This is a genomic window from Streptomyces sp. LS-MS-L19 (assembly GCF_058382285.1).
The window spans coordinates 3813722-3871392 of the sequence record NZ_JBYCLL010000001.1; the positions used below are offsets into that span (position 1 = coordinate 3813722).

Annotated in this window: 46 protein-coding genes, 1 other RNA gene and 1 pseudogene (2 of these 48 running past the window's edge); 10 read left to right on the forward strand and 38 right to left on the reverse strand. The window is 70.8% G+C overall.

The window, feature by feature from the left end:
* From AC2XR2_RS16850 to AC2XR2_RS16900, 11 genes and pseudogenes are all read right to left on the reverse strand, one after another.
* Positions 1–307, reverse strand: partial view of an AAA family ATPase gene (locus AC2XR2_RS16850; RefSeq protein ID WP_491515477.1) — the 5' portion only. 227 nt of this gene lie to the left of the window's left edge; the window shows 307 of its 534 coding nt (coding positions 1–307); it begins with the start codon at positions 305–307; the stop codon falls past the left edge of the window.
* Between the two features lie 81 nt (positions 308–388).
* The gene (locus AC2XR2_RS16855; RefSeq protein ID WP_330266594.1) at positions 389–2698 is read right to left on the reverse strand and encodes a xanthine dehydrogenase family protein molybdopterin-binding subunit; all 2310 of its coding nucleotides are present in this window, start codon (positions 2696–2698) and stop codon (positions 389–391) included.
* Positions 2695–4647, reverse strand: a complete 1953-nt coding sequence (locus AC2XR2_RS16860) for a (2Fe-2S)-binding protein (RefSeq protein ID WP_491515478.1) — start codon at positions 4645–4647, stop codon at positions 2695–2697. Before AC2XR2_RS16860 ends, AC2XR2_RS16855 begins: the two co-directional genes overlap by 4 nt.
* A complete protein-coding gene (locus AC2XR2_RS16865; protein ID WP_062245691.1) occupies positions 4644–5537 on the reverse strand; it encodes an FAD binding domain-containing protein in 894 nt (297 codons plus the stop codon). Before AC2XR2_RS16865 ends, AC2XR2_RS16860 begins: the two co-directional genes overlap by 4 nt.
* Positions 5538–5774: 237 nt before the next feature.
* Positions 5775–7406, reverse strand: a complete 1632-nt coding sequence (locus AC2XR2_RS16870; protein WP_491515479.1) for a beta-N-acetylhexosaminidase — start codon at positions 7404–7406, stop codon at positions 5775–5777.
* A 1-nt stretch (position 7407) separates the two neighbouring features.
* Positions 7408–8241, reverse strand: coding sequence for a carbohydrate ABC transporter permease (locus tag AC2XR2_RS16875; protein WP_381304542.1), 834 nt, complete (start codon positions 8239–8241; stop codon positions 7408–7410).
* 26 nt (positions 8242–8267) lie between these two features.
* Entirely contained in the window at positions 8268–9158 is an 891-nt protein-coding gene (locus AC2XR2_RS16880) for a carbohydrate ABC transporter permease (protein ID WP_491515480.1), read from the reverse strand.
* Positions 9155–10450 (reverse strand): extracellular solute-binding protein, encoded by a 1296-nt coding sequence (locus AC2XR2_RS16885; protein WP_491515481.1) that lies wholly within the window; start codon positions 10448–10450, stop codon positions 9155–9157. The genes AC2XR2_RS16880 and AC2XR2_RS16885 overlap by 4 nt, the downstream gene beginning before the upstream one ends.
* Before the next feature lie 180 nt (positions 10451–10630).
* A complete protein-coding gene (locus tag AC2XR2_RS16890; RefSeq protein WP_028809870.1) occupies positions 10631–10906 on the reverse strand; it encodes a DUF3039 domain-containing protein in 276 nt (91 codons plus the stop codon).
* Between the two features lie 14 nt (positions 10907–10920).
* Positions 10921–12173: pseudogene (locus AC2XR2_RS16895) on the reverse strand (RNA-guided endonuclease InsQ/TnpB family protein).
* 97 nt (positions 12174–12270) lie between these two features.
* Entirely contained in the window at positions 12271–12843 is a 573-nt protein-coding gene (locus AC2XR2_RS16900; RefSeq protein ID WP_123761083.1) for a YqgE/AlgH family protein, read from the reverse strand.
* 253 nt (positions 12844–13096) lie between these two features.
* Between AC2XR2_RS16900 and murA the strand changes: the two genes are divergently transcribed.
* On the forward strand, positions 13097–14443 hold the full coding sequence (murA, locus tag AC2XR2_RS16905; RefSeq protein ID WP_123761084.1) for a UDP-N-acetylglucosamine 1-carboxyvinyltransferase: 1347 nt from the start codon (positions 13097–13099) through the stop codon (positions 14441–14443).
* Between the two features lie 1171 nt (positions 14444–15614).
* Here murA and AC2XR2_RS16910 read toward each other — a convergent pair.
* The 6 genes from AC2XR2_RS16910 to AC2XR2_RS16935 all read right to left on the reverse strand — a co-directional run bounded on the left by AC2XR2_RS16910 (position 15615) and on the right by AC2XR2_RS16935 (position 22691).
* Positions 15615–15896, reverse strand: a complete 282-nt coding sequence (locus tag AC2XR2_RS16910; protein WP_007382399.1) for an HU family DNA-binding protein — start codon at positions 15894–15896, stop codon at positions 15615–15617.
* A 328-nt stretch (positions 15897–16224) separates the two neighbouring features.
* The gene (locus AC2XR2_RS16915) at positions 16225–17640 is read right to left on the reverse strand and encodes an NAD-dependent malic enzyme (RefSeq protein ID WP_491515482.1); all 1416 of its coding nucleotides are present in this window, start codon (positions 17638–17640) and stop codon (positions 16225–16227) included.
* A gap of 312 nt (positions 17641–17952) precedes the next feature.
* A complete protein-coding gene (locus AC2XR2_RS16920) occupies positions 17953–20370 on the reverse strand; it encodes a HelD family protein (protein WP_491515483.1) in 2418 nt (805 codons plus the stop codon).
* Positions 20371–20433: 63 nt separating this feature from the next.
* Positions 20434–21264: an anti-sigma factor family protein gene (locus AC2XR2_RS16925; protein WP_391198606.1), complete on the reverse strand. Its 831-nt coding sequence runs from the start codon at positions 21262–21264 to the stop codon at positions 20434–20436.
* Positions 21264–21785 (reverse strand): sigma-70 family RNA polymerase sigma factor, encoded by a 522-nt coding sequence (locus AC2XR2_RS16930; RefSeq protein WP_010039908.1) that lies wholly within the window; start codon positions 21783–21785, stop codon positions 21264–21266. Before AC2XR2_RS16930 ends, AC2XR2_RS16925 begins: the two co-directional genes overlap by 1 nt.
* 318 nt (positions 21786–22103) lie before the next feature.
* Positions 22104–22691, reverse strand: coding sequence for a CGNR zinc finger domain-containing protein (locus AC2XR2_RS16935; protein WP_381308693.1), 588 nt, complete (start codon positions 22689–22691; stop codon positions 22104–22106).
* A 212-nt stretch (positions 22692–22903) separates the two neighbouring features.
* Here AC2XR2_RS16935 and AC2XR2_RS16940 point away from each other — a divergent pair, with 212 nt between their 5' ends.
* Complete coding sequence (locus AC2XR2_RS16940) at positions 22904–23395, forward strand: anthrone oxygenase family protein (protein ID WP_491515484.1); 492 nt, start codon at positions 22904–22906, stop codon at positions 23393–23395.
* On the opposite strand, the gene AC2XR2_RS16945 is transcribed toward AC2XR2_RS16940, so the two are convergent.
* From AC2XR2_RS16945 to AC2XR2_RS16990, 10 genes are all read right to left on the reverse strand, one after another.
* Complete coding sequence (locus tag AC2XR2_RS16945) at positions 23396–24550, reverse strand: uroporphyrinogen-III synthase (RefSeq protein ID WP_381308698.1); 1155 nt, start codon at positions 24548–24550, stop codon at positions 23396–23398. It lies immediately after the preceding gene.
* A gap of 119 nt (positions 24551–24669) precedes the next feature.
* A complete protein-coding gene (locus tag AC2XR2_RS16950; protein ID WP_491515485.1) occupies positions 24670–26052 on the reverse strand; it encodes a nitrate/nitrite transporter in 1383 nt (460 codons plus the stop codon).
* Positions 26053–26228: 176 nt separating this feature from the next.
* Positions 26229–26579, reverse strand: coding sequence for a hypothetical protein (locus AC2XR2_RS16955; protein ID WP_491515486.1), 351 nt, complete (start codon positions 26577–26579; stop codon positions 26229–26231).
* 37 nt (positions 26580–26616) lie between these two features.
* The gene (locus AC2XR2_RS16960) at positions 26617–26757 is read right to left on the reverse strand and encodes a hypothetical protein (RefSeq protein ID WP_491515487.1); all 141 of its coding nucleotides are present in this window, start codon (positions 26755–26757) and stop codon (positions 26617–26619) included.
* 17 nt (positions 26758–26774) lie between these two features.
* Positions 26775–27077: a hypothetical protein gene (locus AC2XR2_RS16965; protein WP_491515488.1), complete on the reverse strand. Its 303-nt coding sequence runs from the start codon at positions 27075–27077 to the stop codon at positions 26775–26777.
* 40 nt (positions 27078–27117) lie between these two features.
* Complete coding sequence (locus tag AC2XR2_RS16970) at positions 27118–28302, reverse strand: acyltransferase family protein (RefSeq protein WP_449349583.1); 1185 nt, start codon at positions 28300–28302, stop codon at positions 27118–27120.
* Entirely contained in the window at positions 28299–30500 is a 2202-nt protein-coding gene (locus AC2XR2_RS16975; protein WP_491515489.1) for a bifunctional polysaccharide deacetylase/glycosyltransferase family 2 protein, read from the reverse strand. The genes AC2XR2_RS16970 and AC2XR2_RS16975 overlap by 4 nt, the downstream gene beginning before the upstream one ends.
* Positions 30500–30679, reverse strand: a complete 180-nt coding sequence (locus AC2XR2_RS16980) for a hypothetical protein (RefSeq protein WP_491515490.1) — start codon at positions 30677–30679, stop codon at positions 30500–30502. Before AC2XR2_RS16980 ends, AC2XR2_RS16975 begins: the two co-directional genes overlap by 1 nt.
* On the reverse strand, positions 30679–31911 hold the full coding sequence (locus tag AC2XR2_RS16985) for a hypothetical protein (RefSeq protein WP_491515491.1): 1233 nt from the start codon (positions 31909–31911) through the stop codon (positions 30679–30681). The genes AC2XR2_RS16980 and AC2XR2_RS16985 overlap by 1 nt, the downstream gene beginning before the upstream one ends.
* Before the next feature lie 157 nt (positions 31912–32068).
* Positions 32069–33058, reverse strand: a complete 990-nt coding sequence (locus tag AC2XR2_RS16990) for a LysR family transcriptional regulator (RefSeq protein WP_491515492.1) — start codon at positions 33056–33058, stop codon at positions 32069–32071.
* A 104-nt stretch (positions 33059–33162) separates the two neighbouring features.
* On the opposite strand from AC2XR2_RS16990, the gene AC2XR2_RS16995 reads away from it, so the two are divergent.
* The 6 genes from AC2XR2_RS16995 to AC2XR2_RS17020 all read left to right on the forward strand — a co-directional run bounded on the left by AC2XR2_RS16995 (position 33163) and on the right by AC2XR2_RS17020 (position 40970).
* A complete protein-coding gene (locus AC2XR2_RS16995) occupies positions 33163–34500 on the forward strand; it encodes an MFS transporter (RefSeq protein ID WP_491515493.1) in 1338 nt (445 codons plus the stop codon).
* Between the two features lie 148 nt (positions 34501–34648).
* A complete protein-coding gene (locus tag AC2XR2_RS17000; protein WP_491515494.1) occupies positions 34649–35941 on the forward strand; it encodes an ABC transporter substrate-binding protein in 1293 nt (430 codons plus the stop codon).
* A complete protein-coding gene (locus AC2XR2_RS17005; RefSeq protein WP_491515495.1) occupies positions 35938–36882 on the forward strand; it encodes a carbohydrate ABC transporter permease in 945 nt (314 codons plus the stop codon). The genes AC2XR2_RS17000 and AC2XR2_RS17005 overlap by 4 nt, the downstream gene beginning before the upstream one ends.
* Positions 36879–37703, forward strand: coding sequence for a carbohydrate ABC transporter permease (locus AC2XR2_RS17010; RefSeq protein ID WP_491515496.1), 825 nt, complete (start codon positions 36879–36881; stop codon positions 37701–37703). The genes AC2XR2_RS17005 and AC2XR2_RS17010 overlap by 4 nt, the downstream gene beginning before the upstream one ends.
* Before the next feature lie 13 nt (positions 37704–37716).
* Positions 37717–39966, forward strand: a complete 2250-nt coding sequence (gene yicI, locus AC2XR2_RS17015) for an alpha-xylosidase (protein WP_381303560.1) — start codon at positions 37717–37719, stop codon at positions 39964–39966.
* Complete coding sequence (locus AC2XR2_RS17020; RefSeq protein ID WP_491515497.1) at positions 39966–40970, forward strand: LacI family DNA-binding transcriptional regulator; 1005 nt, start codon at positions 39966–39968, stop codon at positions 40968–40970. The genes yicI and AC2XR2_RS17020 overlap by 1 nt, the downstream gene beginning before the upstream one ends.
* A gap of 8 nt (positions 40971–40978) precedes the next feature.
* On the opposite strand, the gene AC2XR2_RS17025 is transcribed toward AC2XR2_RS17020, so the two are convergent.
* The 7 genes from AC2XR2_RS17025 to ftsE form a co-directional block, all read right to left on the reverse strand.
* The gene (locus AC2XR2_RS17025; RefSeq protein WP_491515498.1) at positions 40979–41581 is read right to left on the reverse strand and encodes a contact-dependent growth inhibition system immunity protein; all 603 of its coding nucleotides are present in this window, start codon (positions 41579–41581) and stop codon (positions 40979–40981) included.
* Between the two features lie 14 nt (positions 41582–41595).
* On the reverse strand, positions 41596–46479 hold the full coding sequence (locus tag AC2XR2_RS17030; protein WP_491515499.1) for a ricin-type beta-trefoil lectin domain protein: 4884 nt from the start codon (positions 46477–46479) through the stop codon (positions 41596–41598).
* 269 nt (positions 46480–46748) lie between these two features.
* Positions 46749–47135: a transfer-messenger RNA gene (gene ssrA, locus AC2XR2_RS17035) on the reverse strand.
* A gap of 97 nt (positions 47136–47232) precedes the next feature.
* The gene (gene smpB / locus AC2XR2_RS17040) at positions 47233–47775 is read right to left on the reverse strand and encodes an SsrA-binding protein SmpB (RefSeq protein WP_330269716.1); all 543 of its coding nucleotides are present in this window, start codon (positions 47773–47775) and stop codon (positions 47233–47235) included.
* A gap of 116 nt (positions 47776–47891) precedes the next feature.
* On the reverse strand, positions 47892–49070 hold the full coding sequence (locus tag AC2XR2_RS17045) for a S41 family peptidase (RefSeq protein ID WP_491515500.1): 1179 nt from the start codon (positions 49068–49070) through the stop codon (positions 47892–47894).
* A gap of 68 nt (positions 49071–49138) precedes the next feature.
* Positions 49139–50056 carry a permease-like cell division protein FtsX gene (gene ftsX, locus AC2XR2_RS17050; protein ID WP_330266567.1) on the reverse strand — a complete coding sequence of 306 codons (918 nt, stop codon included), beginning with the start codon at positions 50054–50056 and terminating at the stop codon, positions 49139–49141.
* 42 nt (positions 50057–50098) lie between these two features.
* On the reverse strand, positions 50099–50788 hold the full coding sequence (ftsE, locus tag AC2XR2_RS17055) for a cell division ATP-binding protein FtsE (RefSeq protein ID WP_007382424.1): 690 nt from the start codon (positions 50786–50788) through the stop codon (positions 50099–50101).
* A gap of 236 nt (positions 50789–51024) precedes the next feature.
* On the opposite strand from ftsE, the gene AC2XR2_RS17060 reads away from it, so the two are divergent.
* Entirely contained in the window at positions 51025–51216 is a 192-nt protein-coding gene (locus AC2XR2_RS17060) for a hypothetical protein (RefSeq protein ID WP_449349572.1), read from the forward strand.
* Between the two features lie 115 nt (positions 51217–51331).
* Here the strand turns inward: AC2XR2_RS17060 and AC2XR2_RS17065 are convergent, their stop codons facing one another.
* The 4 genes from AC2XR2_RS17065 to AC2XR2_RS17080 all read right to left on the reverse strand — a co-directional run bounded on the left by AC2XR2_RS17065 (position 51332) and on the right by AC2XR2_RS17080 (position 56552).
* Positions 51332–51994, reverse strand: coding sequence for a hypothetical protein (locus AC2XR2_RS17065; RefSeq protein WP_449349571.1), 663 nt, complete (start codon positions 51992–51994; stop codon positions 51332–51334).
* 292 nt (positions 51995–52286) lie between these two features.
* Positions 52287–53390, reverse strand: a complete 1104-nt coding sequence (prfB, locus tag AC2XR2_RS17070) for a peptide chain release factor 2 (protein WP_123761112.1) — start codon at positions 53388–53390, stop codon at positions 52287–52289.
* Positions 53391–53456: 66 nt separating this feature from the next.
* Positions 53457–54713: a serine/threonine-protein kinase gene (locus tag AC2XR2_RS17075; protein ID WP_381303547.1), complete on the reverse strand. Its 1257-nt coding sequence runs from the start codon at positions 54711–54713 to the stop codon at positions 53457–53459.
* A gap of 105 nt (positions 54714–54818) precedes the next feature.
* Positions 54819–56552, reverse strand: a complete 1734-nt coding sequence (locus AC2XR2_RS17080) for a serine/threonine-protein kinase (protein ID WP_449349570.1) — start codon at positions 56550–56552, stop codon at positions 54819–54821.
* A gap of 340 nt (positions 56553–56892) precedes the next feature.
* Here AC2XR2_RS17080 and AC2XR2_RS17085 point away from each other — a divergent pair, with 340 nt between their 5' ends.
* Positions 56893–57671, forward strand: the 5' end (the start) of a protein-coding gene (locus tag AC2XR2_RS17085; RefSeq protein WP_491518459.1) for an FHA domain-containing protein. Its footprint extends 3586 nt past the window's final position; the window shows 779 of its 4365 coding nt (coding positions 1–779); it begins with the start codon at positions 56893–56895; its stop codon lies off the right edge, out of view.

A 57671-nucleotide genomic window follows, 5' to 3' on the forward strand; every position in this document is an offset into this window, starting at 1 on the left:
GGCGGGTCCTGACCAGTCGGACGTACCCGGTCAGTTCCTCGCCCAGCACCACGTCCTGGACCACGGCCGTGAACCCGGCCCCGGCGTACGCGTCCGCCGTGGCGGCCGACAGCCGGTAGCGCAGGCGGAGTTGGGAGAGTGCCTCGTCGGAGGCCCCGGGGGTGTACTCCTCGCGCCCGGACACGATCATCCGCCGGAACACGTCCCCGCGCACATGCGCCGCCCGCGGCAACCGCTCCGCCGGCGCCTGCGCGACCGTCGACTTCCCTGCCGCCATCACGCCCGTGACGAGCACGACGCCGTTCACCCGAGCTCCCCCGCCGCCCCGGGCAACTCCCGGCTCACCCGAAACGGACGCCGCCCACCACGACCCCCACGGCCGCAGCACTCACCGCTCCGTCACCACCGCCGCCTGCGGCCGGATCGGCAGCCGGTTCACCGGACGCCCCGTCGCGGCCCGTACGGCGGAGGCGATCGCCGCCGGGGAGGTGACCACCGGTACCGCGCTGGCCGCCTTCGCGCCGAACGGGGCGACCACGTCCCGCTCCTCGACGAGCTTGACGATCCGGATGTCGGGCGCGTCCAGGGCCGTCGGCAGCGCGTACCCGGTGAGGTCCGGGTGCCGGATCAGTCCGCGCGCGCTGCGCAGGTTCTCCGTGAGCGCTATCCCGACGCCCTGCGTGACGCCCGCCTCGATACGGGCCTCCAGCTGGGCGGGGTTGAGGATCCGGCCGACGTCCTGGGCGAGCGCCAGCTCGACCACGCGCACCGAGCCGAGCTCGATGTCGACGTCGACGACCGCGCGGATCGCGCAGAACGCCATGCCGACGAAGGCGTCACCCTGGCCGGCCTCGTTCAACGGCTCCGTGGGGTGCGGACGGCACTGCGCCGTGGCCCACAGCTCCTTGCCGTCCATGGCCTCGGTGACGGTCGTGGACAGGACGCCGTCGTACGAGGTGATCTTGCCGTCGGTGATCTGGAGCAGCTCGGTGGACATGCCGAACTTGTGCGCCAGGGGCTGGAGCAGCTGGGTGCGGACCATCTTGGCCGCGCGTTCCACCGCGCCGCCGGAGACCCAGGTGTGGCGGCCACGCGCGCCCGCGCCCGCGGGAGGCTGGTCGGTGTCGACGGGGGCCACGTGCACCTCGTCGATGCCGAGGGTCTCCTGGACGATCTGCCGGGCCAGCGTGGTGAAGCCCTGACCGGTCTCCACGGCCGCGCAGAGCACCGTCGCGACGCCGTCCTGGACCCGTACGGTCGCCGTGGACACCTCGTCCGCGCCCTCCGCGCCGAGCATGTGCACCATGCCGAGCCCGTAGCCGACGCCCCTGCGGATCGCGCCCGGTTCGCCCGCGCCCTCGGGGCCGCCGGGCAGCAGCCACTCGTCCTCGGGGGTGTCCTTGGGCAGCGCGGGCAGCGGGAAGTCCCGTACGGCCTGGAGCAGTTCGGCGACCGGGGCCGGGCAGGTGACCGTCTGGCCCGTCGGGAGCACGTCCCCCGTCGCCAGTACGTTCCGCAGGCGCAGTTCCGCCGGGTCGACGCCCAGCTTCTTGGCCAGCTTGTCCATCTGCGCCTCGTAGGCGGCGCAGACCTGCATCGCGCCCTCGCCGCGGACATGGCCGGAGGGCGGGTTGTTGGTGCGTACGGCCCAGCCCTCGATGAAGGCGTTCGGGACGACGTACGGCCCGCAGGCGAAGCCCACGGCGGCGGCCAGGGCCTCCGAGGAGGTGTCGGCGTAGGCGCCCGAGTCGAGCAGGATCTGCGCCTCGACCTTGACCAGCTTGCCGTCCGCGTCGGCATGGTGGCGGTATCTCAGGAGCGTGGGATGACGGTGCACGTGGCCCAGGAAGGACTCCTCGCGCGTGGCCGTCAGTTTCACCGGGCAGCCCGTCTTGAGGGCGAGCAGGCCGAGCGGGAGCTGGAAGCCCTGGTCCTCGCGGTCGGCGGTGGCGCCGGGGACACCGGTGACGACGACCTTGACGCGTTCGGGCTCCAGGCCGTAGCAGGCGGCGGCGGTGTCGCGGTCGGTGTGCGGGTCGGTGGAGGCGAGGTACAGCTCCACGCCGCCGTCGGGGCGGGGCACGGCGAGGCCGGCCTCGGCGCCGATGGGCGCGGGGTCCTGGCGGCCGATGCGGTACTGGCCCTCGACGACGATCTCGCCGGTCACGGAGGGGTCGCCGTGCTGGAGCGGGATGTGGCGGACCAGGTTGCCGTCGGGGTGCAGCGGCTCGGCCTCGAAGGCCAGCTCCGGGTCGGTGACCGGGTCCAGGACCTCGTACTCGACGATGACGGCGGCCGCGGCCATCCGCGCGGTGTCGGGGTGGTCGGCGGCGACGGCCGCGATGGGCTCGCCGTGGTGGCGTACGACCTCGGAGGCGAACACCGGGCGGTCGGCTCTGCCGCGGCCGTGCACGGGGCTGCCGGGGACGTCCTCGTGGGTGACGACCGCGCGGACTCCTGGCATCTCACGCGCGTGTGAGGTGTCGATGGACACGATGCGCGCGTGCGCGTGCGGGGAGCGCAGGACGGCGGCCCACAGCAGGCCCTCGGCCCACAGGTCGGCCGCGTACGGGAAGGTGCCCTCGGTCTTCGCGCGCGCGTCGGCGGGCGGCAGGGAGACGCCGAGGCCGTGCGGAATCGGCTCGGGGGCGGGTGCTGCCTCCGCGGCGGTGGTCGCGGTGGCGGCTTCGTTGGTCACGCCTGGCCTCCGTCCTGTCCCTGTCCGTACGCCTGCTCATGCGGTCCTGAGGTGCCCGGGAATCCCGGCGAGTCGAACGCCGACTGGTGGACGCCGCCGGCCCCGGGGCCCGCCTGGTGCGGAATACGTGCCTCGTCGCCGTCCGTCTCAGCGTCGGCCGCCGCGTGGGCCTCGCGCTCGGCGACGACTTCCTTGACGGCGTCGACGACACCCCGGTAGCCGGAGCAGCGGCAGAGGTTGCCGCACAGCGCCTGGCGGGTCTCCAGCTCGGTGGGGGCGGGGTTGCCCTCCAGCAGGTCGTGCACGGTCATCGCCATGCCCGGCACGCAGAAGCCGCACTGCACGGCGCCGCACCGGGCGAGCGCCCGCTGCACGTCCGAGGGGCGGCCGTCCTCGGCGAGTCCCTCGACGGTACGGACCTCGCTGCCGGCGGCGGTCACGGCGGGCACCAGGCAGGAGGCCACGAGCCGCCCGTCGACCTGGACGTTGCAGGCCCCGCACTCGCCCTGCGAGCAGCCGTCCTTGGCGCCGGCGAGCCCGAGCCGCTCGCGCAGCACGTAGAGCAGCGACTCACCGATCCAGGCGTCGGTGACGGGCCGGTCGACGCCGTTGACGCGCAGGACGTAGGCGGCGAGGGGGTGTTCCTCGCCGGGGGCCGCGGGGGCCTGGTCGTCGGGGCGCTCGTCGGAGTCGCCCGCGTGCTCCTCGGCGGTGTCCGGTCCCGGCTCGTCGTCGCCGTCGGCGGCGGTGTGCTCAGCGCCGGGCTCGTCGGGGCCGTCAGCGGCTTCTACGGCCCCTTGGGCGCCCTCGGAGGCTCCGGGGCCCCCGGAGGTGCCTCCGGCGCCGGGAGTGGGCTCTGAGGCGGGCGCGGAGGGGCTGTCCTCGTAGGGCTCGGCGGAGCCGTCGTGGGGCACGGTGAGGCCGTGGCCGTCGGTGTCGCCGTGCGGCCGTGCGGGGTCGTGGGCCGCCACGCCGGGCTCGGCGTGCGGGTGCCCGGTGTGCGCGGCGGACGGCACTGGCGGGTCACCGGCCGGGTCGTCGTGGCGGTCGTCGGCCCCTCCGACTCCGTCACCGGCGGGCACATGCGCGTGGCCGTCGCCGGGCACGTGCGCGTGACCGTCCTCCGGCCCGCCACCGTGACCGCCCTCGAACCCCTCACGACGGCCGTCCTCGAAGCCGTCACCGCGACCGCCGTCGAAGCCGTCACCGCGACCGTCCTCGAAGCCGCCCCGGTGGCCGCCGTCGAAGCCTTCGCCGCGCCCCTCCCCGAAGTCCCCGCGCCCGTCCTCGAAGCCTCCGCGTTCGCTCTCGAAGCCACCGTGTCCGTCGCCGTGCGGCACGTGCGTGTGCCCGGTGTCGCCGGGTTCGCCGTGCTCGGGGCCCGCTCCCGCGCCGCCCTGGCCCTGGTCCCCCCACGGCTGCGCCGGCTGGGTCGCCCAGGGCGCGGCCGCGCCGCCCGGCAGGGTGGCCGGCGGGGTGCCGCCCCACTGCTCGACCAGGGACGACGTGGTGAACTCGCCCGATTCGTCCGGGAGGTCGCCGCCCGCGACGGGGATCGACCACTGGCCGGTGACGTCGTGGCCGGGGGCGGGTGCCGCCGCGGTGTCCTCGACGTTCCACTGCTGGGTGCTCGCGGGGTTGTACGTGAACTGTCCGGTCTGGCCCGGCGGCACGGCGTTGGCGTCCGGCCAGCCGGAGCCCTCGGCCGGCGCGCCCCACGCGCCCGGGTCGGTCCCGTCGCCCTGGCCCGGAGCGGCCGTTATCCGCGGCGGCACATAGCCGTGACCGGGCGCCGCGAGCGGACTGTCGGCGGAGGCCAGAAGGGCGTCGATGCCCCCTTCGGGCAGCTTGACGAAGGCGGTCGCGCCGTCGTCGTAGTCGCCCTGAGGGAGCGGGTCCCAGCGGCCCGCGGACCGGGGCGTGCCCTCTCCGTGCTGGTCGTCGGTCACGACAGTGCCCTCCCCAGTGCTCGTCGGGCCAGCGCGGCGACGGTGCGCCGCAGGTGCAGAACGGCGGGCGGATGCTGCGGTACGGAGCCGTCCGGGGCCGGCGCCGGGTCGGGGATGCAGGCCGCGGCGACGTACTCGCCGAAGGCCTCCAGCGCCTCCGGGACGAGCGCGCGGTTGTTGTCCCAGTCGATGAGCCGGGCCACCCACTGCTCGGCGTCCAGGGGCCGCAGCGGCATCGGCGCTATGGCACCGACGGCGCACCTGACCCCGCGCCGGGCCGGGTCCAGGACCAGCGCGACGGAGGCCATCGCGCGGCCCGGTCCGGTACGCCCCGTGACCTTGAGGAAGACCTGCGGGGCGTGCAGCAGGGGCACGCGCACGAAGCCGATGAGCTCTCCGGCGCGCAGCATCTCCATGCCGGCCAGCAGGTGCGAGACCGGCATCTCGCGGCGGGCGCCGTCCGGGCCCGCGATGATCAGGGTCGCCTCCAGGGCGGCGAGCACGGGCAGTGCGTCGCCCGTCGGGGCCGCGGAGGCGATGTTGCCGCCCAGGGTGCCCGCGTTGCGGATCTGCGGCGGGCCCGCGGCGCGCGCGGCGGCGGCGAGGGCCGGGATGAGGGCGGCGAAGTCGGGGCGGCCCATGCGCGCGTGCGTGAGTCCGGCGCCGAGCAGGGCGTGCCCGTCCTGGTACTGCCAGCCGCGGATCTCGCTGATCCGGCCGAGGCCGACGAGGGCGGCGGGCCGGAGCTGTCCGGAGTTGACGGCGGCCATCAGGTCGGTGCCGCCCGCGACGGGCACGGCGGCGGGCATGGCCGTGAGGGCCGCCACCGCCTCGTCCAGCGTCGTGGGCAGCGTGACGGACTGCGCCGCCTGCGGTGCGTGCGTGGTCAAACCGGCTGCCCCTTCCCGCTGCCCCACCTGGTCCTGCCCCGTTGCTGCCGTACGGTACGTGCTGACAGGGCGGACGTGGCAACTCTGGCACATCTTCGCAACACCCGAAGACAGGGGTCCGCTAGGAGGCGTTCGGCGGCATTCGCCCACCCCATCAGGGAGATGGTCCGTTTTCGTCCGGCATCACCGGCACGCACCGATTGACACTCTTCGGTGACGCTTGAGGTCTTTTTTCCCCTACCTGTTCGGGGGCGCCCCCTCGATGGGCCGGCCGGGCACCCCGGGCCGTTTCTGCCACGGCAGCGGGCCCGTCGGCGGCCGGTAGCCGACGCCCAGGGCGTCAAGTCGCTCGTAGTGGGCGGCCATCCGCCGCTCGAAGTCCGCGAAGTCCCGTTCCGCCGGGGCGGGCAGGCCGCTCCAGGCCACCTCGGCGAAGGCCGCGAGCCGCGGGAACGCCTGGTAGTCCACGCGCGCGTGGTCCTCCATCACCTCGGTCCACAGATTGGCCTGCGTACCGAGCACGTGCGCGGCCTCGGCAGAGGTCAGGTGCGGTGGAACGGGTTCGAACCGGTACACGTCCTCCAGGGTGCGGACGTAGGCGATCGGCACCGGCTCGTCCTCGCCGGCGTCCTGGCGGTAGTCCAGGTACACGTGCTGCTCGGGGCACATGACGACGTCGTGGCCGGCGCGTGCGGCCGCGATCCCGCCCTGGTAACCGCGCCAGGACGAGACGGCGGCTCCCGGAGCGAGTCCGCCCTCCAGGATCTCGTCCCAGCCGATGAGCCTGCGCCCGCGCGCGGTCAGCCACTTGTCGAAGTGTCCGATGAACCAGGACTGCAACTCGTCCTCGTCCGCGAGGCCGAGTTCCCCGATCCGGGCCTGGACCGAAGGCGACTCCCGCCACTGCTCCTTGGCGCATTCGTCGCCGCCGATGTGAATGAACTCGGAGGGGAACAGCTCCAGCAGTTCCTCGAACACGCCCTCGTAGAAGCGAAGGGTGTTGTCAGTGGGGGCGAGTACGTTCAGGGAGATGCCCCAGTTGTCCCAGACCGACAGGGAGGACGTGTCGATGACATCGGTGTTGCCCAGTTCCGGGTATGCGGCGATGGCCGCCTGCGAGTGTCCCGGTACGTCGATTTCGGGGACGACGGTGATATGCCGTTCGGCCGCGTAGGCGACGATCTCGCGGATGTCGTCCTGGGTGTAGAAGCCACCGTGCGGCTTCTCCTCCCACAGCGGTGAGGCCCGGTGGCCGAATTTGGTCCGCGCCCGCCATGAGCCCACCTCGGTGAGCCGGGGGTGCCTCTTGATCTCGACGCGCCAGCCCTGGTCGTCCGTCAAGTGGAAGTGGAACACGTTGAGTTTGTGCGCGGCCATCAGATCGAGGTAGCGCAGGACCCCGTCCTTGGGCATGAAGTGCCGGGCCACGTCGAGCATCAGGCCGCGCCAGCGGAACCGTGGGGAGTCCTCGACGAACGTGCCGGGAAGCTGCCATCGCCGGCCGGGGTCGACGGGCGCCCGCCGGAACGCCTCGGGGCCGAGCAGCTGACGCAGCGTCTGGGCGCCCCAGAACACCCCGGCCGGCCCACCGCCGTGGATGGTGATGTCGTCCCCGTTGACGTAGAGCTTGTAGCCCTCCGGACCGAGATGGCCCGCGTCCTCGGGGCTGACCCGCAGCCGGATGGTCTCGCCGTCGTCCCCCGCGCCGGGGGCCAGGGCCAGCCCGGTGACGGCACCGAGCGTGCCGCGCAGCCACCGCGCGGTCGCCTCGGTGCCGGGCCCGGCGTCGAGCACCGTGCTCTCGTCGAGCACGAACCCGCCCACCGTCGGATGCCGCTGGACACCGGGCACCGGAATCAGTGAAGTCACGTCAGTCCTTTACCGCTCCGCCCAGCCCCGAGACCAGGCGTCGCTGTACGAGTACGAAGAACACCAGCACCGGAATGGTCATGACCGTGGACGCGGCCATGACCCCGCCCCAGTCCGGCTCGTCCGGCTTGTAGAAGACCAGCAGGGCCATCGGCAGCGTCGACTGCGAAGTGTCGCTGATGATGAACGACTTGGCGAAGAGGAAATCGTTCCAGGCCGAGATGAAGGAGAACACACTCGTGGCCACCAGGCCGGGCAGGACGAGCGGGAACAGAATCTGCCACAGGAATCGCGCGCGGCTCGCCCCGTCGATGTACGCGGCTTCTTCCAGGGCTTCCGGTACGGCCTTCACGAACCCCCTCAGCATCCAGATCGCGAAGGGCAGCGAGAAGGCGATGTGGGGCAGGATCAGCGACCCCAGGGTGTTCAGCAGACCGAAGTCCCGCATCTGGAAGAACAAGGGGATGGTGAGGGCCTCCACGGGCACCGTCTGGGCCACCAGAAACATGATCAGCAAGGTGGTCCGGAAGCGGAAGCGGAATCGCGTGACGGCGGTCGCCGCGAGAAACGCGATCAGCGCCGAGATGATCACGACACTGCACGCGACGACAAGGCTGTTGACGAAATACCGACCGAAATCCTGCTGCCCGAACACGCGCCGGAAGGAATCCAGCGAGGGCGCGAGCGTCCAGGGCCGGGGCTCGGTCGACTCGATCTCCCCGGCCGGTTTGAAGGCGCCGAGGACCATCCAGTAGAGGGGGAAGGCGACGACGACCGCGATGAGCAGCGTCGCGGCCTCGGCGGCGGTGCGCCAGGGGCGCCGTAGGAGATTCAGCCGTGGCGCGTTCGGTCGTGGAAGATTCACAGGTCCTCCCCCTGCCGGCGCAGCAGTCGCAGGTACACCAGCGTCACCGCGAGCAGGATCAGCAGCATCACGACCCCGATCGCCGAACCGAGGCTGTACTGCGAGGAGGCGAACGCCTGCTGGTAGGCGTAGACGTTGAGGACGAGGTTCTGGCCCGCGATGCCGCCGCCGTTGGTCATGACGTAGATCTGGGTGAAGACCTTGAAGTCCCAGATCACCGACTGGATGGTGACGACGGTCAGGATCGGCCGGAGCATCGGCGCGAGCACCGAGCGCCAGATCCGCCACTGCGAGGCGCCGTCCAGCGCGGCGGCCTCCAGCACCTCGGACGGGACGGCGCGGATACCGGCGTAGACCGTGACCATGACGAACGGGAAGGAGCACCAGACGACTTCGAGCAGGACGAGGAAGAACGCGCTGAGCCGGCCGTACGTCCACGAGTGGTCGCCGAGGCCGAACAGGCGGTTGACCGGGCCGAAGTCGGGGTCGAAGAGGAACAGCCAGACCGTCGACCCGGTCACCGCGGGTGTCGCCCACGCGCCGAGCGCGGCCAGCATGAGCGCCAGCCGCGGCACGGCACGCACGCGCGTGAGCAGCACGGCGAGCGCGCAGCCGACCGCGAGTGTGGAGACGACACAGGCGGCCGCGAACAGCACGGTGGCCAGCAGCACCCGCCAGAACTCGGGGTCGGAGAACAGTGCGGAGTAGTTCGAGAACCCCTCGAAAGTGGTGGCCTCGCCGCCGCTGACCTGGGCCTGGGTGTACTGGAAGAAGGAGATCAGGCCCAGCTGGTAGATCGGGTAGACGAGCAGTCCGGCGAGGACGACGAGGGCGGGCGCGAGATAGAGCCAGGGGGTCCAGGTGGTGCGGTGGGTCACCGAGGTCACCCGACGGACCCGAACGCGGCGTCCATCTTCTTGGCCGCTTCCCCGGAGGCCGCGGCCACGCTCTTCCTGCCGCTGATGACCTCCTGGAACATCGTCGGCAGCACCAGCGAGGAGTCGATCTGCGACCAGCCGGGCGAGGCGGGCACGAACTTCGTCCCGGCCGCGAGGGTCCGCGCGAACGGCTTCACGTACGGATGCTCCGTGGCGACCCGGTCCCGGACGTTCCCGAAGGTCGGCAGGAAGCCCATCGCGTCGAACATCGACGCCTGGGTCTTCTTCGAGGTGAGCTGCTCCATCAGCTGGACGGCCAGCGTCCGGTGCGAAGTGCTCTTCAGTACGCCGATGTTGTTGCCGCCGGCGAACGCGGGAGCGATCGACCCGGCCGAGACCCCCGGCAGCGGCACCACCGCGTACTTGCCCTTGACCTTCCCGGCCTCCACCGCGGTATGGCTGAAGTCGCCGCCGATCGCCATGCCGGCCTTGCCCGCCGCGAACGCGGTGATGGTGTCGTTGCCGCCCATGCCGGCGCACTTGGCGGCGGGGCAGTTGTCGTCGGTGAAGAGCGAGGTGTACTCCTTGATGCCCTTCTGGGCGTCGGCGCCGGAGATCGCCGAGGCGTACGACCCGCCCTTGCCGGTGGCGAGTTCGCCGCCGTTGGCCCAGAGGAAGGGCATCGCGCCGTAGGTGTAGGCGCCGCCGACGACGAGGCCGTACAACTCGGGTTTCGCGGCGCGGATCTTGCGGGCGGTGGTGGCCAACTCGGCCATGGTCTTGGGCACTTCGAGGCCGAGTTCCCTGAAGACGTCGGTCCGGTAGTACAGGGCGCGGACGCCGACGTAGAAGGGCGAGCCGTACACCTTGCCGTCCACGGTGACCGAGGTCCGCGCGGTGGGGTCGGTGTCCTTGGACTCGCTCCAGTCGCCGAACTCCTCGGTGACGTCGAGGAGTCCGCCGTCCTTCACGTAGCCGGCGGTGTCGGTGTTGCCGTACTCCATCACGTCGGGTGCGGAGGACGGGTCGTTGAAGGCGGCCTTGACGCGCTGGGCGCGGGTCTCGACCGGGATGTACTCGACGTCGACCTCGGTGTCCTTGTGGGCCTTCTCGAAGGCGGTGACGACGGAGTCGACGACCCTCTCCTTCGGCTTGTTGCCGACCTCCTGGAAGAGCCAGACGCGCAGGGTGCCGGTCTTCTCGTCCTTGTCGGAGGAGGAGTTGGAGGAGGTCTGGGGGGCGCAGGCGGTGACGACCAGGGCGGCGAGGAGCAGGGAGGGGAGGTGGGGGGAGAGCTTCATGGAGTGATCCTCCGGACGCGTTGCAACATATGCAATGACGGTTTCGCTCAACGCAACGGAGGTTATGGCTTGCATGAACACGCCCACAAGAGGTCTCAACCAATCCGTGACACGCGAAAGGCCCCTGGGGCGCACACAGCGCACCCCAGGGGCCTCGCGAAGCTCAGCGGGACAGCGGTCCTACTTGTCGCCGCCCTCGTCGTCCCCGGAACCCATGGACTCGTAGATCTCCTTGCACATGGGGCACACGGGGTACTTCTTGGGATCGCGGCCGGGTACCCACACCTTGCCGCACAGCGCCACGACGGGAGTCCCGTCGAGGGCGCTCGCCATGATCTTGTCCTTCTGGACGTAGTGGGCGAAGCGCTCGTGGTCGCCGTCGCCGTGGGAAGTCTGCGGCGTGGGCTCGACGAGGGTCCCCGTACCAGTCCCGCGCTCGGGCTCGAGAGTGCTCATACGGCCAAGGGTAATCAACCGCCGGGAACTCTGGGTCCCTGGCTTGCACAACGGGCACCACTGGCAGTGATGCTGCGTTTGCGTCCAGTCCCACTCCGCTGGCGCGGCAGTGAAACAGGGGCCGTTGACAGGGCCCCGCATCGCCACAACTCCCACGCGCGAGCACGGATGTTGCGGGAGCTGTTCCGGTCCGCGTGATCAACGAATCCGCAGGACCGGCATGCGAACCAGGCCTGCGAGACCCGGTTCGCCCTGTCACAGTGCCCGCACTCGGCACAGGCCCGCGAGGTGTACGCCGGATCCACGTACACCACCGGCACCCCCGCCCGGCGGGCCTTGTACGCGATGAACTGCCCCAGCTGGGCAAAGGCCCAGCTGGAGTGGGTGGCCCGTTGGGGCTTTCGAAGCCGTACCCGCTCGCGGATGCCTGTCAGGTCTTCCAGGGCGATCCCACGACCGGTGCGTTCAGCCTCGGCCACCACATGCTTCGCGATCTTGTGATTGATGTCCTTCGCCCGCCGCAGTTCCTTGCGCCTGCGCTTCTTCAGGCGGCGCTTGGCGGACGGGGTGGTCTTCTTTTGCAGTGTGGTCCGCAGCTTCCGCTCCCGGACCCGGATGCGGTTGAGCTGCCGTCCGGCCATGATCTCGCCGTCGGAGGTGGTGGCGATGTTCACGATCCCCAGATCGACACCGAGAAAGTCTGCGGGTTCGGTGTTCGGCGGGGCCTCGGGCACCTCACAGGTCGCCAGTAGAAACCACAAACCGTCCCGGCACACCAGATCGGACTCGCCCTTGCGGTACCTGGCCAGCGTGGTCAGCTGTTCCGGTGAGGCAGTGAATTCCACGTCCTTCATCCGCCCGCCGTCGTCCAGATCGAGATGCGGCGCCCAGCAATCTGCCAGGACAGCATCCGGTCGTCGTAGGGCTGCGCACCATCCACACGGAAGACAATCGGCTTCTCGATCACCCTACGGTGGCGTTGTGAGCCCGGCCTGCCCAGATTCCCGGCCTTCAGGTTCGCCCGCAGGGCTGCGTACGCGTCACACGTCTTCTTCACCACATGCTGGGCCGCCTGCGCGCCCAGCCCCCATGTCGTCCTCACTTCGGCGTAGGTGAGCCTGCGCAGGGCGAAGTTGTTCTTCGCGTCCTTCTCGAAAGCCACCTCACTGACCCACGTGGCCGCCTCGTTGCAGGCGCGCAGGGTCCTCGCGAGCGCTGCCGCCTGGTCCAACGACGGCAAGAGCCTCACCTGCACGACCAGCTTCATGGGCGCGACGCTACGGCCCAGAACCAGGCGCCACATTCGAACTCGGTTTCAGTCGCTCGAAAGAGCGATCCACCCTCGTGGATGTCCTCGGCCGGGGTCAGTTGAGCGAAGGGTCGTCCGGGTAGGTGGCCACCATCGCGAGCTCGTTGCGCTGGCGGCGCAGGACCTCGCGCCAGAGTCTTTCCGGGGACGGGGAGGAGACGTCGCCGGGTTCCGACTCGACGACGTACCAGGCGCCCTCCACCAGCTCGTCCTCCAGCTGACCGGGGCCCCAGCCGGCGTACCCGGCGAAGATGCGCAGGCTGCCGAGGGCCGAGGCGAGCAGCTCGGGCGGGGCCTCCAGGTCGACCAGTCCGATCGCGCCGTGCACTCTGCGCCAGCCCAGCGGGGCACCGTCGACAGCTCCGCCGCCGGGAATGACGGCGACCCCCAGGGCCGAGTCGAGGGAGACCGGGCCGCCCTGGAAGACCACACCGGGCTCGCCCGCGAGGTCGGCCCAGCCCTCCAGGATGTCCCCGACGTCCACCGGGGTGGGCCGGTTGAGGACGACGCCGAGCGAGCCCTCCTCGTCGTGGTCGAGAAGGAGCACCACCGCGCGGTCGAAGTTCGGGTCCGCCAGGGCGGGCGTTGCCACGAGCAACCGCCCTGTGAGCGAGGACACCTCGGTCATGCCAGACATGATCCCGCATCTTCCCTTCGCGTGGGGAGGCAATGCCTGTCCGGGAGTGGATGCAGCTCAGAGCGCAACGATGCGCCGGAAGCGCACGCCAGGCGCCCGTGACCCCATGTGCCCGACACCTAGCGGTTCGTGTTGTGACAGAGCTATGACGTGACTGGGCGGCACTTGGGCTTACAGAAGGGGGGTGGGCGGCGATTACCCTTTCCCTTCTGGCCCCTGCCCGACTCATCGGAACGCGAGATACATGACCGTCAACGGCTCTGACGACGTACTGCTTGTCCACGGCGGAACCCCGCTGGAGGGCGAGATCCGTGTCCGCGGTGCGAAGAACCTCGTACCGAAGGCCATGGTCGCCGCCCTGCTGGGCAGCGAGCCGAGTCGACTGCGCAACGTTCCGGACATCCGTGACGTGCGGGTCGTACGCGGACTGCTGCAACTGCACGGCGTGACGGTCCGTCCGGGTGAGGAACCGGGCGAGCTGGTGATGGACCCGACGCACGTGGAGAGCGCGAACGTCGCTGACATCGATGCCCACGCGGGTTCCAGCCGGATCCCGATCCTGCTGTGCGGCCCGCTGCTGCACCGGCTCGGGCACGCCTTCATCCCCGGCCTCGGCGGCTGCGACATCGGCGGTCGGCCCATCGACTTCCACTTCGAGGTGCTGCGGCAGTTCGGCGCGACGATCGAGAAGCGTGCCGACGGGCAGTTCCTGGAGGCGCCCCGGCGGCTGCGCGGCACGAAGATCCGGCTGCCGTACCCGTCGGTGGGCGCGACCGAGCAGGTGCTGCTGACGGCGGTGCTCGCCGAGGGTGTCACCGAGCTCTCCAACGCGGCGGTGGAGCCGGAGATCGAGGACCTCATCTGCGTGCTGCAGAAGATGGGCGCGATCATCGCGATGGACACCGACCGGACCATCCGCATCACGGGTGTGGACCGGCTCGGCGGCTACAACCACCGTGCGCTGCCGGACCGTCTGGAGGCCGCCTCCTGGGCGTCCGCGGCGCTGGCGACCGAGGGCAACATCTACGTCCGCGGCGCCCAGCAGCGCTCGATGATGACGTTCCTGAACACCTACCGGAAGGTGGGCGGTGCCTTCGAGATCGACGACGAGGGCATCCGTTTCTGGCACCCCGGTGGCCAGTTGAAGTCCATCGCGCTCGAAACCGACGTGCACCCGGGCTTCCAGACGGACTGGCAGCAGCCGCTCGTCGTGGCCCTCACGCAGGCCACGGGCCTGTCGATCATCCACGAGACGGTCTACGAGTCCCGCCTCGGCTTCACCTCCGCGCTCAACCAGATGGGTGCGCACATCCAGCTGTACCGCGAGTGCCTGGGCGGCTCGGACTGTCGCTTCGGCCAGCGCAACTTCCTGCACTCGGCGGTCGTCTCGGGCCCCACCAAGCTCCAGGGCGCCGACCTGGTCATCCCCGACCTCCGAGGCGGCTTCTCCTACCTCATCGCCGCCCTCGCGGCCCAGGGCACCTCCCGCGTCCACGGCATCGACCTCATCAACCGCGGCTACGAGAACTTCATGGAGAAGCTCGTGGAACTGGGCGCGAAGGTCGAACTCCCGGGCAAGGCGCTCGGCTGACCACCGCCTCCCCACGCCGCCCCAGGACACCCCCGCCCTCGGCTGGGGGTCCGGGGGTCACCCCCCGGGCAGGCACGGCATGGAGAAGCTCGTGGAGCTCGGCGCGAAGGTCGAACTCCCGGGCAAGGCGCTGGGCTGACCACCGCCTCCTCACGCCGCCCCAGGACACCCCCGCCCTCGGCTGGGGGTCCGGGGGTCACCCCCCGGGCAGGCACAGCATGGAGAAGCTCGTGGAGCTCGGCGCGAAGGTCGAACTCCCGGGCAAGGCCCTCGGCTGACCACCGCCTCCTCACGCCGCCCCAGGACACCCCCGCCCTCGGCTGGGGGTCCGGGGGTCACCCCCCGGGCAGGCACAGCATGGAGAAGCTCGTGGAGCTCGGCGCGAAGGTCGAACTCCCGGGCAAGGCGCTGGGCTGACCACCGCCTCCTCACGCCGCCCCAGGACACCCCCGCCCTCGGCTGGGGGTCCGGGGGTCACCCCCCGGGCAGGCACAGCATGGAGAAGCTCGTGGAGCTCGGCGCGAAGGTCGAACTCCCGGGCAAGGCGCTGGGCTGACCACCGCCTCCTCACGCCGCCCCAGGACACCCCCGCCCTCGGCTGGGGGTCCGGGGGTCACCCCCCGGGCAGGCACAGCATGGAGAAGCTCGTGGAGCTCGGCGCGAAGGTCGAACTCCCGGGCAAGGCGCTGGGCTGACCACCGCCTCCTCACGCCGCCCCAGGACACCCCCGCCCTCGGCTGGGGGTCCGGGGGTCACCCCCCGGGCAGGCACAGCATGGAGAAGCTCGTGGAGCTCGGCGCGAAGGTCGAACTCCCGGGCAAGGCGCTGGGCTGACCCACCCCTGGACACATCGACGGGGCGGCCTCCACACCGGATGGCCGCCCCGTCGGCATGACCCGCCCCCATGGCTCCGGGCCCCGACAGCGCCGGTTCCCGGCCGGGGGTCGAACGCCCGGGCAAGGCACTCGGCCGGCGACAGCGGTCGTAGGAACGCCGATGGGGCGGTCACCCGGACTCGGGTGACCGCCCCATCGGCGTAATCAGGGGCGCCCCTCAGGGGCGCGGGGAACTGCGCGACCAGCCACGGCGGTCCCGACAGCCGAAGGACGGCCCGCAGTCACCCGGCGCTCGAAGCGGAGCGCACAGTCACCCGGCGCTCGAAGCGGAGCGCTTACTTGCCCTTGGCGGCTTCCTTGAGCTTGGAGCCCGCCGAAACCTTGACGCTGTAGCCGGCCGGGATCTGGATCGGGTCGCCGGTCTGCGGGTTGCGCGCGGTGCGAGCGGCACGGTGGGTGCGCTCGAAGGTCAGGAAGCCGGGGATGGTGACCTTCTCGTCACCCTTGGCGACGATCTCGCCGACGGTCTCGGCGAACGCGGCCAGAACGGCGTCGGCGTCCTTGCGGGTCACCTCGGCGCGGTCGGCCAGCGCGGCCACCAGCTCACTGCGGTTCATGTTGTTACTCCCGTGTTCTTCTTGCCGTTGGGGTGTGCCTCGCGGCGGTGCCGCACACGAGGCACAGCGAAGCCGATGCGCTCGCGCCCAGGGACGCATCCTGCCCCTACCTGCTGCGGGAAAGCCAATCCGGCACCCGTAGGACTCGCATGAACACCCTAGGGGGTCACACGAACAGAGGCCTGGGCGTGGCGCCACCCTAGAGGGTGGCGCGAAGCGCCCGGTTCCGCGACGCGCCGGGCCGGAGGGCCGCCGTGGCGATCCTCACAGCCGAACACACATACGACCCCCACTGTAGACGCGAGGCCCGGAGAGCGGGACGCGGGCCCTAGACCGTCGCCCCGGCCGCCTTCGCCGCGTCCCGCACCGCACCCGCCACCGCGCCCGCGACCTTGTCGTTGAAGACGCTCGGGATGATGTAGTTCGGGTTCAGCTCGTCCTGGGTGACGACGTCCGCGAGCGCCTTCGCGGCCGCGAGCATCATCTCGGTGTTGACCGTGCGAGACTGGGCGTCCAGCAGACCGCGGAAGACGCCCGGGAAGACCAGCACGTTGTTGATCTGGTTCGGGAAGTCGGAGCGGCCGGTGGCCACGACGGCCGCCGTCTGGCGGGCGATCGCGGGGTCGACCTCGGGGTCGGGATTCGCGAGCGCGAACACGATCGCGTCGTCGGCCATGGCGGCCACGTCGTCGCCGTCGAGGACGTTGGGCGCCGAGACGCCGATGAAGACGTCGGCGCCGCGCACGGCCTCCTTCAAGGTCCCGGTCAGGCCCTCGGGGTTGGTGTTGTCGGCGATCCAGCGCAGCGGCGAGTCCGCGGCGGCGTCGCGCAGGTCCTCGCGGCCCGCGTGCACCACGCCGTGGATGTCGGCGACGACGGCGTTCTTCACGCCGGCCGCGAGCAGCAGCTTGAGGATGGCCGTACCGGCCGCGCCGGCGCCGGACATGACGACCCGGATGTTCTCAATTGCCTTGCCGGTGACGCGAAGCGCGTTCGTCAGGGCGGCGAGGCAGACGATCGCGGTGCCGTGCTGGTCGTCGTGGAAGACGGGGATGTCGAGGGCCTCACGCAGGCGCGCCTCGATCTCGAAGCAGCGGGGCGCGGAGATGTCCTCGAGGTTGATGCCGGCGAACCCGGGGGCGATCGCCTTGACGATCTCGACGATCTGGTCGGTGTCCTGGGTGTCCAGGCACAGCGGCCACGCGTCGATGCCGGCGAAGCGCTTGAAGAGGGCCGCCTTGCCCTCCATGACCGGCAGGGCGGCCTTGGGGCCGATGTTGCCGAGGCCCAGCACGGCCGAGCCGTCCGTCACGACCGCAACGGAGTTGCGCTTGATGGTGAGGCGGCGGGCGTCCTCGGGGTTCTCGGCAATCGCCATGCACACGCGGGCCACGCCCGGGGTGTAGATCATGGAGAGGTCGTCGCGGTTGCGGATGGGGTGCTTGGACGCCATCTCGATCTTGCCGCCGAGGTGCATGAGGAACGTACGGTCGGAGACCTTGCCGAGGGTGACGCCCTCGATCTGACGCAGCTCCTCGACGATCTCGTCGGCGTGCTTGGTGGAGCTGGCCGCGATCGTGACGTCGATCCGGAGCTTCTCGTGACCGGAAGCGGTGACGTCGAGGCCGGTCACCGAGCCTCCGGAGGACTCCACGGCGGTGGTGAGCTGCGAGACGGCGGTTCCGCTCGCGGGCACCTCCAGCCGGACCGTCATCGAGTAGGAGACGCTGGGCGCCGTTGCCATGGCCGACTTCCTCTGCTTTCACCTGTGGTGCTGGATGCCGTCCGATGGTCGCACCTACTGCCGGGTAGGCGTTAGCCGCCCTGGATTGCGAACGTTTTGTTCACGCGGGGGCCACGCGGACGGCCATGAGAAAGAGGCCCACGTCACATGGACGTGGGCCTCTCCTCAGGTCAGTGACACCGACCCGCCATGCTCGCCTCGCGGCAAGTGGTCCCTCTGAGGGACGAAGGTTGGGCCCGGGGGCTTGGATCGGGCCGGTGTCACGTCCAGGCTAACAAACGGAGACCGAAAGACCATTCCCGTAGCGCGAGTTCAATCTCTCAGCAGATCGGGGACCCCTTCGGGGTTTGGCTGGTCCCGGTCCGCGGAGACGACCGTCAGCTGCTGGGTGGCGCGGGTGAGGGCGACGTAGAGCACCCGCAGGCCGGCCGGTGACTCGTCGGCGATCTCGGCCGGGGAGACGACGATCGTCGCGTCGTACTCCAGGCCCTTGGCTTCCAGGCTGCCGAGCGCCACGACCCGGTCGCCGAGTCCGGTGAGCCAGCGGGCCGCCTCCTCCCGGCGGTTCATGGCGACGACGACGCCGACCGTGCCGTCGACGAGCCCGAGGAGCCGGGCCGCCTCCTCGCGGACGGTCTCCCCGAGTGACTTCCGTACGACGGTGAAGCGCGGCTCGACGCCGGTGGACCGGACGGCTCTCGGCGATTCCGCGCCCGGCATGGCGAGCGCCAGCACCTTCGCCGCGAGGTCGGCGATCTCGGAGGGGTTGCGGTAGTTGACGGTGAGCTGGAAGCGGCGGCGAGGGCGGGTGCCGAGGGCTTCGTCGCGGGCCTCGGCGGCCTCGTCGGGGTCGGACCAGGAGGACTGGGCCGGGTCGCCCACGACCGTCCAGGTGGCGTGCCGGCCGCGGCGGCCGACCATGCGCCACTGCATGGGCGTGAGGTCCTGGGCCTCGTCGACGATGACGTGGGCGTACTCGACGCGCTCCTGGGCGAGCCGCTCGGCCCGCTCGCGCTGCGACTCCTCGCGCACCGGCATCAGCTCCTCCAGGCCGGTGAGCTGGTCGAGCGGGTCGAGGTCGCGCCGCTTCCTGGGACGGGCCGGGGTGCCGAGGACCGCCTGGAGCTCGTCGAGCATGGCGATGTCGTGCACGGTCAGGCCGTCGCGCCGGAGCGAGCGGGCGACCCTGCGGACCTCGCCGGGGTTGAGGATGCGGCGGGCCCAGCGGCCGAGGCGCCGCTCGTCGGCCATGGCGGCGAGGACGGCCTTCGGGGTGAGTTCGGGCCACCAGGCGTCGAGGAACTCGATGAAGCTGTCCTCGCTCGCCACGTCCTCGTCGAACGACGACCGCAGTTCGGCGGCGAGCTCCGGATCGGTGTGCCGGCTGCCGGCCCCCGACCGCGCCCACAGCGCGTCCAGCAGCAGCTTGCGGGCGCGGGGCCGCAGCAGGTTGACGGGCGCGGTGCCGCCGAGGGCGTTGCGGCGGATCCGTTCCAGCTCGTCCCCCTCCAGCTCCAGCCGCCGCCCGAACGCGACCACGCGCAGCCGGGTGGGGGGTCCCTTCGGGGATACGGCGGCCCCGGCCCCGCTCCCGCCCCCGAGACCGGTCTCGACCTCACCGGCGTCACCGAAGGAGAGCTGCCCGGAGTCGGACCGGCCGTGGGTGCCGCCCGCACCGCCGGTGCCCAGTTCGAGCGCTCCCCGGGCCGCCTTCCGCAGCACCTTCAGCATCCGGTACGAGCCCTTGGCGCGGGCCACGGACGGGGAGTCGTACAGCGTGGCCTCGACGCCGTCGACCAGGGAGCCGATGGCCCGGATGGCGACCTGGCCCTCCTCGCCGAGGGAGGGCAGGACGCCCTCGGTGTAGGCGACCAGCAGGGGGGTGGGCGAGACGATGAGGATGCCGCCCGAGTAGCGGCGGCGGTCCTGGTAGAGCAGGTAGGCGGCGCGGTGCAGGGCCACGGCGGTCTTGCCGGTGCCGGGCCCGCCCTCGACGTAGGTCACGGATGCGGCGGGGGCGCGGATGACCAGGTCCTGCTCGGCCTGGATGGAGGCGACGATGTCCCGCATGGTGTGGCTGCGGGCCTGTCCGAGCGCGGCCATGAGGGCGCCGTCGCCGATGACGGGCAGCTCGTGGCCGTCGAGGAAGGCCTTGAGCTCGGGGCGCATGAGGTCGTCCTCGACGCCGAGGACCTTGCGGCCCTTGGAGCGGATGACCCGGCGTCGTACGACACGCCCGGGATCCACCGGAGTGGACCTGTAGAAGGGGGCCGCGGCGGGGGCCCGCCAGTCGATGACGAGGGGCGCGTAGTCGGAGTCGAGGACCCCGATCCGGCCGATGTGCAGGGTCTCCGCGATGTCCGCGGTGTTGTCCTCGCGGACCGCGCCCTCCGCGGGTTCGACGGCGGTGTAGGCGCCGTCGGGACCCTTCTTGCCGTCCTTGCCGAGGAGCAGGTCGATGCGGCCGAAGAGGAAGTCCTCGAACTCGTTGTTGAGCCGGTTCAGGTGGACTCCGGCCCGGAACACCTGGGCGTCCCGCTCGGCGAGCGCGCCGGGGGTGCCGACCTGGCCGCGCTTGGCCGCGTCGTTCATCAGGAACTCCGCCTCGTGGATCTTCTCCTCGAGGCGCCGGTACACCCGGTCCAGATGTTCCTGTTCGACGCTGATCTCACGGTCCCGAACCGAGTCCTGAACCGAGCCGACCGCGGATTGTTGAGCCTGAGCGGCCACCGGGCCCCCTTCTGACGTGCTGGGCAGCCGTCAACCGTACGCGAAGGGGGCCCCTGCGGGAAGTTACGCGTCGACCTGGACGAGCTTGTTGCCGTCGGAGTCGACGACCTCGAAGTGGTCGATCTCGTTCTGGGCCGGAGCGACGGCACCGCCGATGTAGAGCGGCTGCTTGGACTCCGGGGTCTTGCCGTCCGGAATGCCGTAGCCCCACTTGCCGACCGACCAGGTGGAGGCCGTCCAGCGCTCGCCGTTGGTGCCCACCGCGATCAGGGAGCACTTGAGGGGGCCCTTGACGCCCTTGAGCTCCAGACCGAGGGAGGTGCCCCAGTTCTTCGGCGCCATGGCGACGGTCGCGCTGACGCCGGTGGAGGAGTCGGTGGCCGACACCTTGTCGCTCATGGACTCGAAGAGTTCCTTGGGGGTGGCCGCCAGGACCTGGCCCTGCTTGGCCCCGCCGCCGTCCGAGTCGCCGCCGTTGGCCGCGATCGCGACGAACGGACCGCCGATGATCAGCGCGGCCGCGGCCGCGACCATGTACATGCTGCGGCGGCGCTTGGCCGCGCGGCGCTCCGCGACCTCGTCCACGAGCTTGTTCACGATCCGCGGGCTGGGCTTGGCGGAGAGCGACTCGCCGATCGCGGGGGTGCCGGAGCCCGGCAGGTCCGCGAGGGCGGCGAGCATGGGCTCCATGCCGGCCAGCTCGTCGAGCTGCTGGGCGCACCATTCGCAGGTCGCGAGATGGGCCTCGAAAGCGGTTGCCTCGGCGTCGTCGAGGATCCCGAGGGCGTAGGCGCCGACGGTCTCATGCTCGTTCGGCACCGGAGAACCCATCATGGAACCAGACATACCCGAACCACCTGTGCCGAATCCCTGGTTACCCCCGTACACACTCATCACGCCGTCACCCCCCGCTCCTCCAGTGCGAGCTTCATCGACCGCAGGGCGTAGAACACCCGTGAGCGGACGGTGCCACTGGGGATGCCCAGCGTCTCAGCCGCCTCGTTGACGGTACGCCCCTTGAAATACGTCTCGACGAGCACCTCCCGGTGAGCCGGGGTCAGGTCGTCGAGCGCGTCCGACAGCGTCATCAACCACAGCGCCTTGTCGATCTCGTCCTCCGCGGGGATGACCTCCAGCGGTGACGGATCGACCTCCTGCGGCCGGGCCTGCCGGCTGCGGTGTCCGTCGATGACGATGCGCCGGGCGACCGTCACCAGCCAGGGGCGTACCGATCCGGTCGCTCGATTGAGCTGTCCGGCGTTCTTCCAGGCACGGATGAGCGTCTCCTGCACCACGTCCTCGGCTCTCTGGCGGTCACCCGCAACCAACCGGAGGACGTACGCAAGGAGAGGCCCGGCGTGCTCTCTGTACAGGGCACGCATCAGCTCCTCATCAGGTTCCGAGGGCTGGGACATGCGATGTCGGGCCCTCGATCCACGTTCATTGGCCACGACGGAATCCTTGCGCACGCCCACCTCCGATGTCCCGGGTTCCCCCAGTCGGTCGCTCGACGACAGGTACGGAGGAGGGGGGTCGGGTGTTCAAAGGGCGACGACAGTTTTCTTCTGAGTGACGTGACGAGACAGGACATGCGCGCACATTCCCGCCGCGCGATCTTTACATTTCCACCACACAGGCAAGATCACGACTACGGCCCGTGAGGTTGAGCGAGTAAACAATGTGTAATCGAAATCACGTCGACTCCCGTTCCACAGAAGGGACATAACGACCAGTCACGTGCGCGACAGGGCCGCGCGCCGACGATGCCGGGCCACTCTTTCACGGTTCCCACAGACCTCACTGGAGCACCAGCGCCTCCTGCGACCCCGTGACGTATCGAGGTACACGATGGGGCAGTTGTCCCCTTCGCACTCCCTGATCCCGGCCCGCGCGACGGGGTCCGTGAGCAGTTCCACGGCGTCCCTGGCGATGGCCCCGAGCAGTGCCGCGCAGCCCGGCGGACCGTCCAACTCCCGCACCAGCGTGCCGTCCGCGCCGCAGACCGCGCACGGGGCCGGGGGCGCGGCCCGGGCGGCCTCGTTGACGTGGGCGAGCGCGAGGTCGTAGCCGTGTCCGGAGGCGGTGCCCCTGACCAACGGGTCCATCCAGCCGCGCAGTTCACGGAAACCGACCAGCCAGGACGGGTCCGCGTGCACCAGCGAGGTCCCCTGCGGCACCAGACCCGAACCGACGATCCAGGCGCACAGCACCTCCGTCGAGTCGAGGCGTTCCTCGGGGTGGGTGGTCGCGAGGAGGTCCAGACAGATCCGTCCGGCGTCGAACCGCAGCTCGTACGCGATCGTGGCCGTACCCAGTGCCATGTGCCTGTCACCGCCTAGGGGTGCCCCGGTCGGATGGGGTCGGTGAGGTGCTTCGAGGCTGTGCGGAGCTGTTCCGGGGCTCCCTCTAACAGTGCCTGCCCGCTCTCCCCGCCGGTACCCCTCGTACCGGGGGCGGTGCCCTGGACGTTCACGTATGGGGCCGCGCGTCCCGGCGATGTCCGGGCGGCCGTGGACCGCCTTCACTGGGCGGCATGACACAGACCACCAGCAGGAGCAGCCGACTCGTCCTGGGCGCGGCCACCGTCGCCACGGGCCTGATCGCGGGGGCCTTCTACGTCTTCGCGTGCGCCGTGATGCCGGCCCTGTCCCGCAGCGACGACCGCGTCTACGTCCAGGTGATGCGGGACATCAACGAGGTCATCCAGAACCCGGTGTTCTTCCTCAGCTTCCTGGGCGCACCCCTGCTCACGGCAGTGGCGGCGTGGCAGGCGCGGGGCGGGGCGGGACGCCGGTGGGTATGGGCGGCCTGCACGGCATCCGCCCTGGCCTTCCTGGTCACCGTCGCCTTCAACATCCCCCTCAACGACGCCCTCACGAGGAACGACTCCTACGGCACACTCCGCGAGGAGTTCGAGGACCCGTGGGTGGCGTGGAACGCGGTGCGGGCGGGGTTGCTGACGGTGGCGCTGGGACTGCTGGTGAAGGCCACCGGCCGGGCCGGTGCCGAACCTGCCGTCGACTGACTAGGCGTCCGCGTACTTCGCGTCGGCCGCCGGGTCCAGGGCCAGGCGGTAGCCGCGCTTGACCACCGTCTGGATCAGCTTCGGCGCTCCCAGGGCCGTACGGAGGCGGGCCATCGCGGTCTCCACGGCGTGTTCGTCGCGGCCCGCGCCCGGCAGGGCCCGCAGGAGCTCCGCGCGGGAGACCACCCACCCGGGCCGCCGGGACAGCGCCCGCAGCAACGACATCCCCGCGGGCGGCACGGGTCGCAGCCCCCCGTCGACCAGCACCGCGTGCCCCCGGATCTCCACCCGGTGGCCGGCGATGGGCAGCGAACGGGCCCGCGCGGGCAGCTCCTGGCACAGCAACTGCACGAGCGGTCCGAGCCGGAAACGCTCGGGCTGGACCGTGTCCACCCCCCGCGCCTGAAGGGGCAGCGCGGTCACCGGGCCGACACACGCGGGCAGCACGTCGTGGCTGAGCGCGGCGAGCAGTTCGGGCAAGAGACCGCGGTCCTCGGCACGCGACAACAGGGACGCGGCCGCGGGCGCGCTCGTGAAGGTCACCGCGTCCAGCCCCCGCGAGACGGCGGCGTCCAGCAGTCGGTCCAGCGGCCCGATGTCCTCCGGGGGCATCCACCGGTACACCGGCACCCCCACCACTTCCGCTCCCCCGGCCCGGAGCGCCTCCACGAACCCGGGCAGGGGTTCCCCGTGCAGCTGGATGGCGACGCGGCGGCCCTCGACGCCCTCCTCCAGGAGCCGGTCGAGCACCTCGGCCATGGACTCGGACGACGGCGACCAGTCCTCGGTCAGCCCGGCGGCCCGTATCGACCCCTTGACCTTGGGCCCGCGAGCGAGCAGCTCCACGCCCCGCAGCCGGTCGAGGAGCGCCTCGCCGAGCCCCCACCCGTCGGCGGCCTCGACCCACCCCCGGAACCCGATGGCGGTGGTGGCCACCACCACGTCCGGCGCCTGGTCGATGAGGTGCTTCGTCGCCGCCAGCAGTTCGCTGTCGTCGGCGAGGGGCACGATCCGCAGGGCGGGCGCGTGCAGTACGGCGGCCCCGCGGCGCTGGAGCAGCGCACCGAGTTCGTCTGCCCGGCGCGCGGCCGTGACGCCCACGGTGAACCCCGCCAGGGGGCCGTGCTGCTCTGTTGCCTGCTGTTGCTCGTACATGGCTCTCGTCCCGCACTCGAGTCGTAGTACATGGGCGTACTCGGTCGTTCCTACATGCCGACCGAGCCTGTCAACGGCTCGTGACAGGCTCGGTTCCGGTTCATGTCGCTGGTGTTACGTCACACCTCGGCGTAGCTGAGCTGCGGCTTCGCTTCTGTGGCGGTCGACGCCTGGCCCTGGGGGGCCGTGCGGCGAAGGTATACAGCCCAGGTCACTCCGAAGCAGAGGGCGTAGTAGACGAGGAAGCTGACGAAGGCGCCGGTGCCGGAGCCGTTGCTGAGGAAGGACTGCCGGAAGGCGAGGTTGATCCCCACGCCACCGAGCGCGCCCACCGCGCCGATGAGGCCCATGGAGGCGCCGGAGAGGCGCCGGCCGTAGAGCACGGCCTCCTCGCCCTCGAGGCCCTTGGCGAGGGCCTTGTTCTGGAAGATGCCCGGGATCATCTTGAAGGTCGACCCGTTGCCGAGCCCGCTGAGGACGAAGAGCACCACGAAGACGGAGACGAACAGCGGCAGCGACTTCTCCATGCTGGCGACGATCAGGACGCCGGTCGCGGCGGCCATGGCGACGTAGTTGTAGAGGGTGATCTTCGCGCCGCCGTACTTGTCGGCGAGCCAGCCGCCGAGGGGGCGGATGAGGGAGCCGAGCAGGGGGCCGATGAAGGTGAGGTAGGCGGCCTGGAGCGGCGTGCGGCCGAACTGGACCTGGAGGACCTGTCCGAAGGCGAAGGCGTACCCGATGAAGGAGCCGAAGGTGCCGATGTAGAGGAAGGACATGATCCAGGTGTGGCCGTCACGGGCGGCGTCCTTGGCGGCGCCGGTGTCGTTCTTCACGGACGAGAGGTTGTCCATGTAGAGCGCGGCGAGGGCGGCGGCGACGAGGATGAGCGGGATGTAGATGCCGAGCAGCACCCGCGGCCCACCGCTGGCCCCGATGACGGCGAGGGCGATCAGCTGGATGACGGGGACGCCGATGTTGCCGCCGCCGGCGTTCAGGCCGAGGGCCCACCCCTTCTTCTTGAGCGGGAAGAAGGCGTTGATGTTGGTCATGGAGGAGGCGAAGTTGCCGCCGCCGATGCCGGCCAGCAGGCCGATCCACAGGAAGGTGTCGAAGGACGTCCCCGGCTTCATCACCGCGAAGGCGGCGATCGTCGGGATGAGGAGCAGGCTGGCCGAGATGATCGTCCAGTTGCGCCCGCCGAAGACGGCGACGGCGAAGGTGTAGGGGACGCGGACGACGGCGCCGACGAGAGTGACCATCGAGGTCAGCAGGAACTTGTCGGCGGGGGTCAGCCCGTACTCCGGGCCCATGAAGAGCACCAGCACGGACCACATGGTCCAGATCGAGAACCCGATGTGCTCGGAGAGCACGGAGAAGAGAAGGTTCCGCCGGGCGACCTTCTCACCGCTCTCCTTCCAGAAGGTCTCGTCCTCCGGATCCCACTGCTCGATCCAGCGTCCGCCCCTGTTCTGGGGTGCGGGGGCTGTACTAGGGGCTGTCATGACGCCTCCACGGTGCGACGGGGCTCAGGTCCTGCTACGAGTGACTGGTCCCGAAGGTAGGGAGGACGCGTTTCCTGCCTGTGTTTCGCCGGGTGACCGGAAAGGAACGTTGCTCTCACCCCGGGGACGGGCGGGATGAGAGGTCGTGGGCACTTTGTGTTACGAAACCCTCTGCGTCAGTGTTCAGGGTGCTGGGAGCCGTCGTGTTCCTCGTCGTACTCCTCGAGCATCCGCAACCCGAGATCGGACTCCCAGTCCAGGGCCCATCGCCGCAGCTCGGAGATGTCCTCGGGCCCGAGCCCGCACGCGGCGAACTCCTCATCACCGACCCATACGACACTCTCGAGCCGCTCCCGCAGCTCGGCCGGGTCGCACTCACCCAGCTGCTCGAGCTCGATCACGGAGTAGTACTGGCAGGCCGCGTGGACGTCGATCACGTCGCGGGGGAGACCGCGGTCGAGGAGGGCGCGCATGACCAGGGAGACAGTGGCCTGACTGCCCTCTGTACCGAGCGGGACGTCGTCCAAGCTCTCAGCGCTCCCCACTCACCCAGGACCTCGCCCCTCACCCCTCAAAGAGGTACACCAGACAGAGCCCGTCCCGCGCCGCCGTCTCGAAGAGGCGGGTGAGCTCGCCCACCAGCTCGGCGACCTCGTCCGCATAGCCGTGCGGGACTCGCCCGCCTGCGATCGTCGCGGCCGGCACGTCGGCGATCCCGCCCGTCAGGGCTTCGATGCCGACCGCGGCGAGGAGAATCCATGGCCCCGCACCACCTCGTCGACCGACAGGAGCGTGCACACGGTACCGACGCCGTCGTCCCCGAGGACGTCCCCGCCGAAGGCAGCGAGGCTCGCGAGCTCACCCGCGCCCGCACGCAGCAGCAACTCCTCGACGACCCCCGCTTCCTCCCCCAAGTCGCAGTGGCCGTACGGGGACGCGGCGCCCGCCTCCAGTTCGTGGAGGCGGGCGACGACATGGTCGAACCCCGCGACGGTTTCCGCAGCGGCCAGGGGAAAGACAGACATGTTCATCGTCCGACGCATCCTGCCAGTGCTGCGAGCGCCGTCAGGCCGCGCGCTCCCGCTTCGCCCCGTTCGGCCACACCCGAGGCCGCCGCTTAGCCGCCAGGTCCTCGATCCAGCCGAACGCCAGGATCGCCAGCCCGATCAGCGGCCAGACCAGGAAGAACATCCACACCGTGTCCGTCGCGTCCAGTGCCGCCACCGCGCGGTCGCTCTGCATGAAGGGCAGGCGGTAGGCCAGGTCGATGAGCGGGACCGTGGCCATGATGAGCATGTTGTGCCAGAGGTAGATGGTGACGGCCCGGTTGTTGGAGAGGGTCACCAGCTTGTCCCAGCGGGCCAGACGGCCGGGGAGTTCCTGCCACGACGGGGAGTACTGGAGCAGGATCACCACGAAACCGAAGGACCAGGCCGCCTGGGCCAGCGGGATGTCGTTCAGGTCCCAGCCCTCGGGGCCGAGGTGGCCGGACGCCCACCACAGGCCGAACGCCATCACCAGCACCGAGCCGGACACGGCGAGATAGCGCGGGACCTTCGCCAGCACTCCCTCGTGGTGCGCGAAACCGAGCACCCAGCAGCTGCCGTAGACCGCGAAGTCGGTGACCGCGTTGCCGAGTTCGCCGGGGATCGACACGACGCCCGTGCCCACGACCGCCGTCAGCGCCAGCGGAGCGAGCAGCGTCGCCCACGGCACCCTGCGGAACGCCCACAGCAGCAGCGGTGAGGCGAGAACGAACCACAGGTATGCGCGGAGGTACCAGAGCGGGCCCACCGCCTGGTCCGCCCACGTGCTCTCCAGCAGGTCCTTCGGGAAGCCGACCTCCCAGGGGTACGGCGGCGCCCCGATCGGGATGACGTAGTTGACCAGCTCCAGCAGGCCCCAGGTGCCGCTGTGGTCCGGGTCCTCCGAGAGCCTCCAGCCGCCCACGAACATCAACGGCAGCACCACCGCGCTGAACGCCCACAGCGGGGGCAGCAGTCGGCGGATCCGGCCCCTGATCACGCTCAGGGCCGGGCGGTTCAGCGAGCGCGCCATCAGCGAGCCCGCCAGCGCGAACATCACGCCCATCGACGGGAACAGCACGGTCAGCCACGCCCAGCCGAAGAGGTGGTACAGGACCACCCGGACCAGGGCGAGCGAGCGGAGGAGGTCGAGGTAGCGGTCCCGGCCGGGTGCCTTCGGGGGCGCGGCCGCCTCCCGCTGACCGGCCGCGTAATCCTGCGTCATCCCACCGGCCTCCGCTCGTCGCTCTCACTGCGCGCCCGCTGCCTCGGCACCGGTCCGCCCGGCGCCTCCACGACCCCCGTGCGGCGCAGCTTCTGCCAGCGCAGCCGGCCGCCGGTGAGCGCCGTGATCCAGGACTGGAGCAGCACGACGTACATGAGCTGGCGGTACAGGATCTGCTGCAACGGCAGCGAGATCAGGTGGGTCATGCGTTCCCGGTCGAGGCGGAACGCGTAGGCGGCGCAGACCAGTTGGATCGCGAGGACGCCCAGCCAGGCCACGATCGTCTTCTGGGTCGGGCCGAAGACGACGCCGTAGAGCAGGAACACGTCGATCAGGGGGGCCAGCAAGGGGGCCACGACCATGAACAGCGAGACCAGCGGGAGACCCACGCGGCCGAAGCGGCCCGACGGACCCCGCTCGACCAGCGCGCGCCGGTGCTTCCAGATCGCCTGCATGGTGCCGTACGACCACCGGTAGCGCTGCGACCAGAGCTGCTGGACCGACTCCGGTGCCTCCGTCCAGGCGCGCGCCTTCTCGGCGTAGACCACGCGCCAGCCGTCCCGGTGCATGGCCATGGTGATGTCGGTGTCCTCGGCGAGCGTGTCGTCGCTCATGCCGCCGACGCGTTCCAGGGCGGACCGGCGGAAGGCCCCCACCGCGCCCGGGATCGTGGGCATGCAGCGGAGGATGTCGTACATGCGGCGGTCGAGGTTGAAGCCCATCACGTACTCGATGTGCTGCCAGGCGCCGATGAGGGAGTCCCGGTTGCCGACCTTGGCGTTGCCGGCGACGGCTCCCACGCGCGGGTCGCCGAAGGGCTGGACCAGTTCGCGGACCGTGGACGGTTCGAAGACGGTGTCGCCGTCCATCATCACGACGATGTCGTACCGGGCGTTCGCCAGACCGCGGTTGAGGGCGGCGGGCTTGCCCGCGTTGAGCTGGCGGACCACCCGGACGTTGGGCAGGCCCATCGCCTCGACGATGCGGGCGGTGCCGTCGCTGGAACCGTCGTCGATGACGAGCACCTCGATGGGGTGCTCGCTCGCCATCAGGGAACGGACGGTGTTCTCGATGCACTTGGCCTCGTTGTACGCCGGGACCAGCACCGAGACCGGCTCCACCACCGGCTCCCCCCAGCGGAAGTCCTTGCGGCGCACCCTGCGCGCGTGCACGCCCGAGAGCAGCAGCATCAGCACGAAGCGGCCGATGACCAGGGAGCCGATGATCGCGAGCCCGACGACGAGGACGTCGGTGATGTGCTCGGAGGCCTGGACCAGGAAGATCCACGCCTTGCCCTTCCACAGCTCGGGCCCGGCGACCGTGGTGTGCGCGCTGGGCGCGTCGAGGGCCTCGGTGAGGTTGTCGAACTCGTAGCCCTTGTCCGCCATGTCCGGCAGGAACCGGTCGAGGGCCTGGACGGTCTGGTGGCGGTCGCCGCCGGAGTCGTGCATCAGGACGATCGCGCCCTTGCCGTCCTTCGGCGTGGCGTTGCTGATGATCTTGCGGACGCCGGGCTTCTGCCAGTCCTCGCTGTCGGTGTTGTTGACGACGGTGATGTAGCCGCGGGTGCCGATGTACTCGGTGACCGGCCAGGACTTGTTGTCCATGGCGTCGGCGAAGGAGGAGTACGGCGGGCGGAAGAGCGAGGTGCGGATCCCGGCCGCGCCGGCGAGGGCGAGCTGGTTCTGGGAGAGCTCCCAGTCGATGCGCTTCTTCGACTGGAAGGACAGGTCGGGGTGGTTGAAGGTGTGCAGGCCGACCTCGTGGCCCTCGTCGACCATGCGCTTGACCAGGTCCGGGTAGCGGGAGCTCATGGTGCCGGTGACGAAGAAGACCGCGTGCGCGTGGTGCTTCTTCAGGACGTCCAGGACCCTGGGGGTCCAGGTCGGGTCGGGGCCGTCGTCGAAGGTGAGGACGATCCGGCGGTCCGGCATCTTCAGGCTGGTGGCCTTGCCGCTGCGGGTGTCGATCACCGGGCCGCCGTCGATGATCTTCTCCGGCACCTTGTCGGAGGAGGCCTCGGGCTGGATGCGGTGGTCGGCGAGGATCTCGCTGTGGACGTACCCGCGCAGCATCAGCATCGCCATCAGGGCGACGAGCACGAGCACGGGCAGCAGCAGGCGCATGGGCAGGCGGCGACGCCTGGAGCCGTCGGGGGCTCCAGGCGCGGCCCCCGGGCGGCGGGTGCGGGATGCCATCAGAGGATGTACTCCGGAAACGGGGAGGAGAGCGGGGTGCCGGACGGCACGGGGACCCGAGCGCCGGAAGCCTCCGACACGACGGCCACGGAGGCGATCGGACCGACGGCGACCACGGAGGCGGCCGGACCGACACGGACCCCGGACACAGCCCCCGGGCAGCGGGTGCGGGATGCCATCAGAGGATGTTCCCCGGGGACGGGGAGGAGAGCGGGGCGTCGGAGGGGGCCGGGGCGGAGGGGCCGGGTGCCGAGGTCTGGGACGTCTCCGACGCGACGGGCACGGGGGCGGCCGGACCGTCGGCGACCGTGCCGGGGCCGGCGCTGTCGCCGCCCGTGGTCTGGGTCGGGGCGACCGAGGGGTCGGGGGTGGGGCTCGCGGGCGGGGTGACCGTGGGGCTGGCCGGCGGAGTGACCGACGGCGTCGGCTGGGTCGACGGGTCGGCGCTGACCGACGGGTTGCCGCCCGGCCGCGTGGCCGGTGCCGACGGATCCGCGGACGCTCCCGGCCTGCCGGGGCTCACGGTGGCGCCGGGCGCGGTGCCGCTGACGCCGGGGGCCGGGGTGGCCCCGCCGCTCACCGTCGGGGTGGTCCCCGGGAGCACTCCGACCGGTACGGACGGGTCCGCCGACTCCTCCGGCACCGGGCTGGTGTCGACCTTCCCGGCCGGGGCGTCGTCCTTCGGGCCGGTCACGGGGAGCCAGGGCGCGTTGGAGTTGCCGGACAGCAGGGTGACGACGATGACGACGGCGTAGACCGCGCAGGCCAGGCCCACGGCCATGCCGATCCGGCGGAAGCGGCGGCTACGGCGGCCCGACTCGTCGACGAACACCGGCCCGTCGGAGCCCTCGGAGCCACTGTCGCCGCCGGGACCCCCGGCCTCGATACGGCCCTCGCCGTTCAGGCTGACCGCGTCGAGCTGGACGGTCACCTCGTGCGGGTCATGGGTGTGGCTGCCGGCGCTGTCGGACTCGTCCCACGGGTCCCGCACGACGGGCTTGCGCCCGGCGGACGGCTCGGCACGCACACCGGGCTTGGAGTCGAAGAGCGACCCAGGACGTACACCGGGCGCCTGCGGACACGCGGCCGGCATCGAACCGGACGGCTCCGGACGTACGGCGGGCTGGGGACCCGGCGGCACCGACAGGCCCCGGATCCGGTCCGCCGCTCTCGGCGCCCCCGGGAAGTCCGGCTCGGCACCGGCGTCGAAACCGTGGTCGGCACCCGCGTCGAAACCCGACTTGGCACCGGCGTCACGGACACGGCTTCTCGCCGCTCCGGTTTCCTCGGTCGACCGGACGTCACCGGTCTCCGGGAACGCCTGGGTGGACCCCTTCGTCAGCGGTATGTCCTGGGTCCCTGATGCAGCCTCGGGCCATTCCGGTTGGGCGTCTTCTCGCCACTTTTTCACGCGCACGCACATCCCCCCACGGGACCGTTCCGGGTGCGCATACGCCTTGAGCACAAGTCGGCCGAACCAGGCCCCCACCCGGTCCGAGCGCCCCCCTTATCACAACGTGCTCAGGCCACGAATGTAGCGCACGCGGAGGTCTTGTGTTTGCCGCGTGTCAATCGCGGGGGTGCATATCGTGCACATCGGTGGCTGGAATCCATCCATCGGCGGGCCGCCGAAGCCAGCCACGTTCGACGGACAATTCGATTGCGGCCCGCCGGAGGACGTCGAACGCCGGGTGCACCAACCCCTTGCGCCACACCAACGACACCGGCGACAGCGGCACCGGGTCGACCAGCGGACGCAGCACCGTGGCAGGCATGGCCGGAAAATCCACGACGGCCAGAATCGGGTTCCGGGTCTTCGCCATGATCCGCTGGAACTCCTCCTCGCCGACCGCCAGCGGGACCGGCGGCGCGATCGCGATGCCCCGGTCTTCGAACAGCCGACGAGCGAGATCGGTCCATTCCGGAGTGCGCGGATTCCCCGCCCCGGCGTACACCGTCTCGCCCTCCAGCGCGGCGAGCGGGACCCGCTCCAGGCCGGCCAGCCGGTGGTCCTCGGGCAGGACGACCGCCATGGGCTCGTAGCGCACGGGCTGGTGGTCGAGGCCCGCCCGCAGCGCCGGGTCCAGGCCGGTGAACCGGCCGAAGGAGGCGTCCAGGCGGCCGGCCAGCAGCTCCCCCGCCGCACCCGTCAGGCCGCTCTCGTAGCGGGCCATCAGCTCCAGGTCGGGGGCGAGTTCGCGGGCTCTGAGCAGCACACTCCGGGCGGTGGCCTGGTCGGGGAAGTTCAGGTCCACCAGCAGGGGGCGGGCCTGCGCGAAGGCGGCGAGCAGTGCGTCCTGGGCGTCCAGGGCGCGGCGGGCGTACGGCACCAGTCGTTCGCCGTCGCCGGTCAGGGTGACCTGCCGGGTGGTGCGCACGAACAGCTCCGCGCCGAGCTCGCGCTCCAGCCGCCGTACGTCACGACTGAGCGCCTGCTGGGCGACGTAGAGCCGGGCCGCGGCCCGCGTGAAGTGGAGCTCGTCGGCGACGGCGAGGAAGGCACGCAGGAGACGCGGATCGAGGTGGTGGGGGTCGGGGACCGGGCGGGGCGCGGGCATCCGGCGAACTTACAACACAGGTGCGTGAATCGGTGCGGAGAAGGTGTTGGACCCCTTGATCGCCCGCGCGCCACGGTGGAGGCATGCCGCGACCGAGCCGACCGATGCCCACGCCCAGGCCCACGCCCACACCCACCCTGACCGCCGACGCGCTCGTCATCGTCGACTTCAGCCCCCGGGGCCGTGCCTCCCGCACCCCCGGCCCCTACCGCCGTCTTCTCGCCACCCCCGGCGCCCGCGCCTTCACCATCGGGAATCTCCTGGCCCGCGTCCCCATGGGCATGTTCAGCGTCAGCGCGGTCGTCATGATCGCCGGGACGCGTGGGTCGTACGCCCTTGCCGGCGCCGTCACCGCGGCCGGTCTCGGCGCCACCGCGGTCGTCGCCCCGTGGACCGCACGGCTCGTCGACCGATACGGACAAGCCAAGATCGCCGTACCGGCCACCCTGCTCGCCGCGCTGGGTTCGCTCGCGCTGCTGCTCTGCGTGCGCCTCGGGGCGCCGGCCTGGACGCTCTTCGTGTCGTACGCCGCCACCGCCACGACCCCCAACCTCGGCGGTATGTCCCGGGCCCGCTGGGCCCACCTCCTCGACGGCGACGAGACGGCGCTGCATGTCGCGAACTCCTTCGAGCAGGCCGTGGACGAGGCGTGCTTCATGCTGGGCCCGGTGCTCGCGGCCTTCCTGTGCACCACGTTCTTCCCGGAGGCGGGCACGCTGGTCGGGGTGGCGCTGCTGGTGACGGGCGCACTCCTGTTCGCCGCCCAGCGTGCGACGGAGCCGCCGGTCCGGGAGCGGTCCCCCTCGAAGGCCACCTCGAAGGCCACCTCGAACGCCCCCTTCCGCGCCCCCGGCATCCCGCCCCTCCTCGCCGTCTGTCTCGCCATGGGAGCCGTCTTCGGGTCCATGGAGGTCGTCACGCTCGCCTTCGCCGACGCGCAGGGGCACCGGTCCGCGGCCGGGGTCGTACTCGCGCTTCAGGCGGCCGGGTCGTGTGCGGCGGGGCTGGTCTACGGGGCGACCCGCAGGAGCGGCTCCGTCGAGGACCGCTACGTGTGGTGCATCACCGCCATGACCGCTCTGCTGACGCTCCCCCTGCTGGCCGCTGCCCTCACCGGCTCCCTGCTCGTCCTGGCCGCCGCGCTGCTGCTCGCGGGGATGGCGACCGCCCCGACGATGGTCACCGGGATGACCCTGGTCCAGCGGCGTACCCCGCCCGGCCGTCTCAACGAGGGCATGACCCTGGCGGTGACCGGACTGCTCGGCGGGATCGCCTGCGGAAGCGCGGCCGGCGGCTGGACGGTGGAGCACGTCTCGCCCGTGGCGGGCTACGGCGTCCCGGTCACGGCGGCCGCGGCCGCTCTGATGATCGCCCTCGCCGCCCACCGGGTCCCGGGCGCGTCCCGCCGGCGAACGGACCAGTCGTCGAATCGCTTCACCTGATCCTGCATAACCCATTGACGTCCTTCGAGGCCCCCACATACGTTCCTTCGTCGAAGCGCTTCGACAGGGGTCGTCGAATCGATTCGATATCGACGACCCCTGCGCGGCGCCCGGCCCGAAGCACCATCCGACTCCCCGGAGGTACGGGATGTTGACGGCACGACGGCGTGCGACGGCGACGGCGGTGATCCTGACCGGATCGCTGCTGCTGACCTCCTGCGGAGGCTCGGACAGCGGGTCCTCCGACGGGAAGACGCTCAGGCTCTGGCACTACGAGGGCCCGAGCAGCGCGATGGGCATCGCGTGGAAGGAGGCGATCAAGGAGTTCGAGGCCACGCACCCCGGTGTGAAGGTGAAGTTCGAGGAGAAGAGCTTCGACCAGATCCAGAAGACCGCCCCGATGGTCCTCAACTCCTCGGACGCGCCCGACATCATGGAGTACAACAAGGGCAACGCGACGGCCGGCCTGCTCTCCAAGCAGGGCCTGCTCACCGACCTCACCCAAGAGGCCACCAAGCGCGGCTGGGACAAGAAGCTCAGCCCCAGCGTCCGCACCACGAGCCTCTACGACACCGACGGCGTGATGGGCTCCGGCAAGTGGTTCGGCGTCCCGAACTACGCCGAGTACACGCTGGTCTACTACAACAAGGACCTCTTCAAGAAGTACGGCGTCGCCCAGCCGAAGACCTTCGCCGAACTCACCGCCGCCATGGACAAGTTCGTCGCGAAGGGGGTCACCCCGCTCGCCAACGGCGGCGCCGCCTACCCCGCCCAGCAGTACCTCTACCAGCTCGCCCTGACGAAGGCCGACCGCTCCTGGGTCGACGCCTACCAGCTCTACAAGGGCAGGACGGACTTCCACGACGCTGCCTGGACCTACGGTGCCGACACCTTCGCCGACTGGGTGAAGAAGGGCTACTTCGGCAAGAGTTCCAGCGGCCAGAACGACGAGGCCGCCGGTGTCGCCTTCACCTCCGGCAAGGCGCCGATCCTGTTCTCCGGCAGCTGGTGGTACGGCCGCTTCACGGCGGAGAGCACGTTCGACTGGGGCACCTTCCTGTGGCCCGACTCGAAGCTCACCCTGGGCTCCGGCGGCAACCTCTGGGTCGTACCGCAGGGGTCGAAGAACAAGGACCTCGCCTACGACTTCATCGACATCACCATGTCGAAGAAGATCCAGAACCTGCTCGGCAACTCCGGCGGTGTCCCGGTCGCGGCCGACGCCTCCGCCATCACCGACCCGCGGTCCAAGACCCTGATCGACGACTTCAACACCCTGTCGAAGAACGACGGCCTGGCCTTCTACCCGGACTGGCCGGTCCCCGGCTTCTACGACGTCCTCGTCTCCGGGACCCAGAAGCTGATCACCGGCAGCGAGAAGCCGGACGGCTACCTCAGCGATCTCCAGGAGGCCTACGACAAGGGCGCGCCGAAGCGATGACGGTGACCGTCGAACGCGGGACGCGGGTGGCCGGCAGGAGCACGGCGCAACGGCCCCCGCGCCGCCCCCGCGACTCCTACGCCCTCTTCCTCCTGCCGGGCGCCCTCGCCTTCCTCGCGGTCATCGTCCTGCCGTTCGTGATGAACACGTATGTGAGCTTCACGGACTGGCAGGGCGTGGGCTCGCCGACCTGGTCGGGGCTCGCCAACTACCGCGAGCTGTTGGACGACTCGGAGTTCTGGGCGTCCTTCCGGCACAGCCTCTTCATGGTCGTGGCGATGGCGGCGGTCCCCACGGCGCTCGGGCTGGTCCTCGCCGCCGCCCTGTTCGACTTCGTGGGCAAGCACTTCGGCACCCGGTTCGCCGCCGTCCTGCGCGCCTGCTTCTACCTCCCCCAGGTGCTGCCGATCGCGGTCGCCGGCATCGTCTGGAGCTGGATCCTCGCCCCCGACAACGGCTCCCTCAACGCTCTCCTGAAGGCGATCGGTCTCGGCTCCTGGCAGCAGGACTGGCTCGGCGACCCCGACCTCGCCCTCTACTCCGTCATGGGCGTGATGGTCTGGGTCCAGCTGGGCTTCCCGCTGGTCATCTTCATGGCGGGGCTGCAACGCGTCGACCCCCAGCTGTACGAGGCGGCCGAGCTGGACGGCGCCGGCTGGTGGCGCCGCTTCTGGCACATCACGCTGCCGCAGATCCGCCCCGAGATCTACGTCGTGCTGACCTGGTGCTCGATCGCCGCGCTCAAGGTGTTCGGCGCGGTGTACGTCCTGACCAAGGGCGGGCCCGGCGGCGCCACGAACGTACCCTCCTACTTCTCCTTCACCACGTTCTTCGAGAAGACGCAGGTCGGCTACGGCGCCGCGATCTCCACCGTGCTCACGGTGATCATCCTCGCGCTGTCCCTGATCGGTCTGAAGCTCCAGGAGAGGACGGACGCATGACCATCGCCCTGCGCCGCTACCCGGTGCTGATCGCCCTGTGCGTCGCGGCCCTGTTCATGATCGTGCCGTTCCTGATCGTCACGGTCAACGCGTTCAAGTCCCCCGCGGAGTACGCCCAGAACGGCCCCCTCAGCCTCCCCGACGGCCTCTACACGCAGGGGCTCAAGGACTTCTGGGAACGGGTCGACTTCGGTCAGAAGCTCGTCAACTCGGTGCTGATCAGCGGCTCGGTGGCGGTCCTGGCCGTGGTCCTGTCGGTCCTGAACGCCTACGCGATCGGCATCGGCCGCATCAAGGGCCGGACCTGGGTCCTCGCCTTCTTCGTGCTGGCGAACATGCTGCCGCAGGAGGCGCTGGTCTACCCCGTCTACTACCTGAGCAAGGAAGTCGGCCTCTACGACACGAGGTTGAGCGTGATCATCGTGTTCACGGTGATCCAGGCGGCCTTCGGCACCTACCTGCTCTCCGCGGTGCTCGGCCAGTTCCCCCGCGAGATCCTCGAAGCGGCCCGGATCGACGGCGCGAACACGTGGCAGGTGCTGTGGCGGATCGTGGTCCCCGTCAGCCGCCCCACGCTCGGCGTGCTGCTGGTCTTCTTCTTCATCTGGACCTGGAACGAGTTCCTGCTCCCCCTGGTCATGCTGATCTCCAACGACAACCAGACGGTCTCCGTGGCCCTCGGCGTCCTCCAGGGCCAGCGCCTGATGGACGCCACGATGACCAACGCGGCCGCCCTGCTCGGGGTCCTCCCCGCGATCGTGTTCTTCCTCGTCTTCCAGCGAACCCTCACCCGCGGTATCGCCGTGGGTGCCGTGAAGTAAGGACCCCCCACCGATGAAGTTCACCGACGGCTACTGGCTGCTGCGCGAGGGCGTCACCGCGGACCATCCGGCCGTGGTCCACGAGGTCGTCGCCTCCGACGGCGGGCTCGAGATCCACGCGCCGTCCCAGCCCATCCGCCACCGCGGCGACCTGTTGAAGGGACCGGTCGTGACGATCAGCGCCCACGCCCCGATGCCCGACGTCATCGGCATCACCTTCACCCACTTCGAGGGCGAGCAGCCGGACCGCCCCGAGTTCGAGCTCAGGAAAGAGGAGTTCACCCCCCACTCGGGGTCCGACGAGGACTCCGCGACCCTGACCTCCGGCACGCTCTCGGTCCGGTTCGCCCGCACCGGACCCTGGCAGGTCGACTTCCTGGCCGACGGCCGCGTCCTCACCAGCAGCGGTACCAAGAACATGGGCATCCTGCGGGACGCGAGCGGGGCGCACTACCTGCGCGAGCAGCTCAACCTGACCGTCGGCACCTCGGTGTACGGCCTCGGCGAGCGCTTCGGGCCGCTGGTGAAGAACGGCCAGGTCGTCGACATCTGGAACGCCGACGGCGGCACGGCCACCGAACAGGCCTACAAGAACGTCCCGTTCTACCTCACGGACGCGGGCTACGGCGTCTTCGTGGACCACCCGGGCAAGGTCTCCTTCGAGGTCGGCTCGGAGGCGGTCTCCCGGGTGCAGTTCAGCGCGGAGACCCAGGAGCTGACGTACTACGTCATCCACGGCCCCTCCCCCAAGGAGATCATCCGCAAGTACACGGCCCTCACCGGCCGTCCGGCCCTGCCGCCCGCCTGGTCCTTCGGCCTGTGGCTGTCGACGTCCTTCACGACGTCGTACGACGAGGAGACCGTGACCTCCTTCATCGACGGCATGAAGGACCGCGAACTTCCCCTGTCCGTCTTCCACTTCGACTGCTTCTGGATGCGCGAGTTCAACTGGTGCGACTTCCAGTGGGACCCGCGGGTCTTCCCCGACCCGGAGGGCATGCTGGCCCGGCTGCACGCGCGGGGCCTGAGGGTGTCGGTGTGGATCAACCCGTACATCGCCCAGAGATCGCCGCTGTTCGCGGAGGGCAAGGCGCTCGGCCACCTCCTGAAGCGGCCCGACGGCAGTGTCTGGCAGTGGGACCTGTGGCAACCCGGCATGGCCCTGGTCGACTTCACCAGCCCGGCCGCCCGCGACTGGTACGCCTCCAAGCTGGAGGCGCTGCTCGCGCAGGGCGTGGACTGCTTCAAGACCGACTTCGGCGAGCGGGTGCCGCTGGACGTGGAATGGTCCGACGGCTCCGACCCCGAGCGGATGCACAACTACTACACCTACCTCTACAACCGGACCGTCTTCGACGTGCTGCGCAAGCACCGCGGCGAACAGGAGGCGGTGGTCTTCGCCCGCTCGGCGACCGCGGGCAGCCAGCAGTTCCCGGTGCACTGGGGCGGCGACTGCGAGGCCACGTACGAGTCGATGGCGGAGTCCCTGCGCGGCGGCCTGTCCCTCGGGCTGTCCGGCTTCGGCTTCTGGAGCCACGACATCGGCGGCTTCGAGGGCACCCCGAGCCCGGCGCTCTTCAAACGCTGGCTGGCCTTCGGCCTGCTGTCCTCCCACAGCCGGCTGCACGGCAGCTCGTCGTACCGCGTCCCGTGGCTCTTCGACGAGGAGTCCGTGGACGTCCTGCGCCACTTCACCCGCCTCAAGCTGAGCCTGATGCCCTACCTGTACGAGGCCGCGCGCACCGCCCATGCCGAGGGCGTGCCGGTGATGCGGGCGATGCTCCTGGAGTTCCCGGACGACCCCGGGTGCGCGCATCTGGAGCGGCAGTACATGCTGGGCCCGGATCTCCTGGTGGCACCGGTGTTCACCGACTCCGGGGAGGTCTCGTACTACGTCCCCGAGGGCACCTGGACCCACTTCGTGACCGGCGAGACGGTGACCGGGCCCCGCTGGGTGCGCGAGCGGCACGACTTCATGAGCGTGCCGCTGCTGGTCAGGCCCGGCGCGGTGATCCCGGTCGGCGCGGTGGACGACCGCCCCGACTACGACCACGCCGACGGGGTGACCCTGCGGGCGTACGGTCTCGCGCGGGGGGAGCAGGTCACGGTACGGGCCGGCGAGGTCGCCTTCACCGTCGTACGGGAAGGGGACACGCTGCGGGCGTCCTGCGGTGACCCGTCGGCGCCCTGGGGCCTGGCGGCCGGGGACCGGGTGGTGCGGGCGCAGGCCGGCACCGGTTTCCTCTCGCTGGAGCTGGGCTGATGGTGAAGATCACGGATGTGGCGCGGCGGGCCGGGGTCTCCCCCAGCACCGTCTCCTACGCCCTCAGCGGCAAGCGGCCGATCTCGGAGGAGACCCGGCAGCGGGTCGAGGACGCCATCCGCGAGCTGGGTTACCGCCCGCACGCGGGCGCCCGCGCCCTGGCCGGCCGCCGGTCGAACGTCCTGGCGCTGGTGGTGCCCCTGCGCACCGGCATCCACGTCCCGACGGTGATGCAGTTCGCGGTGTCGGTGGTGACCACGGCCCGGCGCCACGACCACGACGTGCTGCTGCTGACGCAGGAGGAGGGCGAGGAGGGTCTGCACCGGGTCGCGGACACGGCGCTGGTCGACGGGCTGGTCATGATGGACGTCCAACTCGACGATCCCCGGCTGCCGTTGCTGCGGGCACTGGACCTGCCGTCGGTGCTGATCGGCGTCCCGGCCGTCGCGGACGGCCTGACCTGCGTGGACCTCGACTTCCAGGCGGCGGGCGAGGCGTGCGTGGAGCACCTGGCCCGCCTGGGCCACCGCTCGGTGGCCCTGATCGGCTCCCCGCCCGAGGTGTACGTCCGCGGGACGGCGTACGCCGGGCGGGTGGTCCAGGGCTTCACGGCCGCCGCCGACCGCGCCGGGATGTCCTCGACGGTGCTGCCCTGCGAGCCGGACGCGGCCCGCGAGGTCGCCGAACAACTCCTGCGCGAACAGCCCGCGTTGACGGGCGTGGTCGTCCACAACGAACCCCTGCTGGAGCCCTTGGTCGACGCCTTCGCCCACCTGGGCCTCCGCGTCCCCACCGACCTCTCGATCACCGCGATCTGCCCCGACGAACTGGCCGAGTCGACCCACGTCCCCATCACCTCGGTCACCCTCCCCACAGCGGAGCTGGGCACCCGAGCGGTGGAACTCCTGATCAGGAAACTGGACGGGGCGCCGGTACCGGAGTCGACCTTGTTACCACCGCGGATGACGGAGCGGGCCAGCACGGGGCGACGGACGGTGCCCTGACGCGACCGCTACGGCTCCTCGACCAGGAACTTGACGCTCTCCACTACGAACTCGCCGTAGTGGAGAGCCGATCCGAGCGCCTCCATCCGCTGGTACCGGGCCGCGGAGAGCGTGCCGTCAGGGGCGTACACCATGGCCCTCAGCAGCACCCGCAAGGCCAGGTCCGGGGTGCAGCGGCGAGCACACTCGACGAGCGCGCGGCGCACTTCGGCGGCCAGGAACTCCACCTGTTCGATCTCGGCGACGACCGCGTCCCGCTGGGCGAGGCCGTCCTCGATGTCCGCTCCGGCCAGCGGACGCACGTCCGCCTTCCCGGACAGCCGAGCCGCGCACAGGTCGACGACCGTCCGCGTCCACCCGGAACCCGTGATCCGTTCGAAGCTCGGGATGTACTGCGTCCCGGCCGTCCACAGCACCTCCAGCGTCTCCGAGGGAAGGTGGTCGAGAAGGACCTGGGCATCACGCCGGACCGCCAGGACCTCCTCGTCGCTCTCCTCCCCCAGGTGCTTCGCGACGACGTCGGCGGCTGTGGGCTCCTCGTAGATCCAGTCCTGGTGGAAGAAGCCCATCACCCATGGGACACCGAACTCGAACTCGGTGAAGCGCTGCACTGTGCGTCGCCTCCTTACTGCGGGTAGCAGGTGTACACGTAGTAGCCCCGAGGATGGCCCGGTGCCCTCTTCAGCATGATGTAGAAGCGGTTGCCCGCGGCCTCCGCCTTTCCGCTCGCGTGATACACCGTGCCGAGAGAGTTCCTCGCCCCGAACGTGCCCACGAACTCACGCTCCTGCTTGCTTCCGCGCAGCCATTTCGCGATGGCGTTCGCGTTGTTGGCGATCGCGTAGTCGACGACCTGCTGTGCCGTCTGCCCGTCGACGAACACGCTGTTCGGCGTGTCCCTGCCCAGCTTGAGCGTCTTGGCCTGGGCCAGGGCGATCGCCTCCGCCGCGGTCGGGTCCACGTGCTCGTCGAGCGTGTGGGCGAGGCCGGAGAACTTCTTGTCGTCGACGATGAGGTCGTTGCAATTGTGGACCAGCACCGGGGTGCTGCCCGCCACGGCGTAGAAGGTGTGCAGACCGGACACGGTCAGGTCGTACACGGTCCGGGCCTTCGACTCGTTCCGGTCGCGCACGGCCGTGACGGTGCGCAGGGCACCCTCCGGCGTGCGCAGCCGGTCGCCGGCGCCCAGGTCCGAGGCGAGCGTCCAGCCGCGGTCGACGGCGAAGAACCGGTGACCGGGTGTGCTGGTGAGACGCCCGCCATCCGCGAGGGTGATGTCCAGCAGCTCCGTGGACGGGTGGGAGAACGTACGCGTGACCGGCTCGCCCCGCGTGGTTCCGGCGTCGGGGTCGGTCGCCAGGAGCAGGTCGCCCAGGCGGACGTCCCGGATCGACTTGCGGCTGCCGTCGGCGAGAACCACCTGGGTCCCGCCGGGGAAGCTGTTGATGTTGCAGGCGACCCGTGCGTCGTCGTACGCGTCCACCGTGCGCTCGATGTCGGCGAGCGTGTCCGGGTCGACGTCCAGCTTCCTCAGCGCCTTGAGCGCGTCGGCGACACCCTCCCCACGGCGCAGGGCGGTGTTCAGGGTGTGGATCGCGTCCGCGATCAGACTGTAGGCCTTGCCCGGGATGAAGTTGGACGCGGCCCAGGCGCAGTCGCCGTAGCTGCCGCCGTCATCGGCTGTGGTGATCTTGTGATAGCAACCGGTGAAGTCTCCGATGAGCGCTTCGAAGAGGCCCTTCCACAGCCCCTTGGTCGCGTCCCAGGACGAGATCTTGACCTTCTTCGTCAGGCCCGGGAACTTCTTCGTGGTGAGGTAGAAGGTGTCCTCGGCGGGGCAGCCGGACTCAGTGGCGGGCACCTCCGGATTGGTGCAGAGGTAATAGCTGACGATCGCGTCGAACTTCACCTCGTAGACGAGGTCGCAGGGAAGGCGCGAGCAGTCGTCGGGCAACCGCTGCGGATCTCCGTTCTGCTTGAGGTCGTCGATGACGGAGAACATGCCGCCGACCCCGTCACCCGCGCCTGCGCCCGCCTGCACCTGGCTGTTGGCGTCGTTGCGCGCGGCCTGCTCAGCCGCCTGCTGGGCGGACTCGGCGTACTTCTGCGCATCCTTCGCCGCCTGCTCCGCCGCAGTCGCCTCGGCGTCCGCGCGGTCGGCGGCGGCTCGGGCGTCCTTCGCGGCCTGCTCGGCCTGCGCCGCCGCCGTGCGGGCGGCCTCCGCGTCCAGGGCCGCCTGGTCGGCGGAGGAGCGGGCGTCGGCCGCGTAGGTCTCGGCGCGGTCGGCCGCCTGGTCGGCGGCGGCCGCGTCCTCGGTGGCCTGGCGGTCGTACTCCTTGGCGCGGGCCAGGGATGCCTGCGCGTCGGCCGCGTACTGGGCCGCCTCGGCGGCGTAACCCAGCGCCTCCTTCGCCGACTTGCGGGCGTCCGCGGCGAACCCGGCGGCCTCCGCCGCCAATGTGTACGCCGCCTTCGCGTCACCGGTCGCCGCCGCCGCGAGACTCGCCGCCTGGGCCGCGTTCTGCTGCGCGTTGGCCGCGTGCGCCTCGGCGACCGCCTGCTGCTGCTCGGCGATCGTCTTCGACGACTGGCCCGACAGCACGGCGAGGCCCGCCGCCGAGTCCGTGGTGACGTACGGCGCGCCCAGCTGGATCGCGTCGTTGGCCGGAGCGGCGACCTGCTGGGCCGCGTTGCCGGCGTCCACCGCCGCCTGGGCGGTGGTGTAGGCGTGGCCGGCCGCGTCGGCCGCGCCGGCGACCGCCTTGGCGGCCTCGGCCTTCGCCGCGTCGGCCTGCTTCATGGCGTCGGCGGCGTGCTTCTCGGCCTCGTCGGCCAGCTTGACGGCCGTACGGGCGGCGGAGGCGGAGGCCTCGGACGCCTTGATGGCGTCGGCGGCGGCACTGGTCGCGGTACGGACGGCCGCGTCGGCCCGCAGCTTGGCGGCCTGGGCCGCGTCCGCGTCGGAACGGGCCCGCTTCGCGGCGGCCTCCGCGCGCGTGGCGGCGGCGTCCGCGTCGGCTGCGGCCTGGGTCGCCGCGTCGGCCTCGGAGCGGGCCGAGCGCGCGGCCGACTCCGCGTCGTCGGCGGCTGCGTCCGCCTGGTCGGCGGCGGCCCGGGACTCCGTGGCGTCGGACGCCGAGTCATGGGCCTCGGCGTAGGCGTCCTTGGCGTCGGCCTTGGCGCGGGCCGCGTTCGCCTGGCTCTCGGCGTCCCACGCGTCGTCCCGCTTGCCCTTGGCCCGGTCCCGGGCGCCCTCGGCGTCCTGCCGCTTGGCGCGGGCGGTCGACTCGGCGTTCTCCGCCCGGCCCTTGGCCTCCTGGGCGGTCTGCGCGTACCCCTGCGCGTTCTGCTTGTGCTGGGCGGCCTCCGCCTGCTTCTGCGCGGCGGTCTCCTTCTCCGCCTTCGCCGTCGCCGCCTCGGCCTCCGCCGCGAGCCGCTTGGCGTGCGCGTCGGCGGCCGCCGCCTTCGCGTCGGCCTCGGCCTTCTGCGTCTCGGCGAGCTTGGCCTTCGCGAGGTCACGGGCGGCCTTCGCGGTCTGCGCCTGTACGGCGGCCGCATCGGCGGCGGCCTTCGCCTGGGCCCGGGCCTCGTTCGCGGCCGCGGTACGGAAGGCGGCCTTCGACTGCGCGGCCTGCGTCAACGCGCGGGCGGCGATGGTCTCGCTGTCACCGGCGGCCGCGCGGGTGGCCGCGTAGGCGGTGTCGCCGGCCTTGGCGAGCGCGTCCAGCGCGGCCGACGACGCCTTGGTGACCTGCGCCTTCTGCTGCCCGACGAGCAGGCCGCGGCCGCGCGGGGCACCCGCCTCGTCGGCGATGCCGTACGACGTCGTCAGCGCGGTGTCCGACGTGGTGGCGGCCGTCTTCGCCGCCGTGGCCTGGGCCTTGAGCAGGTCGAGCTGCTTCTTCGCCTCGGTCTGGGCGGCCGTGACGCCCTGCTTCGCCTTGTCGAACTGGGCCTTGGTCGGGTAGTCGAGGTCGTCGGTGCCCTGGTGCCCGGACGGGACGACGTCGAACTGCTGCGGTGCCTTGCCCGTGCAGTCCCACATCCGGCCGTCCCGGCTGTTGGTGTAGTCGGCGAGGTCGAGGCAGTTGCCGGTGCCCGGGTTGTACAGCCGCGAGGTGCCGTGGGTGCCGTACTGCCACTTCTGCGAGGCGCCGGTGCCGCAGGTGGAGATCTGCACCGGCGTGCCGTTGGCGCTCGCACCGCCCTTGACGGTCAGGCACTTGCCCGAGTTGGGGTTGACCAGGCGGTCGCCGTCGATCTGCCACTTCTGCCCGGCGCTGCCGTTGCAGGTGTAGATCTGTACGGGCGTGCCGTTGTCCTTCTTGCCGCCGGCCACGTCCAGGCACTTGTCGGTGGCCCCGTGGGCGTGCACGACGAAGGGGCTGGTGCCGATCCAACCCGGGCCGCCGGCCGACCAGTAGTCCTGCCAGCGGACCAGGTGGTCGGCCCGCCAGGAGAGCCCGAGGAGTTCGCCCAGCGCCTTGGAGCCGGCGGCGAGCGCCTTGGTGGCGTTCTTGTTCGCGGTCAGGATCTGGTTGCGCGGGCCGGCCTGCGCGGCGATCTCCTGCTGCCACTCGGCGGACGCGGCGGCGACCTCCTTGCCGAGCACCTTGTTCGGGTCGACCGGAGTGCGCCAGGCACAGGAGGCGAACCTGGTCTTCAGGTCCTCGACGGCGATGCGGTACTCGACGCTGCCGGGCTCGGGCGCGGTGCGCGGGAAGCCGCCGTACGACAGGAAGAGCCGGGCGTCGTCCTCACCGGTCGGCTGCGGCGACCAGTTGACCAGGCCGTCGTAGGCCTGGTGCTCCTCGTACACCTGGTTCCAGTTGGGCGCGTGCGGGTCGGGGTCGCCGCCGTACAGCGGGTCGCCCAGGTCCTTGACGGCCTTGACGCCGGCCTCGTCCGCCTTCGGGGTCAGGTCGCGGTAGAAGTCGCCCTCGGACTTCCAGAACTGCTCCCAGATCCACTTGGAGATGCCGGTCTGCTGGAAGAAGTCCGGGCGGTCGTCGCCGCTCGTGCCGGGCGGCCACTCGAAGTCGGCCACCGACTTGAAGCCGCCGGGCGTGGGCAGCCCGGAGATCTGGAAGTCCCGGATGTGGTCGTGGAGCGCGGACCCCTCCTTGTCGGTGGCGTCCCGGTCCTGCTTGAACGCCGTCGACAACGGAGTCGTGTTCCAGTACTCCCGGTTGGCCGCCGCGTGCAGCTTGTCCGGCGTCTGGTTCAGCCCGTCCTGGGCGACGCCGAACATGGCCGGCCCGCCCATGCGCAGCGTCTCGCCCAGCAGGCACTGGTCCTGCCGGAGCTGTTCGGCTGCCTTGGCGTCGAAACCGTCGTAACTGTCGCCGGTGTCGGCGACGGCGGCCATGTCGTCGGCGGCGTACCGGCTGATCAGGTCCGGCTGTACGGCCACCGACCCGATCAGGGCCACGGCGACCGCGGACGTCAGCAGCGGCGTCAGGAGCCCGGAGCGCGCCCGGGCATGCGTGAAGAGCCGATATCTCGGCATGGTGGTCTGTCCTCCCCGTGGCGACGGTGTTCCCCCGGTCGCCGGTGTGCGCGCTCTGTGGCGGAGTGGTCGGCTCCGTCCGGCGCGGCGCTCACCTTAGACATACATGTCGGGTGCAGGACAAGAGTTTTCCGGGTTACATGTGGGAAACATGTGAAGGGCGGGACACTCCGGGCTGCTCCGGACAGGACATGACGAAGGCCCCGCAGCCGTGAAGCTGCGGGGCCTTCGTCACTGTGTACAGAACATGGGGTTGTCCCCGGAGGGACGAGTGGAGATGGCGGGAATCGAACCCGCGTCCAACGGTGCAGAATCAGGGCTTCTCCGTGTGCAGTTCGCTGAGATTTTCTCGGCCCCGGCGATCACGCGAACAAGTCGCCGACGGGCCCAGTCACTGTTTGATTTCCCATCGAACCCCGTGACCGGGCTCGATGGTTTAGTCCCCTAGATTATGCCAGGGTCCGGGTCGGGAACACTCCCGGGCTGACACCCGTTAGGGCCTTCACTCACTGCTTATTAGGCAGCGAGGGCGAAGGCGCGGGAATCGCTCTTGGTATTGGCGATTATTTTTTGCGACATATGGTTTACGAGATCATTGCCGCTTCCTCGACACGCTTCCCCTGCTTCAACAGCCGCTGTCGAAACCGATCATCCCCATGTTGTGTTGTCAATCAGCACACCGACCGCGGCCGGTGTTGACACCATCGTACGTGACCAACGCACACCGATGCCACCGTATTCCGGCGGCCCCGCCTACTGGCCCCGCTGCCTGCGCTTCGCCGCCGCGATCGCGCGGTCCGACTCCCGCCGGTCCTGCTTCTCGCGCAGCGTCTGGCGCTTGTCGTACTCCTTCTTTCCTCGCGCGAGAGCGATCTCGGCCTTCGCGCGGCCGTCCTTGAAGTAGAGGGCGAGGGGCACGATGGTGTGACCCGTCTCCTGCGCCTTCGACTCCAGTTTGTCGATCTCCTCGCGGTGCAGCAGCAGCTTGCGCTTGCGGCGCGCGGAGTGGTTGGTCCAGCTGCCCTGGTGATACTCCGGGATGTGGGCGTTGTGCAGCCACGCCTCGCCCCCGTCGATCTGGACGAAGCCGTCGGTCAGCGAGGTGCGGCCCTCCCGCAGCGACTTGACCTCGGTCCCCATGAGCACGAGGCCCGCCTCATAGGTGTCGATGATCGCGTAGTCGTGCCGGGCCTTCTTGTTCTGGGCGACGATCTTGCGCTTGCCGCCCTTCTCGCCGTCCCTGGCCTTCGCGGCCGCCCCGCCCTGCTTGGGCTGGGACTCCTTCGGTACGTACATTCCCTTGCTCATAGTGCTGACCATTTTCGCACTAGGGAGGGGGTCCGGGGCCAGCCCTTAATCGAGCGCCGACGACACCCGCCAGGGGGCCACCGGCGGGCAGCCGTAAGCCGCGCTCAGTCGCTGTCGCCCAGTCCCCCGAGGACCGTCTCGGCCTGCCGGAGGGCTCCCTCGTCGGCCTCGAGGTCCGGCGTGATCCCCCGCCCGTCTACCCCGCGCCCCGACGGAGTCCGGTAGTGCCCCACGGTCAGCTCCGCCACGGACCCGTCGGGCAGCCGGCTGGGCATCTGCACCGACCCCTTGCCGAACGTCCGGGACCCGACCACCACGGCCCGTCCACGGTCCTGGAGCGCCCCGGTCAACAACTCCGCCGCACTCATCGTCCCGCCGTCCACCAGCACCACCAGGGCCCTGTCGGTGTCCCCGCCGGCCACGGCGTGCAGCGCCTGCTGCGACCCGTCCACGTCATAGGTGGCGACCAGGCCGCCGTCGAGGAAGACGGACGCCGTGGTGACGGCCTCGGTGACCAGGCCGCCGGAGTTCCCGCGCAGGTCGAGCACGATCCCGCCCCCGGCCGGAGCCTGGCGCACGGCGTCCCGGACCTGGTCCCCGACGCCCTTGGTGAACGAGTCGATCTTGATGACGGTGATCGAGCCGGCGAGCTCCCGCACGCTGACCGAGTCCGTGGACAGTCGAGCGCGCCGCAGTGTCTCGCTCCACGCGTGTGTGCCGCGCTGGAGGCCCAGCCGGACCGTCGTCCCGGCGGCCGCGCCCTTGGCGTCGCCGCGCAGTAAGGAGACGACCTCGGTGACGGGCCGCCCGTCGGCGGACGCCCCGTCGACACTGCGCAGCAGATCGCCGCGGCGGATCCCGGCGGCGGCCGCCGGCGAGTCCGAGCTCACCCTGGTCACTTCGATACGGCCGTCCTGCTCGCGCCGGGCCCACAGCCCGACGCCGGTGTACTGGCCGTCCAGGGCCTCCTCGAACTCCTCGTACTCGCCCCGGGAGTAGACAGCCCCCCAGCGGTCCCCGCTGCGGCTGACGGCACGCTCGGCGGCCTCCATGGGGGACTTGCCCGCGGCCATGGCCTCCGCGGCCGCCTCGGCCACGTCCTCGTGATGCCCCGCGGGAGCGGCCGAACGGGCCGTGTCCGACGAGGACTTGCGGTCGGCGGGGCCGGCGTCGGGGAGCGAACCGGTGGCCGCGCCGGCCACCAGGACGCTCGCGAACACCAATGTCAGGGCGGCCCCGCGGCGGATGCGGCGGGGCTGACAGAACAGGTCACGGCCTGACATGCCGGTGAGTCTAGGACAACGCAAGAGGGCCGCACGGCCGGTTGACCGTACGGCCCTCTTGGCATGCGTCACACCTTCAGGTACTTGCGCAGCGCGAAGAACGCGGCCAACGCGGGCATCAGCACACTCGCGGCGAGGATCAGCGGCAGCTTCGTCAGTACGGCGTCCCAGCCCACGAAGTTGATCAGGTTGAGCTTGGTGGACAGGGCCATGCCGTGGTCGATGGTGAAGTACCGGCCGACGACCAGGAAGACACAGGCGAGCGCACCGCCGATCGCACCGGCGACGGCGGCCTCCATGATGAACGGCGCCTGGATGTAGAAGCCGGACGCGCCCACCAGCCGCATGATCCCGGTCTCCCGCCGACGGCTGAACGCCGAGACCCGCACCGTGTTGACGATCAGCAGCAGGGCGACGATCAGCATGAGCGCCATCACGCCGAGCGCGGCCCGGTTCATCAGGTTGAGCATCGTGAAGAGGTTGTCCAGGATGCCCTTCTGGTCCTGCACGGACTGCACGCCGTCCCGCCCGTTGAAGGCGGTCGCGATGACCTGGTACTTCTCCGGGTCCTTGAGCTTGATGCGGTACGACTCCTGCATCTGGTCCGGCGTGAGGGAGGCCGCCAGCGGGGAGTCGCCGAACTGCTCCTTGTAGTGCTTGTAGGCCTCGTCCTGGGACTCGTGGACGACCGTCTCGACGACCGACATCTTCTTGAGGTCGGAGAGGATGTCCTTCTTCTGGTCCTCGGTGACCGCGCCCTTGGCGCAGTTGGGGTCCGACTCGGCGTCGCTCTTGTTGCAGAGGAAGATCGAGACGTTGACCTTGTCGTACCAGTAGCCCTTCATGGCGCCGACCTGGTCGCTCATCAGGAGCGAACCGCCGAACAGGGCGAGCGACAGGGCGACGGAGACGATGACGGCGAACGTCATCGTCAGGTTGCGACGGAGACCGACACCGATCTCGGAGAGTACGAACTGGGCGCGCATGGCGGGTTCTTCAGGCCTTTCCGGGGACTCTTCGAACGGCGGTCAGTGCTGGTAGCCGTAGACGCCGCGTGCCTGGTCGCGGACGAGGCGGCCCTTCTCCAGCTCGATGACGCGCTTGCGCATCTGGTCCACGATGTTCTGGTCGTGCGTCGCCATCAGCACGGTGGTGCCCGTCCGGTTGATCCGGTCGAGCAGCTTCATGATGCCGACGGAGGTCTGCGGGTCGAGGTTGCCGGTGGGCTCGTCGGCGATCAGCAGCTTGGGCCGGTTCACGAAGGCCCGGGCGATGGCCACGCGCTGCTGCTCACCACCGGAGAGCTCACCCGGCATCCGGTCCTCCTTGCCGCCGAGCCCGACGAGGTCGAGCACCTGCGGCACGGACTTGCGGATCTCACCGCGCGACTTGCCGATGACCTCCTGCGCGAAGGCCACGTTCTCCGCGACCGTCTTGTTGGGCAGCAGCCGGAAGTCCTGGAACACGGTCCCCAGCTGGCGGCGCATCTGCGGCACCTTCCAGTTGGAGAGGCGCGCGAGGTCCTTGCCCAGGACGTGCACCTGCCCCTGGCTGGTCCGCTCCTCACGGAGCACCAACCGCAGGAAGGTGGACTTTCCGGAGCCGGAGGACCCCACGAGGAACACGAACTCGCCCTTCTCCACTTCGAGGGAGACGTCCCTGAGTGCGGGGCGGGTCTGCTTGGGGTAGACCTTGGATACGTTGTCGAATCGGATCACGGATGCACCACGGTAGGCCGGGGGTAGATGAGCGTGACCATACGCGAACCGGGTGTGCGAGCGCAGGCGCCGGTTCGGGTTGCGTATCGGTTGGGCGGTTTTGTGCCGACCTGAAATCCCCGTCTTCGGAACCGCACAGGCGGCCCCCAGGTGAACCTGGCACAGTGGAGAAGGGAACGTTCTGCCGTCGGGGAGCGTTCTTCTGTACGGAACCGTCGGCAAGAAGGGTGACGCGCATGACGTACGACCGCCTGGTGTGCGCAAACTGTGCGGCGCCCGTGAGCGAGGGCCGGTGCCCCGTGTGCCGGGCGAACCGCGAGCGGATGCAGCAGGAGAACTACTTCGCGGGCCTCAACCCCATGACCCTGATCGCCCTGCTCGCGGTCCTGATCGCGGCGGTGGCCCTGCTGGCCCACCAGACCGCCTAGCCGGCGGCCAAGGACAAACCAAGCGCATACGAAGGGCCCGGAGCGGACACGCTCCGGGCCCTTCGTCGTACAGCATGCGCACGCTAGGCGGGCACGCGACTACCGGACGTCACCGTCAGGCGGCAGCGCCACCGCGGCCGCCGGCGAGGCGCGGCAGGACGCGGAAGCCGATGCCACCGGCGATCATCGTGGCGGCACCGATGAGCAGGAAGGTCGTCTGACCGGCACCGGTCTCGGCGAGCTCCTTGCCGTTGCCCTGGGCCGACGTGTTGGACGTGGTGTCCGTGCCGGTCTCGGTGAGGGCCGAGGAGCCCTCTTCCTGGGTGGAGGCGTTGGAGCCGCCGTCGGGGTCGGCGTTGTTGCCGCCGCCACCGGCGTTCCCGTTGCCGTTGCCGTTCCCGTTGCCATTGCCGTTCCCGGTGCCCGGGTCGGACGGGGCCTCGGTGGGCTCGGTGGGCTCCTCGGTGGGCTCCGACGGGATGGTCGGAGGCTCCTCGGTGGGCGGCTCCTCCGTGGGCGGCTGCTCGGTCGGCGGCTGCTCGGTGGGCGGCTCCTCCGTCGGGTTGGGCGCGGTCGGGATGCCGTCGCCCGGCTCGGTCGGAGTGCCGTCGCCCGGGTCGTCGTCGCCGGTGTTCACGTTCACGCCGACGCCATCGGCGCCCACGCCCACGTTGATCTCCAGCGCGGAAGCAGCGCCGGCGGCGGTCAGCGAGGCACCGGCCGCGATCACGGCACCGGCGGCTATGCGCGCGATCCGGATCCGCGTCTTCTTCGTCATGTGGTTGCTACCCCCAGTAGCTCATCGTCAATGAGGCGGCGCTCGGGGCCGTGATCGACGGAGGAAGGCAGCTGTACTCAAGTCCCCCGGTTCACATGCGCCCCAGAGATACGCATGCCACGCTTTACCCTTCCCATTTTTCAAAGCATCGTCAAGGCCGTTGCGCGCGCGATGTCCAACTACGGGCCCTTTGCCGGGGAAAGCGGTCTGTGAGTGTGATGTAAAACCCAGACATAAAGCAAACTGCCGCCCGGTGGGCGGCAGTTGGCAAGCGGTGGTCAAGTCGACAAAGTTACTTCTCCTGCTGCTTGCGCCAGCGAATTCCGGCTTCGATGAAGCCGTCGATCTCGCCGTTGAACACAGCCTCGGGATTGCCGACCTCGAACTCGGTGCGCAGGTCCTTGACCATCTGGTACGGGTGCAGGACGTACGAACGCATCTGGTTGCCCCAGGAGCTGCCGCCGTCCTTGAGGGCGTCCATCTTGGCCCGCTCCTCCTGGCGCTGCCGCTCCAGCAGCTTCGCCTGGAGGACGTTCATGGCGGTCGCCTTGTTCTGGATCTGCGACCGCTCGTTCTGGCAGGAGACGACGATGCCGGTGGGGAGGTGGGTCAGCCGCACCGCGGAGTCGGTGGTGTTGACGCCCTGTCCGCCGGGCCCGGAGGACCGGTAGACGTCCACGCGCAGTTCGGACTCGTCGATCTCGATGTGGTCGGTCTGCTCGACCACGGGCAGGATCTCCACGCCCGCGAAGGAGGTCTGACGGCGCCCCTGGTTGTCGAACGGCGAGATGCGCACGAGCCGGTGGGTGCCCTGCTCGACGGAGAGCGTGCCGTAGGCGTACGGCGCCTGCACGGCGAAGGTGGTCGACTTGATGCCGGCCTCTTCCGCGTACGACGTCTCGATGAGCTCGGTCTTGTAGCCCTTCTGCTCCGCCCAGCGCAGGTACATCCGCTGGAGCTTCTCCGCGAAGTCGGCGGCGTCGACGCCACCGGCCTCGGCGCGGATGTTGACGAGCGCCTCACGGGAGTCGTACTCGCCGGACAGGAGGGTGCGCACCTCCATCTCGTCCAGCGCCTTCTTGACGGCGGCGAGCTCGGACTCGGCCTCGGCGCGGGTGTCCGGGTCGTCCTCCTCCTCGGCCATCTCGAAGAGGACGCTCAGGTCGTCGATACGACCGCGCAGGGCCTCGGCCTTGCGCACCTCCGCCTGGAGGTGGGAGAGCTTGCTGGTGATCTTCTGCGCCTCGTCCGGGTTGTCCCACAGGGACGGCGCGGCCGCCTGCTCCTCGAGCACGGCGATGTCTGCCCTCAGCTTGTCGAGGTCCAGAACGGCCTCGATCGACTCCATGGTCGAGGAGAGGGACTTGAGCTCTTCGGATACATCGACGACTGCCACGCCCTCCAGCCTAACGGCTGTGGCAACCGACGTCGGTCGTCCCCCGGGCTGCGGGCCCCGGCCCCCTCAGGGCGAGGCCGGTGCGGAGTTCTTCGTGTCCTGCGGTGACGCCCCGGCGTCGTCCCCCGAGGTGGCCGCCCACACGCCGACGCCCGCCGCGGCCACCAGCACGGCCGCCGCGGCCCCGACGGCCAGCCGCCGCCGTCGTGTGGTCGCCCGGTTCCGGGCGGACCCCGGCCGCGGTGCCCCGGCGGCCCGCGGCACCCGGGCGGTGCCCAGCGCACCCCCGGCCAGCTCGTCGGGCGCCGGTACCCGCATCGACGTGTGCGTGTCCCGGTTGGAGTCGGCGGGCCTCGCGCCCGGCACCAGGGGTACGGCACCCCGCCGCGCCGGCCGCCCGGAGGAGACCGGCTCACCGGCGGACGCGGGGGCGGTTCCCTCCCCGTCCTGCTCGTCCTCCGGCTCCGCGTCCGGCTCGTCCACGTCCAGCGGCGGCATCCCGGCCAGCAGCGGCAGCAGCTCCCGCAGCCGCACGCCCAGCTCGGAGGCGCGCAGCCGGGACGCCGGGGCCTTCGCCAGGCACTGCACGATCAGCTGCCACAGTTCGTCGGGGATCCCGGGGAGCGGCACCACCGTCTCGGTCACATGGCGCCGCAGCACCGCCCCCGGGTGCCCGCCGCCGAACGGGGTGAAGCCCGCGAGCAGCTCGTAGAGGACGGTCGCGAGGGCGTAGATGTCCACGGAGGCGCGCGGCGGCAGGCCCTCGACGATCTCCGGCGCGAGGTAGTCCGGCGTCCCGATGATCTTCGTGGCGCGGGTCCGGCGCGGTGAGTCGATCAGCTTGGCCACGCCGAAGTCGGTCAGCAGGGCCGGGTGGGACCCGCCGGGTCCCAGGGGGCCCTGCATGTCCAGCAGGATGTTCTCCGGCTTCACGTCCCGGTGCACGACCCCGGCCGCGTGCGCGGCGGCCAGGCCGTCGGCGACGTCCGCCACGATCGCCACCGCCGCCTCGGGTGCGAGCCGCTTCTCCCGGTCGAGCCGGGTGCGCAGATCGGTGCCCCGGACCAGGTCCATGACGAGCGCGAGGTCATTGCCGTCGACCACGAGGTCGCGTACGGAGACCACATGGGGGTGCTCCAGACCGAGCAGTGCCGTGCGCTCCTGGACGAACCGGCCGACGAGTTCCTGGTCGGACGAGAGGTCCTCGCGCAGCAGCTTGACGGCGACGGGCCCCTCGGGTCCCTCGCCGAGCCACACCGTGCCGGCGCTGCCCCGCCCCAGGATCTGGTTGGCGGTGTACCGGCTGCCGATCTTCCGTGCCAAGACTGCTCCTACAGACGCGTGTTGTCGCCAAAGCTACGCGTCGCGGGAGCCAACCTTCACCGCGGAGACGGAAATCACCCGCTGGGTGTCGACAAATCCCCAGAGTTACTGCTGACCTGAGGAGTTTCCGCCGAGATCTCCGATCCATCCGCTCACGGTGTCGATGATGTCCCCGAGTTGCTGCCAGTAGCTCTTGCCGGTGCCGATCCACTCCTGGAGCGGGCTCAGCTCCCAGATCAGCCAGCTCGCCACGAACAGGATGACGATCGTGAACAGACAGCCCTTGAGGCAGCCCAGACCCGGGATCTTCATCGGGTTGGCGCTGCGCTGCCGCGGCTGCCGGGGCTCGCGCGCGGGGCGCTCGGGCTGCGGCGGGGGCGCGTACCGCTGCGGCTGGGGCTGCGGCGGGGCGTACTGCTGGGGCTGGGGCTGCTGCTGACGGCCGTAGCCGCCCTGCGGCGGACGCTGCGGGGGCCGCTGCTGGCGCTGCGGCGGCTGCTGCTGTTGGGGCCTTGCGACCTGCCGCTGGGGGCGGCGGCGCAGCGGGTCCTCGCTCGGGTCGAGGTACTGCACCTGCGTCTGTTCGTTGCGGTCCCGGGCCGCGCGCAGCTGGTTCTGCCAGGGGTGCGGATCCTCGGGCCCACCGGACTGCTGTCCATGGCCCTGCTGACCATGTCCTTGCTGTCCATGGCCCTGCTGCCCGTACTGCCCCGGCTGTCCGGGCGGCACCGGCGGCATGACCGCGGTCGGGTCGGCCGCGCCACGGTTCGTCGGGAGTACGGCGGTGGGGTCGGCGGCACCGACCGGGTTCCCGGCGCCGGTGTGCGGCAGGAAGCTGGTCGCGGCGTTGGGGTCGACGGCACCCGCGCGGTGCGGCAGCACCTGCGTCGGGTCGGCGGCGCCGGGCGTGTCCGGGACGGCGGCCGGGTCGGGGTCGGGCAGCAGCAGGGCGCCGACGTTCTCCGCCGCGGCGATCTGCGCGGAGTTCGCGTGCACACCGATGCCCTCGGCGACCACACGCAGCCCGCGCGCGAGGTTCTCGGCGCTGGGACGGCGGTCCGGGTTCTTGCTCAGACAGCGCTCTATGACGGTCCACAGCGGGTCGGGGACCGTGGAGGGGCGGCGCGGTTCGGCGCTCAGGTGCTGGTGCAGGACCTCCAGGGCGGATCCGCCGGCGAACGGCGGACGGCCGGTGACCAGTTCGTACAGCAGGATCCCGGCGCCGTAGATGTCGACCGCGGAGGTCTGCGGGCGGCCCTCGGCGGACTCGGGAGCGACGTACGCGGGCGTGCCGACGAACTCCTGGGTCCGGGTCAGTCCCGGGGAGTCCGCGAGGCGCGCGATGCCGAAGTCGGTCAGCAGGGGGTGCATCTGGCCGCCGTACTGCCGCAGCAGCACGTTGGCCGGCTTGAGGTCGCGGTGGACCACGCCGTCGGCATGGCTCGCGGCGAGCGCGTCGGCGATCTGGGCGGTGAGCAGGGCGGCGCCGACCGGGCTGAAGGGGCCGTTCTCGCGCAGGTAGCGGTGCAGGTCGGGGCCCTCGACGAGGTCCATGACCAGGGCGAGCAGATCGCCCTCGACGACCAGGTCGCGCACCCGCACGATGTTCGGGTGGGTCAGCCTGAGCAGGACGGAGCGCTCGCGCAGGAACCGCATCACGATGTCCGGGTCGCTCGCGAGCTCCTCCTTGAGGACCTTGATCGCGACGGTCTCGCCCGGCTGTCCGGCCACGGCCGCCTCGGCGCCCGCGGTCTCCCGCTGGCGTGCTCGCCAGACGGTCCCCGTGGCACCGCGTCCGAGCGGCTCCTCGAGGAAGTACTTGCTGCCAACCGGCCGCACGTCATGCACTCCCTGCTGCTTGCTGTCGTTCCGACCCACTTCCGACCCACTGTAGTGCCGCTCCTCCTGGCACTGCGTAAGCGTTGCCAAGCACGTTCGAAACAAAGACGCTCCGGCCGGGGCTCCCGGTTGCCGGACGTTGACGTGACCGATCTCAAGTGATCGCCCGCGCTGCACTGGTCAGGCACTTTTGGGGGCAGAGCTGACCAATCAAGATCACTTGCCCTCGGGCGGCGGGCGTGTTGTCAGTGGCAGGTGCGAGGATGCGTGCAGTACTGGCCGATGGTGCTCGTGCGGGGTGGGGATGTCCGCGTCCGAGCAGAAGGGACCGCTGACGGCGATGCAGATCCGGCTGACCGTCGTAGACCCGCTGGGCCCGCCCGACCGGGCCCGCGGCCGCGCCGCGAGCTGCGACGTGCTGGTCACCGCTCCCGTCGGCACCGCACTGGCCGCGGTGGCCGGCGCCCTCGCCTCCGCGGTCCCCGGGGAGGCGGGCGCCTCCCGCGCGGGCGAGGCCGAGCGCGGCGGCGGCACCGTCGTGCTGTACGCGGACGGCGAGCGGCTGGACGCCCAGCGCGCCACCCTCGGCGAGCCCCCGCTGATCGACGGAGCGGTGCTCTCCCTGGGCGCCCCGGCGGCCCCCGAGCCCCACCCCGAGCTCGACGAGGCCCCCACCCAGCTCCATGTGGTCGCCGGCCCCGACGCGGGCGGTGTCCACCTGCTGCACGGCGGCCAGATCCACATCGGCCGCTCCGCCGACGCCGACGTCCCGCTCGACGACCCGGACGTCTCCCGTCTCCACTGCGCGATCACCGTCGCCGCCGACGGCCACGTCTCGGTGGCCGACCTCGGCTCCACGAACGGCACGATCCTGGACGGCGCCCGCGTGGGTGCCCGCCCGGTGCGGTTCCTCCCGGGGGCACTCCTGAGGATCGGCGAGTCGGTGCTCCGCCTGTCCCCGAGCGGCGGCGGGCGTCTGGAGACGGAGCCGGACGGGGAAGGGCACGTGCGGGTCGCGCCCGGCGAGAGCGCGTCCGGGGACGGTGGCAGCGGGCGCGGTACCGCGGGGCCGGCCGAGGGTGCCGACGGATCGGGGGCGGGCCGGGGAGCGGACCGTTC

What these genes read in the sequence shown, in the direction of transcription:
- AC2XR2_RS16885 (WP_491515481.1), bottom strand. Translation starts at nt 10,450, where the DNA reads ATGAAGCTCTCCCCCCACCTCCCCTCCCTGCTCCTCGCCGCCCTGGTC.
- AC2XR2_RS16890 (WP_028809870.1), bottom strand. Translation starts at nt 10,906, where the DNA reads ATGAGCACTCTCGAGCCCGAGCGCGGGACTGGTACGGGGACCCTCGTC.
- AC2XR2_RS16900 (WP_123761083.1), bottom strand. Translation starts at nt 12,843, where the DNA reads ATGACCGAGGTGTCCTCGCTCACAGGGCGGTTGCTCGTGGCAACGCCC.
- murA (WP_123761084.1), top strand. Translation starts at nt 13,097, where the DNA reads ATGACCGTCAACGGCTCTGACGACGTACTGCTTGTCCACGGCGGAACC.
- AC2XR2_RS16910 (WP_007382399.1), bottom strand. Translation starts at nt 15,896, where the DNA reads ATGAACCGCAGTGAGCTGGTGGCCGCGCTGGCCGACCGCGCCGAGGTG.
- AC2XR2_RS16915 (WP_491515482.1), bottom strand. Translation starts at nt 17,640, where the DNA reads ATGGCAACGGCGCCCAGCGTCTCCTACTCGATGACGGTCCGGCTGGAG.
- AC2XR2_RS16925 (WP_391198606.1), bottom strand. Translation starts at nt 21,264, where the DNA reads ATGAGTGTGTACGGGGGTAACCAGGGATTCGGCACAGGTGGTTCGGGT.
- AC2XR2_RS16930 (WP_010039908.1), bottom strand. Translation starts at nt 21,785, where the DNA reads ATGTCCCAGCCCTCGGAACCTGATGAGGAGCTGATGCGTGCCCTGTAC.
- AC2XR2_RS16935 (WP_381308693.1), bottom strand. Translation starts at nt 22,691, where the DNA reads ATGGCACTGGGTACGGCCACGATCGCGTACGAGCTGCGGTTCGACGCC.
- AC2XR2_RS16940 (WP_491515484.1), top strand. Translation starts at nt 22,904, where the DNA reads ATGACACAGACCACCAGCAGGAGCAGCCGACTCGTCCTGGGCGCGGCC.
- AC2XR2_RS16945 (WP_381308698.1), bottom strand. Translation starts at nt 24,550, where the DNA reads ATGTACGAGCAACAGCAGGCAACAGAGCAGCACGGCCCCCTGGCGGGG.
- AC2XR2_RS16950 (WP_491515485.1), bottom strand. Translation starts at nt 26,052, where the DNA reads ATGACAGCCCCTAGTACAGCCCCCGCACCCCAGAACAGGGGCGGACGC.
- AC2XR2_RS16965 (WP_491515488.1), bottom strand. Translation starts at nt 27,077, where the DNA reads ATGTCTGTCTTTCCCCTGGCCGCTGCGGAAACCGTCGCGGGGTTCGAC.
- AC2XR2_RS16970 (WP_449349583.1), bottom strand. Translation starts at nt 28,302, where the DNA reads ATGACGCAGGATTACGCGGCCGGTCAGCGGGAGGCGGCCGCGCCCCCG.
- AC2XR2_RS16975 (WP_491515489.1), bottom strand. Translation starts at nt 30,500, where the DNA reads ATGGCATCCCGCACCCGCCGCCCGGGGGCCGCGCCTGGAGCCCCCGAC.
- AC2XR2_RS16980 (WP_491515490.1), bottom strand. Translation starts at nt 30,679, where the DNA reads ATGGCATCCCGCACCCGCTGCCCGGGGGCTGTGTCCGGGGTCCGTGTC.
- AC2XR2_RS16990 (WP_491515492.1), bottom strand. Translation starts at nt 33,058, where the DNA reads ATGCCCGCGCCCCGCCCGGTCCCCGACCCCCACCACCTCGATCCGCGT.
- AC2XR2_RS16995 (WP_491515493.1), top strand. Translation starts at nt 33,163, where the DNA reads ATGCCCACGCCCAGGCCCACGCCCACACCCACCCTGACCGCCGACGCG.
- AC2XR2_RS17000 (WP_491515494.1), top strand. Translation starts at nt 34,649, where the DNA reads ATGTTGACGGCACGACGGCGTGCGACGGCGACGGCGGTGATCCTGACC.
- AC2XR2_RS17005 (WP_491515495.1), top strand. Translation starts at nt 35,938, where the DNA reads ATGACGGTGACCGTCGAACGCGGGACGCGGGTGGCCGGCAGGAGCACG.
- AC2XR2_RS17010 (WP_491515496.1), top strand. Translation starts at nt 36,879, where the DNA reads ATGACCATCGCCCTGCGCCGCTACCCGGTGCTGATCGCCCTGTGCGTC.
- yicI (WP_381303560.1), top strand. Translation starts at nt 37,717, where the DNA reads ATGAAGTTCACCGACGGCTACTGGCTGCTGCGCGAGGGCGTCACCGCG.
- AC2XR2_RS17020 (WP_491515497.1), top strand. Translation starts at nt 39,966, where the DNA reads ATGGTGAAGATCACGGATGTGGCGCGGCGGGCCGGGGTCTCCCCCAGC.
- AC2XR2_RS17030 (WP_491515499.1), bottom strand. Translation starts at nt 46,479, where the DNA reads ATGCCGAGATATCGGCTCTTCACGCATGCCCGGGCGCGCTCCGGGCTC.
- smpB (WP_330269716.1), bottom strand. Translation starts at nt 47,775, where the DNA reads ATGTACGTACCGAAGGAGTCCCAGCCCAAGCAGGGCGGGGCGGCCGCG.
- AC2XR2_RS17045 (WP_491515500.1), bottom strand. Translation starts at nt 49,070, where the DNA reads ATGTCAGGCCGTGACCTGTTCTGTCAGCCCCGCCGCATCCGCCGCGGG.
- ftsX (WP_330266567.1), bottom strand. Translation starts at nt 50,056, where the DNA reads ATGCGCGCCCAGTTCGTACTCTCCGAGATCGGTGTCGGTCTCCGTCGC.
- AC2XR2_RS17060 (WP_449349572.1), top strand. Translation starts at nt 51,025, where the DNA reads ATGACGTACGACCGCCTGGTGTGCGCAAACTGTGCGGCGCCCGTGAGC.
- AC2XR2_RS17065 (WP_449349571.1), bottom strand. Translation starts at nt 51,994, where the DNA reads ATGACGAAGAAGACGCGGATCCGGATCGCGCGCATAGCCGCCGGTGCC.